45 protein-coding genes, 1 tRNA gene and 2 pseudogenes (2 of these 48 cut by a window edge) are annotated in these 57,671 nt (G+C 55.5%); 28 read left to right on the plus strand and 20 right to left on the minus strand.

Features of this window, described 5'->3' with window-relative positions:
- Positions 1-1,459, minus strand: partial view of a glycine--tRNA ligase subunit beta gene (glyS, locus tag LJN55_RS00260; RefSeq protein WP_227535426.1) — the 5' portion only. Its footprint begins 611 nt before the window's first position; 1,459 of the gene's 2,070 nt are visible here — the first part of the coding sequence; it begins with the start codon at positions 1,457-1,459; its stop codon lies off the left edge, out of view.
- Positions 1,460-1,468: 9 nt separating this feature from the next.
- The gene (gene glyQ, locus LJN55_RS00265; RefSeq protein ID WP_012443081.1) at positions 1,469-2,380 is read right to left on the minus strand and encodes a glycine--tRNA ligase subunit alpha; all 912 of its coding nucleotides are present in this window, start codon (positions 2,378-2,380) and stop codon (positions 1,469-1,471) included.
- Between the two features lie 228 nt (positions 2,381-2,608).
- Between glyQ and LJN55_RS00270 the strand changes: the two genes are divergently transcribed.
- The gene (locus LJN55_RS00270) at positions 2,609-3,604 is read left to right on the plus strand and encodes an acyltransferase (RefSeq protein ID WP_133844713.1); all 996 of its coding nucleotides are present in this window, start codon (positions 2,609-2,611) and stop codon (positions 3,602-3,604) included.
- Here LJN55_RS00270 and LJN55_RS00275 read toward each other — a convergent pair.
- From LJN55_RS00275 to LJN55_RS00285, 3 genes are all read right to left on the minus strand, one after another.
- Positions 3,597-4,034: a SemiSWEET family sugar transporter gene (locus LJN55_RS00275; protein WP_133844711.1), complete on the minus strand. Its 438-nt coding sequence runs from the start codon at positions 4,032-4,034 to the stop codon at positions 3,597-3,599. The genes LJN55_RS00270 and LJN55_RS00275 overlap by 8 nt on opposite strands.
- A gap of 212 nt (positions 4,035-4,246) precedes the next feature.
- Entirely contained in the window at positions 4,247-5,167 is a 921-nt protein-coding gene (locus LJN55_RS00280; protein ID WP_167863219.1) for a GlxA family transcriptional regulator, read from the minus strand.
- Between the two features lies 1 nt (position 5,168).
- Positions 5,169-5,711, minus strand: a complete 543-nt coding sequence (locus LJN55_RS00285) for an isochorismatase family protein (protein WP_227535427.1) — start codon at positions 5,709-5,711, stop codon at positions 5,169-5,171.
- A gap of 171 nt (positions 5,712-5,882) precedes the next feature.
- Between LJN55_RS00285 and LJN55_RS00290 the strand changes: the two genes are divergently transcribed.
- Together LJN55_RS00290 and LJN55_RS00295 are read left to right on the plus strand one after the other, a co-directional pair.
- Positions 5,883-5,977: transfer RNA gene (locus tag LJN55_RS00290), tRNA-Sec, on the plus strand.
- Between the two features lie 301 nt (positions 5,978-6,278).
- Positions 6,279-7,322: a virulence RhuM family protein gene (locus tag LJN55_RS00295; protein ID WP_227535428.1), complete on the plus strand. Its 1,044-nt coding sequence runs from the start codon at positions 6,279-6,281 to the stop codon at positions 7,320-7,322.
- A 63-nt stretch (positions 7,323-7,385) separates the two neighbouring features.
- On the opposite strand, the pseudogene LJN55_RS00300 reads toward LJN55_RS00295, so the two are convergent.
- The 5 genes and pseudogenes from LJN55_RS00300 to LJN55_RS00320 form a co-directional block, all read right to left on the minus strand.
- A pseudogene (locus LJN55_RS00300) lies at positions 7,386-8,522 on the minus strand (VENN motif pre-toxin domain-containing protein); the annotation flags it as partial.
- Between the two features lie 59 nt (positions 8,523-8,581).
- Positions 8,582-9,271: a hypothetical protein gene (locus tag LJN55_RS00305; RefSeq protein ID WP_227535429.1), complete on the minus strand. Its 690-nt coding sequence runs from the start codon at positions 9,269-9,271 to the stop codon at positions 8,582-8,584.
- Between the two features lie 9 nt (positions 9,272-9,280).
- Positions 9,281-10,237: a DUF6862 domain-containing protein gene (locus LJN55_RS00310; RefSeq protein ID WP_227535430.1), complete on the minus strand. Its 957-nt coding sequence runs from the start codon at positions 10,235-10,237 to the stop codon at positions 9,281-9,283.
- Between the two features lie 374 nt (positions 10,238-10,611).
- Positions 10,612-17,625: a hemagglutinin repeat-containing protein gene (locus LJN55_RS00315; protein ID WP_227535432.1), complete on the minus strand. Its 7,014-nt coding sequence runs from the start codon at positions 17,623-17,625 to the stop codon at positions 10,612-10,614.
- A gap of 50 nt (positions 17,626-17,675) precedes the next feature.
- Positions 17,676-19,280: a ShlB/FhaC/HecB family hemolysin secretion/activation protein gene (locus LJN55_RS00320; protein WP_227536434.1), complete on the minus strand. Its 1,605-nt coding sequence runs from the start codon at positions 19,278-19,280 to the stop codon at positions 17,676-17,678.
- Positions 19,281-19,957: 677 nt separating this feature from the next.
- On the opposite strand from LJN55_RS00320, the pseudogene LJN55_RS23960 reads away from it, so the two are divergent.
- Positions 19,958-20,302, plus strand: a pseudogene (locus LJN55_RS23960) (DNA primase); the annotation flags it as partial.
- 79 nt (positions 20,303-20,381) lie between these two features.
- On the opposite strand, the gene LJN55_RS00330 reads toward LJN55_RS23960, so the two are convergent.
- Entirely contained in the window at positions 20,382-20,873 is a 492-nt protein-coding gene (locus LJN55_RS00330) for an Hcp family type VI secretion system effector (RefSeq protein ID WP_227535434.1), read from the minus strand.
- 242 nt (positions 20,874-21,115) lie between these two features.
- Complete coding sequence (locus tag LJN55_RS00335; RefSeq protein ID WP_227535435.1) at positions 21,116-21,637, minus strand: DUF2778 domain-containing protein; 522 nt, start codon at positions 21,635-21,637, stop codon at positions 21,116-21,118.
- A 320-nt stretch (positions 21,638-21,957) separates the two neighbouring features.
- Here LJN55_RS00335 and LJN55_RS00340 point away from each other — a divergent pair, with 320 nt between their 5' ends.
- From LJN55_RS00340 to LJN55_RS00435, 20 genes are all read left to right on the plus strand, one after another.
- The gene (locus LJN55_RS00340) at positions 21,958-22,992 is read left to right on the plus strand and encodes a hypothetical protein (RefSeq protein WP_227535436.1); all 1,035 of its coding nucleotides are present in this window, start codon (positions 21,958-21,960) and stop codon (positions 22,990-22,992) included.
- Between the two features lie 366 nt (positions 22,993-23,358).
- Positions 23,359-24,096, plus strand: a complete 738-nt coding sequence (locus LJN55_RS00345; protein ID WP_133844693.1) for a hypothetical protein — start codon at positions 23,359-23,361, stop codon at positions 24,094-24,096.
- A gap of 91 nt (positions 24,097-24,187) precedes the next feature.
- Positions 24,188-24,670 (plus strand): hypothetical protein, encoded by a 483-nt coding sequence (locus LJN55_RS00350; protein WP_227535437.1) that lies wholly within the window; start codon positions 24,188-24,190, stop codon positions 24,668-24,670.
- An 82-nt stretch (positions 24,671-24,752) separates the two neighbouring features.
- A complete protein-coding gene (locus LJN55_RS00355; RefSeq protein ID WP_171149505.1) occupies positions 24,753-25,901 on the plus strand; it encodes a tellurite resistance domain protein in 1,149 nt (382 codons plus the stop codon).
- Between the two features lie 50 nt (positions 25,902-25,951).
- Positions 25,952-27,463, plus strand: coding sequence for an SrfA family protein (locus LJN55_RS00360; protein WP_227535438.1), 1,512 nt, complete (start codon positions 25,952-25,954; stop codon positions 27,461-27,463).
- A gap of 18 nt (positions 27,464-27,481) precedes the next feature.
- On the plus strand, positions 27,482-30,550 hold the full coding sequence (locus tag LJN55_RS00365; RefSeq protein ID WP_133844685.1) for a virulence factor SrfB: 3,069 nt from the start codon (positions 27,482-27,484) through the stop codon (positions 30,548-30,550).
- Positions 30,550-33,258, plus strand: coding sequence for a virulence factor SrfC family protein (locus LJN55_RS00370; RefSeq protein WP_227535439.1), 2,709 nt, complete (start codon positions 30,550-30,552; stop codon positions 33,256-33,258). The genes LJN55_RS00365 and LJN55_RS00370 overlap by 1 nt, the downstream gene beginning before the upstream one ends.
- Positions 33,252-34,325 (plus strand): hypothetical protein, encoded by a 1,074-nt coding sequence (locus LJN55_RS00375; RefSeq protein WP_227535441.1) that lies wholly within the window; start codon positions 33,252-33,254, stop codon positions 34,323-34,325. Before LJN55_RS00370 ends, LJN55_RS00375 begins: the two co-directional genes overlap by 7 nt.
- Entirely contained in the window at positions 34,322-36,292 is a 1,971-nt protein-coding gene (locus LJN55_RS00380; protein WP_227535442.1) for a vWA domain-containing protein, read from the plus strand. The genes LJN55_RS00375 and LJN55_RS00380 overlap by 4 nt, the downstream gene beginning before the upstream one ends.
- The gene (locus tag LJN55_RS00385) at positions 36,292-37,029 is read left to right on the plus strand and encodes an ABC transporter ATP-binding protein (RefSeq protein ID WP_159338593.1); all 738 of its coding nucleotides are present in this window, start codon (positions 36,292-36,294) and stop codon (positions 37,027-37,029) included. The genes LJN55_RS00380 and LJN55_RS00385 overlap by 1 nt, the downstream gene beginning before the upstream one ends.
- Positions 37,019-38,233 (plus strand): ABC transporter permease, encoded by a 1,215-nt coding sequence (locus tag LJN55_RS00390; RefSeq protein ID WP_159338592.1) that lies wholly within the window; start codon positions 37,019-37,021, stop codon positions 38,231-38,233. The genes LJN55_RS00385 and LJN55_RS00390 overlap by 11 nt, the downstream gene beginning before the upstream one ends.
- A gap of 45 nt (positions 38,234-38,278) precedes the next feature.
- Entirely contained in the window at positions 38,279-39,835 is a 1,557-nt protein-coding gene (locus tag LJN55_RS00395) for an SUMF1/EgtB/PvdO family nonheme iron enzyme (RefSeq protein ID WP_227535443.1), read from the plus strand.
- 229 nt (positions 39,836-40,064) lie between these two features.
- Positions 40,065-40,175 (plus strand): type VI secretion system tube protein Hcp, encoded by a 111-nt coding sequence (locus tag LJN55_RS00400; RefSeq protein WP_407647768.1) that lies wholly within the window; start codon positions 40,065-40,067, stop codon positions 40,173-40,175.
- Between the two features lie 74 nt (positions 40,176-40,249).
- Positions 40,250-41,361 (plus strand): IS3 family transposase gene (locus tag LJN55_RS00405; RefSeq protein WP_150099640.1). Its coding sequence is split into 2 segments (ribosomal slippage): positions 40,250-40,511 and positions 40,511-41,361, totalling 1,113 coding nucleotides; the frame shifts between segments, so codons are not numbered across the junction.
- A gap of 78 nt (positions 41,362-41,439) precedes the next feature.
- On the plus strand, positions 41,440-41,757 hold the full coding sequence (locus LJN55_RS00410) for an Hcp family type VI secretion system effector (protein WP_227536435.1): 318 nt from the start codon (positions 41,440-41,442) through the stop codon (positions 41,755-41,757).
- A 25-nt stretch (positions 41,758-41,782) separates the two neighbouring features.
- Positions 41,783-42,394: a peptidoglycan recognition protein family protein gene (locus LJN55_RS00415; RefSeq protein ID WP_227535445.1), complete on the plus strand. Its 612-nt coding sequence runs from the start codon at positions 41,783-41,785 to the stop codon at positions 42,392-42,394.
- Positions 42,388-42,825: a hypothetical protein gene (locus tag LJN55_RS00420; protein WP_227535446.1), complete on the plus strand. Its 438-nt coding sequence runs from the start codon at positions 42,388-42,390 to the stop codon at positions 42,823-42,825. The genes LJN55_RS00415 and LJN55_RS00420 overlap by 7 nt, the downstream gene beginning before the upstream one ends.
- Before the next feature lie 191 nt (positions 42,826-43,016).
- On the plus strand, positions 43,017-43,163 hold the full coding sequence (locus tag LJN55_RS00425; RefSeq protein WP_171149447.1) for a hypothetical protein: 147 nt from the start codon (positions 43,017-43,019) through the stop codon (positions 43,161-43,163).
- Between the two features lie 178 nt (positions 43,164-43,341).
- A complete protein-coding gene (kduD, locus tag LJN55_RS00430; RefSeq protein WP_159338338.1) occupies positions 43,342-44,103 on the plus strand; it encodes a 2-dehydro-3-deoxy-D-gluconate 5-dehydrogenase KduD in 762 nt (253 codons plus the stop codon).
- Between the two features lie 60 nt (positions 44,104-44,163).
- Positions 44,164-44,802, plus strand: coding sequence for an RpiB/LacA/LacB family sugar-phosphate isomerase (locus LJN55_RS00435; protein ID WP_133844663.1), 639 nt, complete (start codon positions 44,164-44,166; stop codon positions 44,800-44,802).
- A 69-nt stretch (positions 44,803-44,871) separates the two neighbouring features.
- Here LJN55_RS00435 and LJN55_RS00440 read toward each other — a convergent pair whose 3' ends face one another.
- Together LJN55_RS00440 and LJN55_RS00445 are read right to left on the minus strand one after the other, a co-directional pair.
- Positions 44,872-45,192 carry a cupin domain-containing protein gene (locus LJN55_RS00440; RefSeq protein ID WP_227535447.1) on the minus strand — a complete coding sequence of 107 codons (321 nt, stop codon included), beginning with the start codon at positions 45,190-45,192 and terminating at the stop codon, positions 44,872-44,874.
- A gap of 3 nt (positions 45,193-45,195) precedes the next feature.
- Entirely contained in the window at positions 45,196-46,377 is a 1,182-nt protein-coding gene (locus LJN55_RS00445; protein WP_227535448.1) for an oligogalacturonate lyase family protein, read from the minus strand.
- 504 nt (positions 46,378-46,881) lie between these two features.
- Here LJN55_RS00445 and LJN55_RS00450 point away from each other — a divergent pair.
- The 4 genes from LJN55_RS00450 to LJN55_RS00465 all read left to right on the plus strand — a co-directional run bounded on the left by LJN55_RS00450 (position 46,882) and on the right by LJN55_RS00465 (position 52,225).
- A complete protein-coding gene (locus LJN55_RS00450) occupies positions 46,882-48,456 on the plus strand; it encodes an MFS transporter (protein ID WP_133844657.1) in 1,575 nt (524 codons plus the stop codon).
- Between the two features lie 89 nt (positions 48,457-48,545).
- On the plus strand, positions 48,546-50,621 hold the full coding sequence (locus tag LJN55_RS00455) for a right-handed parallel beta-helix repeat-containing protein (protein WP_227535449.1): 2,076 nt from the start codon (positions 48,546-48,548) through the stop codon (positions 50,619-50,621).
- A gap of 24 nt (positions 50,622-50,645) precedes the next feature.
- Positions 50,646-51,326, plus strand: a complete 681-nt coding sequence (locus LJN55_RS00460; RefSeq protein WP_133844653.1) for an oligogalacturonate-specific porin KdgM family protein — start codon at positions 50,646-50,648, stop codon at positions 51,324-51,326.
- A 236-nt stretch (positions 51,327-51,562) separates the two neighbouring features.
- Positions 51,563-52,225, plus strand: a complete 663-nt coding sequence (locus tag LJN55_RS00465; RefSeq protein WP_227535450.1) for a hypothetical protein — start codon at positions 51,563-51,565, stop codon at positions 52,223-52,225.
- Positions 52,226-52,291: 66 nt separating this feature from the next.
- On the opposite strand, the gene LJN55_RS00470 is transcribed toward LJN55_RS00465, so the two are convergent.
- The 6 genes from LJN55_RS00470 to LJN55_RS00495 form a co-directional block, all read right to left on the minus strand.
- Positions 52,292-53,233 carry a metallophosphoesterase gene (locus LJN55_RS00470; protein WP_227535451.1) on the minus strand — a complete coding sequence of 314 codons (942 nt, stop codon included), beginning with the start codon at positions 53,231-53,233 and terminating at the stop codon, positions 52,292-52,294.
- Positions 53,234-53,244: 11 nt separating this feature from the next.
- Complete coding sequence (locus tag LJN55_RS00475; protein WP_374760147.1) at positions 53,245-54,072, minus strand: carbohydrate ABC transporter permease; 828 nt, start codon at positions 54,070-54,072, stop codon at positions 53,245-53,247.
- Between the two features lie 8 nt (positions 54,073-54,080).
- A complete protein-coding gene (locus LJN55_RS00480; RefSeq protein WP_133844645.1) occupies positions 54,081-54,992 on the minus strand; it encodes a carbohydrate ABC transporter permease in 912 nt (303 codons plus the stop codon).
- Positions 54,993-55,001: 9 nt separating this feature from the next.
- The gene (locus tag LJN55_RS00485) at positions 55,002-56,282 is read right to left on the minus strand and encodes an ABC transporter substrate-binding protein (RefSeq protein ID WP_159338343.1); all 1,281 of its coding nucleotides are present in this window, start codon (positions 56,280-56,282) and stop codon (positions 55,002-55,004) included.
- Positions 56,283-56,310: 28 nt separating this feature from the next.
- Positions 56,311-57,414, minus strand: coding sequence for an ABC transporter ATP-binding protein (locus tag LJN55_RS00490; RefSeq protein WP_159338344.1), 1,104 nt, complete (start codon positions 57,412-57,414; stop codon positions 56,311-56,313).
- 162 nt (positions 57,415-57,576) lie between these two features.
- Positions 57,577-57,671 carry the 3' end of a hypothetical protein gene (locus tag LJN55_RS00495; RefSeq protein WP_133844639.1) on the minus strand. It continues 517 nt past the right edge of the window, so 95 of the gene's 612 nt are visible here — the last part of the coding sequence; its start codon lies beyond the right edge, outside the window — the gene reads right to left on this strand; the stop codon is at positions 57,577-57,579.

Genomic DNA, 57,671 nt, shown 5'->3' on the forward strand with positions numbered 1-57,671 from the left:
CGCCCAGCGCAGCACGACGCAGAGCAAACGGGTCTTTATCGCCTTTCGGATGCTGACCAATACCGAAGATACCCGCCAGGGTATCCATCTTGTCAGCGATAGCCAGCGCACAGGCAACCGGGTTGGACGGCAGCTGATCGCCGGCAAAGCGCGGCTGATACTGCTCGTTCAGCGCCACGGCCACGTCTTCGGCTTCGCCATCATGACGCGCGTAGTGCATCCCCATCACACCCTGGGTGTCGGTGAACTCAAACACCATATTGGTCATCAGGTCGCACTTGGACAGCAGGCCTGCACGGGTCGCGTGATTAACATCCGCACCGATCTGCGCAGCAATCCAGCCTGCCAGCGCCTGAATGCGGTCGGTTTTATCACGCAGCGATCCCAGCTCTTTCTGGAACAGCACGGTTTCCAGACGCGGCAGGTTATCTTCCAGGCGACGTTTACGGTCGCTGTTAAAGAAGAACTCGGCGTCAGCGAGACGTGGACGCACCACTTTCTCGTTACCGGAGATAATCTGCTGCGGATCTTTCGATTCGATATTGGTCACGAAGATAAAGTTCGGCAGCAGGTTGCCCGCGTTGTCGTAAACCGGGAAGTACTTCTGATCGCCCTTCATGGTGTAGACCAGCGCTTCGGCCGGTACCGCGAGGAACTTCTCTTCAAACTTCGCCGTCAACACCACCGGCCACTCGACCAGGGAGGTGACTTCTTCCAGCAGACTGTCGCTCAGATCGGCAACACCGCCAATTTTTGCCGCAGCGGCTTCAGCATCGGCTTTGATGGTGGCTTTTCGTACAGCGTAATCCGCCTGCACCTTGCCGCGCTCCAGCAGGATCTGCGGATACTGGTCAGCGTTATCGATGGTGAATTCCGGCTCGCCCATAAAGCGGTGACCGCGAATGATACGTGCAGAGTCGATACCCAGAATTTTTGCCGGGATCAGCTCATCACCCAACAGCAGCGTGACGGTATGCACCGGGCGCACGAACTGCACCTCGGACGCGCCCCAGCGCATCAGTTTCGGGATCGGCAGCTTCGCCAGGGAGGTGGCGATCATCGCGGGCAGCAGGGCCTGGGCACTTTCGCCAGTGACCTGAGCGCGATACAGCAGCCATTCACCTTTATCGGTGCTCAGACGCTCGGCCTGATCAACGGTGATGCCGCAGCCACGTGCCCAGCCTTCAGCGGCTTTGCTCGGGACGCCATTCGCATCAAAAGCGGCCTGAATGGCCGGGCCACGTTTTTCCACTTCGCGATCGGGCTGCGCAGCGGCCAGATTCGCCACTTTCAGTGCCAGACGGCGCGGCGCGGCAAACCAGCTGACTTCGCCGTGGGCCAGGCCAGCGGCATCCAGTTCAGCGGTAAAATTGGCGGCAAAGGATTCTGCCAGGTTGCGCAGTGCTTTTGGTGGCAGCTCTTCGGTGCCGATCTCCACCAGGAAGGTTTTTTCAGTCATGGCTGCCTCTTATTTCTTGTTATTGCACATCGGGAAGCCCAGTGCCTCGCGGGAGGCATAGTAAGCTTCAGCCACGGCTTTCGTCAGGGTGCGGATGCGCAGAATATAGCGCTGACGCTCGGTGACGGAGATCGCTTTACGCGCATCCAGCAGGTTAAAGCTGTGTGCGGCTTTCAGAATACGTTCGTAGGCAGGCAGCGGCAGGGGTTTTTCCAACGCCAGCAGGCTCTGCGCTTCCTTCTCGTACTGCTCGAAGCAGGTAAACAGGAAGTCGACGTCAGCGTATTCGAAGTTATAGGTGGACTGCTCCACTTCGTTCTGGTGGAACACATCGCCGTAGGTGGTTTTCCCCAACGGACCGTCGCTCCAGACCAGGTCGTAAACGCTGTCCACGCCCTGGATGTACATCGCCAGGCGCTCAAGACCGTAGGTGATCTCACCGGTAACCGGTTTACATTCCAGACCGCCAACCTGCTGGAAGTAGGTGAACTGCGTCACTTCCATACCGTTCAGCCACACTTCCCAGCCCAGACCCCAGGCACCCAGCGTTGGGTTTTCCCAGTTATCTTCCACAAAGCGGATGTCGTGGATGGTCGGGTCCATGCCCAGCTCTTTCAGGGAGCCGAGATAAAGCTCCTGAATATTGTCGGGTGAAGGTTTGATGATCACCTGGAACTGGTAATAGTGCTGAAGTCGGTTCGGGTTCTCACCGTAGCGGCCATCGGTCGGGCGACGTGAAGGCTGCACATAGGCAACGGCCGTCGGCTCCGGACCCAGCGCACGCAGGCAGGTCATTGGGTGAGAAGTACCAGCGCCCACTTCCATATCCAGAGGTTGGATGATGGTGCAGCCCTGGCGTGCCCAGTAATCCTGTAAGGTCAGGATCAGCCCCTGAAAGGTCTTGGTATCAAACTTTTGCATTTGGATTCGCACGCGATACGAGTGGTGATAAAAAGTGGGCGTCAGTATACCCTTTGACCGTACCTATTACCAAAATGCCGTGAGGGGGGATTCAGGAATTTTTGTCGCCTCCACCACATAATCCCTTCATCCTGGTCCTATTTTTCCCCTCTCCGGTTGTTGAAGCGCAGCGACCTGGCTACCCTCTTTCTCGCATTAATACAGATTTTGCCGGGAACAGAGGATGAAATGTCGCAAAAGATAGGATGGATAGAGAATTTACGCGCAGTTGCCTGCCTGATGGTGATTATGATCCACACCACCACCTGGTATGTGACCACCGGGATGTCGGTGGGTGAGCACAGCTGGGATCTCTCCAACCTGCTTAATTCGGCTTCACGCGTCTGCGTGCCGATCTTCTTTATGATTTCTGGTTACCTGTTCTTCGGAGAACGCAGCGCCCAGGGGCGGCATTTCCTGCGCATCGTGCTGTGCCTGCTGTTCTACAGCACGGTGGCGCTGATTTACATCACGCTGCTGACACCGATAAATGAAGCGATGTCGGTGAAGCATCTGCTGCAAAAGCCGGTGTTCTATCACCTCTGGTTCTTCTTCGCGATTATCGTCATTTATCTGCTGTCACCGTTGATCCAGGTGAAGCCGGTGCGGGCGGGTTACCTGGCCGTGGTGACGTTGGTAATCGCGCTGCTGGCTAACCCCAACACCGTCGACAGCTCTATTGCCCGCTTCCACTGGCTGCCGATCAATCTGTATATCAACGGTGATACTATTTATTACCTGCTGTACGCCCTGTTTGGCCGGGCGATTGGGATGATGGAAACGCAAAAACGCGGCGTCTCCTGGCTGGCGGGTGGGGTGTTTGTGGCCTGTGTGCTGATGATTGCCTTTGGCACCAAACGGCAGTTCGCGATCAATGGAGCTTTTGCCGATACCTGGTATCTTTACTGCGGCCCGGCGGTATTTTTCGCCGCCGTCAGCCTGTTGGTGCTGTTTAAAAACACCCTTAACGACCACGTTAACCCGTTCTTTGCCCTGATTTCCCGCTGTTCACTGCCGATTTACGGCTTCCATGCGCTGTTTATTCACTTTATGCGCACCCACGACCTGGATAACACCGACCATCCGCTGATCGATATCCCGCTGATATTCGGCATTACCCTGGCAGGCAGCCTGCTGCTGGCACTCGGCTTGCAGAAGCTGGATAAACGCCACCTGGTTAGCTGACTTTTTTCCCCTGCTCCGGGGCGTTTTTCAGCGGACGAAGACGGCGGATGCGTGGATTAAGGATCACTCCGGGCATGCGTACCAGCCTGCGGCGGTTAGGGTTAGGCAGCGGGCGCTCGTGCCACAGTTTGAGCAGAATCACCGTCAGCGCCAGCAGGGAGGTAATGCCGTTGGCAACCATCACCGGCACATCGTTCATCCGGTGGCCGTACCACGTCCAGCAGGAAACGCCAAAGAACAGCGCTGCCCACATCCCCAGTGACAGGCCGCTGGTATCCTTATTTTTCACGATATGCAGCACCTGCAGGCAGAACGAGCCGGTCGTCACCCAGGCCGCCAGCGTCCCCAGCCAGACCGGCCACGGCGACAAAAAGTAAATCGACAGCAGTGCCAGCGCCACGGTAGCGGCAACAATTAACAGGTTCTTCATAATGATGTGCCTCGTATTTTGTTAAGCCGGAATCGCCTCTTATGTTAGCTAAATCGGTTTAGCTTTTAGGACGAAAAAGGGCAAATGTTACGAGTAACACTAGCACAAACGTTGAGCAAATTGAAATCGGGTGGGGTGCTCACTGGTGAGAGTGAGCAGAACGGCCTTTTTTTTGACGACGATTATTGCAGGGTTTTATCACCCTCCTTTTTTCACGCCTGCCAGCGCTGTAGCGCACGGCGCAGCTGGCGCGAGGAAGAGAACCCGGCCGACAGTGCTGCGCGTTCATTGCCTTCGCCCTGTTGCAGACGCTGTTGGGCAATCGTCAGCCGCAGCTGTTCGTGATAGTCACGTACGCTGATGCCCAGATGCTGGCGGAACAGACGCGTCAGATGGCGTGCGCTGACGTGCACTTTGGCGGCAATATCCTCCAACGGCCACTCCTGCTCCGGTTGCAGGGTCAGCAGATCCTGCGCACGGTGGATCGCCGGATGGATATGGTTGCGATAGCGCAGCCAGGGCGACAACTGCGGATCTTCCCCCGAACGCCGGAAATAGACCACCATTTCACGTGCCACATCCATCGCCGTCTGCGCGCCGCACAGGCGGTTAATCAGATGCAGTGACAGATCGATCCCGGCGGTAATCCCTGCGCTGGTCCAGATCCCGCGATCTTCAACGAAAATGCGGTTTTCTTTCACGATCGCTCCCGGTTCAGCCACTTTCAGTCGCTCGATCACCTCATGATGAGTCGTGCACTGCACGCCGTTCATCAGCCCGGCTTTTGCCGCCAGCAGTGACCCGGAACAGACGCAGACTAAGGTCACCTCGCGGGCATGAATGGCGGGCTGAATGCGCATCAGCCAGTTGCGGGCTGCCACCGCCTGCGGCGTGTCGAACCACACTTTTGAGTCACTGACGCCGGGGATTACCAGCAGGCTCCCGGCGGGCAATGCCTCCGGCAGCGGTTCAATGCGGCTGATAACCATCTCTGTGGAGGTGAGAACGCTCTCATCCGGGCCGATATAGCGCAGTGAAAACGCATTCCCCGCCAGCTTCAGCGTTTCCGCCGGACCGGTGAGGTCCAGCGTCATCACACCGGGCAGGGTTAAAAACCACACCGGGGTTGTCATGTTATGCAAGCTCCTTGAGGAGGCCCTCAACGGTACGGATATCGGCAAAACGATTGATCAGCACGCTTTCGGTACGGTGACGTAAATCGGCAATGCTCAGGGTAATCCCATCATGGGTGATTGGGAAGGTCAGCGTCGCTTCCGTCACATAGGTCACGTGGTAGCCGAAGTCCGACGCCACGCGGGCGGTGGTTTCACAGCACTGCTCAGAGCGCAGGCCGGTGATAATCACGTGCTTCACCGCGTTCTGTTCCAGCCACTGTTGCAGGCCCGATTCCGTCAGGGCGTTGTGCACTTTCTTACGGAAGCTGGCGACCGGTTGGTGATCCAGGAACGGCAGACGCACCACCAGACCGGATTCCGGCGCAAAGGCACCTTCACTTTCCACATGGAATACATCTACTACCGGAATGCCCTTCGCCTGACAGCCCGCGACCAGCGTGGTTAACGCTTTTTCGAAAGCCGGGGTTTCCGGCGCTTCATTGTAGCCACGCTCATAGAAGGATTGCTGCGCATCAATCACTAACAGTACGGTATCGGTCATTTCTGGACTCCTGCTGAATGGGATTAACGCTATGATGGACGGGATTAGGCAAGGAAAGAAGACCAAAAACGGACAGCTTACTGTCGGTGGCGGACATCAGTGAAATAATGATAAAAACCGGAGTTTATTTGTGGTCATTGGCGATGCTATACTCAGCGCCTCTGCAGTAAGGGAAGATCGTCGTCTCCGGTGAGGCGGCTGGACTTCAAATCCAGTTGGGGCCGCGAGCGGTCCCGGGCAGGTTCGACTCCTGTGATCTTCCGCCAATTAGCATCTCTCACACTCTCCTGAATTTAATAAATCCTCCGTCATTACTGGTTATTTACCTTGTTGTTATCTCTGCAAGTCAACCAGTAAATATCATGCTACCGCACGTACCAAGACACTATCTCGCCGGGCTGAGTTCATGGCTTATCTCTAATGGATACTACTGACTTGCCAGAACATGGTGAAAGCTGAAAGCAGGATATATCAGTAACAGTCGATTTTTTGAGTAAAGAGATCCCGCCCAGATCTCTGGCATACTAAGCAACTCAAACGTGCTAAATCAGACCAAGCGGAGGCAACATGACAAAGGAACACATTATTCAGTCCCCGGCAGGCGAGTTTGTCATGTTTGCCAGCAGTGATGGTAGCGTGCGCGTCGAATGTCGATTTGAACAAGAGACGCTGTGGCTTTCGCAAGCAGCTATCGCCGATCTGTACCAGGTTACACCTCAAGCCATTACTCAGCATATCAAAGCCATTTACGAAGAAGGCGAACTTGAACAAAACGCAACCTGTAAGTCTTACTTACAAGTTCAAAAAGAAGGCGCTCGTCAGGTAAGCCGCAATACGCTTCACTATAGCCTGCCAGTTATTCTCGCTGTGGGTTATCGCGTCCGCTCCACCCGGGGCACTCAGTTCCGTCAGTGGGCGACCCAAACGCTCGAGGAATATCTGATAAAAGGCTTCGTGATGGACGATGAGCGGCTTAAAAATCCCCCCGTTGGTTCATCCGCTGTGCCTGACTATTTCGACGAGATGCTGGAACGCATCCGCGATATCCGGGCCAGCGAGCGCCGGGTTTATTTGCGAGTTCGGGAGATCTTTGCGTTAGCGGCGGACTATCAGCCTTCGCTCAAAGAGACGACGCAGTTCTTTCAAACGATACAGAACAAACTGCATTTTGCCTGTACCGGCCTTACCGCAGCGGAACTCATCCACCTTCGTGCAGATGCCAGCCAGCCCCATATGGGCTTGACCAGTTATAAAGGCGAAGAAGTTCGCAAAGCCGATGTGACGGTGGCTAAAAATTATCTCATCCAGGATGAAGTGAGCGAACTGAACCGTGTGGTCAGCATGTGGCTGGATTTTGCTGAGGATCAAGCTCGCCGTCGTCAGCAGGTATTCTTGCGTGACTGGCAGGAAAAGTTGGATCAGTTCCTGCAATTCAATGATCGTGAAGTTTTGGAAGGCGCAGCAAAGATCAGTAAGAAAATGGCAGATGAAAAAGCACAGGCTGAATATGTACAGTTTGCTGAGCAGCAGCGCCGCTTAAAAGAAGCAGATGGGGAGAGAGATATTGCCAGTTTACTACAGTGGAAAACAGATACCAGGAAGCAGCCATAAAATCCCCCAGCCCCTTATAAGAAAGATCGCGCGTCCGCGGTATTTTGAGGCCGTGACTCACTCCAATGATCTCTGTGCCGCCGTCGTCTTCCCTGCCTGCGCGGCATAAACCGCACTTCCGGTACTGTCCCCGGCCAGGCCACCGGCCAGCCCGGAGGACAGGGTTGCCAGAGCGCTCAGCGTCTGTTTCTGCGTTTCGGTCAGGTCAGCGATTTTAGCGTCTTTACCGTACAGCTGGTCCTTCAGTATCCCTGCGGTTATCTCACCGAGCGCCGCGCCGGTCGCGCCCGCCGCGGCATTCTGCCCCTGGGCGGCCGCCAGCGCTGCGCCGATGATGGCGTGGGCCACCGCTTTTGCTTCGGGGTTATTGTCGATACCCATTCTGTGACCAATCGCCTCGGCCAGATACGGTGCTGAACCGTTAGCAATGGCCGCAGCGATATCGCCGCCCGCCAGGCCCTGAACCACGGCGGTGGCGGCCTGGATACCCTGCTGGACGGCGCCGCCGGTGCCGAGCCCGGTGGCGTTAAAGGCCTGGTCGTAGAAGTTCTGGTAAACCTGGCCGTTGATGGCGTTCTCATCCGGGGTCTGACCCGGATGGGCTTTCACCCAGTCTTTCTGCGCCCTGTCCCGGTCTTCCTGGCTGATACTGCCCATCTTCTCTTTGGCGTCTTTCGCCGCGCTGATGGCGCCCTGGGTACGCACAATATCCGACACCTGGGTGCTGATTTCGCCAATCAGCTGCGCCTGCTGAATGCGCTTCTGCTCTTTCTCCTTGTCGAATATCTGGCTGATGCTGCCGTTGGCGTTCTCCGCGTCGCGGCTGAGGTTTGCCACGTCCTGGGCCTGTTTATCCTGGTCGCGGATGAGCAGGGTGCCCTCGCTGACGGCGGCCCTGGTGGTGCCGCTGTCGTGGCCGTCTTTGTTAACGCCCGCCAGCAGGGTGTTGGCCATGTTGCCGATGGCCTGGCCGCCGATGCTGCCCCCGGTGCTCAGGCCGATACTCTGGTGCTCAACCTTATAGTCGGCCCGGTTGTGGATATCGCTGAATCCGAGGGTGCCGGTGTCGAGCTTATTGTTGTCCGCGGTGGCGGTGGAGCCGATGACCGCGCCGTTAAGCTGGGTGTGTTCACCGACGGTGACGTCAAAGCCGCCTTTGCCCGCGAAGATGCCGGTCTGCTCAACCACGCTGTCGTAGTTACAACTTCCGTCAGGATTGGATTTAGCATCCCGCAAACCTTGGTGGCGCAATAATTCTTCTAAACTGAGAATGATTTATATGCAATATTGCAATTCTCATTGCTTTCAAAAAACGCACTTGTATATTCGTAATCTATAAAATTAGATTCTATGTTATTGAATGTGTTTCTATTTATTTTTTTTCCTTTCAATTTTCGAATTTCGTATTGCTCTTCATTTATTTTTTTTACCCGTTCTTTTGAGATTAAATCTCTAAAGTCTATCATTTGCATGATAATATCCTCTTCATCAAACTGTAGATATATTTCCCCAGAAAATATTATTTTTATTTCAATTTCTTTCTTATGGAAATCTATGCTTTCACCTGAAAGCCAGATGTATTTATCTCCAATTTCAAAGCTGTTCTCATGGCTATCAAAGAAAAATAATTCATCTCCTGAAATCTTAAGGAAACTGGCTTTTTGGTTTTTAATGACCAGCATTGCCTTTCGCAGAAGAACACTTGCAACATCATTTTCGAAATTAAAGTTAATATCATTTAAATTTTTTGTGATGACATTTTTAGGGTTCTTCTCTTGAATTTGTTTCAACCAGTCATCTTCATCAACATTTATCTCTATGTTTTCGATATTTATTATTGTGCATTCATCCTTGATATGCGGAATAGAAAAGAATGTTTTTATTCCCGAAGTGTTGTCGAGATTAATTAACCTTGGGTAAGTGTTTGTAATCTTAAGTTCATAATCCATAACATCCTCCTATTTGCGTTTGAAAATGTACTCTGTAATTGTATCATTTTTTATGCTGGTTCCATCTGACTGAGTATACCCTTTGCTTGGGAGTACATTCTTCTCCCGTAACTCGAAGCCATTAGCATTAGCATCTCTCTCGATTTTTTTTATGCTTGGATTATTCCATGTTCCTTTTACTACAATAACACCATTTGTGTCTAACACTCTTAACACTTCCGAGTTAAATGGTTTGAACCCATAAGGGTTCTCCATGACAACCATTTTTTGTGACCCAGTTATTATTTTGGAAAGGTCATTCACATCCCCAGGGTAAACACCATTTGCCATTGGGTAGTCTGGGTGGGAAATATTATATGCACCTTCTATTGGTTTATTTCCCGCTCCAATGTTGAGTATCCCGCCTTGGGTTGGTGATGAATAGTAACCGGATTTTTCTGCATCTTTAACTAATTGCTGATTATAAATGGAATTCGGTTCTTTGGTACTTAAGTCCTTCGTATTTTTAGCATTTTGCGCTATACGTTCAAGCGCTGCCTTTTCTGCATCAACCAGAGACGTCGTACTTTTGGATGCAGTGGCTGGCACTCCGGCACCTTTCAATCCATATATTGTGCCACCAATAGCAGCCGTCGTGTGTATACCTGCCATTGTGTCATATAGGATCTCAGCCATCTGCGGGCTGATCGCATGAATAGCTGCCAGTTTCTGAATGTCAGCGACACGCTGTGCCTTTGCATCTGCGTTGGCGTACTTCCATATCTGCCCATCGGCTTTCCCTGCATCATCCTTATAGACCTCACGCATTGTGGCAATATATTCGCCATCCAGATTTTTATCGTAACTTTTTCCCATTTCTGACAGGGTTTGACGCATCCCTCGGCATTGTTCTGAGGATAGATTCTGACAGGCTTTATCTGTAGCTTCATCAAATGCCAGATCCTTGGCAGTTAGGTTTGCAATCAACTTCTCAGCCTGCTGTTTCTTCTCACCTTCCAGATGAGGAAGCAGCCACTTCGTATCTTGCCGTACCTTTGCATCGTCCGCATACAGCGTATTATTATCCGCACTATGGCCGGGATTTTTGTGTTATCTGTTTCGACTTTTCCTGTAGCGTTGGTAATAAATCCACCAACAGCCGATCGCAACCAAGCTTCCGGCAAAAGATGCAGCTTTGGCATACTTCCATGTATCTATCCAAGATAGTTCAAATGGTATTTGATATATCAGCAAGAGGAAACCTCTTATGAGGACATATAAAAATAAGAACATTACTATCATTGCTACGTTACAGGCAGCAATTAAGTAGATAAAAATAAAGATCCAAGGTTTTTTTATCATCACTTTTTCCCTTCATTACTATTTACTGCTGCTTTACCAATTTGGTCATTAAGGATTTCTGTAGCTGCACTACCTAATGTATTTCCAGCCATGCCGGGCAACGGATCTAAGGATAAAGGCTTCGATATACCCTTTCCAACATCAACCCAGATCCAGTCTTTCCATGGCTTCATTGGATTGAATATCTTATCAAGAGGCAACTCAACCAGCTTACCAGCACCGTAACCCAGCCCGGATGCAGCGCCACTAATTGCCCCACCTTTCAGCGGATCATCACCCTTAAGATAGCTGGATGTGGCACCACTGCCTGCATTCACTGCCATTGTGCCCCACAGCCCGGTCCCTGCCGTAAATGCCCCGGTCCAGTAACCCAGTATCACATCATTTGGGTTCACTTCGCCGTTAATCAGATAACCCACTCCGGCATTGGCTCCCGCACCTATCAGGCTGGTCGTCGCTGCCACTCCCGGTAACAGCGGCCAGGCGATAACGCTGCCCACTGCTGCCATCGCTGTCTCACAGGATACCGGTGTCCCGCCGCTACAGGCTTCTTTAATCGCCGCCTGAGTCCCAGACTGATAGTTTTCTACAGTTCCGGGCTTTTGCTTATTCGCTGCCGCCAGAACGTTCGCCAGGGAGTTATTCTCCGCCGTCGTCTTCCCGGCCTGCGCAGCATAAACCGCACTTCCGGTACTGTCCCCGGCCAGGCCACCGGCCAGCCCGGAGGACAGGGTTGCCAGAGCGCTCAGCGTCTGTTTCTGCGTTTCGGTCAGGTCAGCGATTTTAGCGTCTTTACCGTACAGCTGGTCCTTCAGTATCCCTGCGGTTATCTCACCGAGCGCCGCGCCGGTCGCGCCCGCCGCGGCATTCTGCCCCTGGGCCGCCGCCAGCGCTGCGCCGACGATGGCGTGGGCCACCGCTTTTGCTTCGGGGTTATTGTCGATACCCATTCTGTGACCAATCGCCTCGGCCAGATACGGGGCTGAACCGTTAGCAATAGCCGCAGCGATATCGCCGCCCGCCAGGCCCTGAACCACGGCGGTGGCGGCCTGGATACCCTGCTGGACGGCGCCGCCGGTGCCGAGCCCGGTGGCGTTAAAGGCCTGGTCGTAGAAGTTCTGGTAAACCTGACCGTTGATGGCGTTCTCATCCGGGGTCTGACCCGGATGGGCCTTCACCCAGTCTTTCTGCGCCTGGTCCCTGTCGGCATCGGTGATACTGCCCATCTTGTCTCTGGCGTCTTTCGCCGCGCTGATGGCGCCCTGGGTACGCACAATATCCGACACCTGGGTGCTGATTTCGCCAATCAGCTGCGCCTGCTGAATGCGCTTCTGCTCTTTCTCTTTGTCGAATATCTGGCTGATGCTGCCGTTGGCGTTCTCCGCGTCGCGGCTGAGGTTTGCCACGTCCTGGGCCTGTTTATCCTGGTCGCGGATGACCAGGGTGCCCTCGCTGACGGCGGCTTTCGTGGTGCCGCTGTCGTGGCCGTCTTTGTTGACGCCCGCCAGCAGGGTGTTGGCCATGTTGCCGATGGCCTGGCCGCCGATGCTGCCCCCGGTGCTGAGGCCGATACTCTGGTGCTCGACCTTATAGTCGGCCCGGTTGTGGATATCGCTGAAGCCGAGGGTGCCGGTGTCGAGCTTATTGTTGTCCGCGGTGGCGGTGGAGCCGATAACCGCGCCGTTCAGCTGGGTGTGTTCACCGACGGTAACGTCAAAGCCGCCTTTGCCCGCGAAGATGCCGGTCTGCTCAACCACGCTGTCGTAGTTACTGTGCATTTTGTCACGGCTGAGGTTGACGCTGGCGGAGCCGGTCATGGAGCCGAAGGTAAAGCTGCCGCCGACGCTGGCGTTCTGCTGCTTCGAGTCGTAGCGGTCGCTGTCCTGCTCGCTGGTCATCGTCAGGTTGCGGGCGACGTCGGCCCTGACCGTCTCGCCGCTGACCTGCGCGCCCGTCAGGGTGGTGTCGCGGCCGCTGACCAGGTTCACCGCCTGCCCGGCGTTAAGCAGCGTCTCCGTATGGGTGGTGCCGTTGCCACTTTCGTGGCCTTTGCCCTTGTTGAGGCTGGCGGAGACGCTGAGGCCGAACCCGCCGGAGCCAACGCCGAGACCGACCCCGACGCTGCCGCCGCTGCTCCTGTTGCTGCCGGTCAGCAGGGAGGTGTTCTGCGCGGACGTCAGGGTGATATCGCGACTGGCCGTCAGGTCGATGTTTTTTCCGGCCTGAACGGTGGTGCCCTGGAGCAGGATATCGCCGTCGGTGCCGCCGCCGTTAGCGGTGATTTTTACGTTATCCCCGGCGGTCAGGCTGCCGCCCCGCGCGGTGACCTGCTCGCTGTGCTGTGTAGAGGTTGACGACTGAGAACCGTAAGAGAGGCTGATACCGACCGTATTGTCTGATGCGCCCGGCGTCCCGGACTGGGCGCTGGCCAGGCTCGCGGCCTGAGCGGCCTGCACCCCGGAGAGTGCCGCTTTGGTCTGCTGCAGGGCGGCGATGCGGCTGTCCTCGGTTTCCTGCGCCTGGTTAGCGGTCTCGACGGCGGTGTTGAGCGCGCTGCCGACGGCGCCGGAGAGGGCGAGGGTTAAGCCGCTCTGTTTCTGCTCGACCCTGTGAGTCTGTGCGCTGTTGTCGCTGGCGGCGGTAATGGCAACGTTTTTGCCCGCCAGGCTCATGTCCTTCGCGGCAATCAGCTCGGCGCTGCGGGCGGAGAGGTCGTTGCCTGCTTCAAGGCTGAGGCTGCCCGCGCTGCTGCCGACGGTGCTGATGGCGTGGGCGGTGCTGTTGCCGTCGTCGGTGGTTTTGACGCTCTGACGGCCGTAAGAGAAGCCGATACCGCCGGTCCCCATCAGGCCGGATTTGCTCTCTTTGATAAGATGGTTTTCCTGACGTTGCTCTTCGGCGGTGTCGAGGGTCAGGTTATTGCCCGCCGCCAGCCGGACGTCGTTTTCGCCCGCCACGTTGCTGCCGCGTACCGTCAGATTGTTACCTGCCAGCAGGGTCACGCTGTCGCCGGTCACGTTGCTGGCGGTTGCCTGGGTGGCCTCGATCTCATCGTGGGTCTCCTGCGAGCGGCCGGAGAGGAAGCCCTTGCTGGTCTGCCTGCTGTGTTCGGTCAGGTGATACGCGGACTCCCCGGCCACGATATTCATATCGTTCCCGGCCACCGCGCTCAGGGCGTCGGTGGCATTGATCGAGGCCGCAAGGGCGTTCAGATCATTGCCTGCCGACAGCTGCACGCTGCCGTTGCCGGCGATCTGGCTGCCGACGTCGCTGCGCTGGGAGAGGGCGCGATAATTATCGCCGCCCCAGTCGCCGCGTTCGCTGTGGGTGGTGGCGATCGTGCCGAGGTTAATGTTGTGCCCGGCGCTCAGCACGGTGGTGCTCTCTTTGCCGTTATTACCCACCAGAGTGGCGTTAAGGTTGATGTCGTTCACGCCCTGCAGGACCAGTTTGCCGCTGTCATTCTGGACATAAATCCCGGCGGTGCGATCCAGGCTGCGGTTGCTGTCATCACCGCTCAGGGTGCTGGTACTGTTCAGGTTGCGTCCGGCAGTGACCTGCAGGGCATCGTCCGCCAGCAGTGTGCCGCCCACGTTGTTGAAATCGGTGAGGGTGGCGATATCGATCGTGCCGCCGCGGATCAGACCGCTGTTAGTGACGTTGTTCGCCGCGATGGCGGCAATCTCGCGCCCGGCGAGGGTGCCGCTGTTGTTGAGGTCGTCTGCGGTCTGCAATGCCACGCGGTTGCCCGCCATCAGGGAGCCGTTGCCATCCACGTCGCCCTCTTTCACCCGCACATACACCTGCGGGACCAGCACGCGCTGGCTGCTGCCGTCCGGGAGCTGAACGGTCTGCTCTACCATCCACACCATATCCGATGTCAGCAGGGCCATCTGTTCCGCGCTGAGCGCCACGCCCGTGGTGAGGTTGTGCTCACGGGTAAAGGCGACACCGGCATCCATCAGGGCTTTGTACTGGGCATTATCATCGTCGAAGCCGCTGAGATAGCGCTGGCCGGTCAGGCTGGTGACCTGGTTGCGGATCAGCTGCTGTTCATAGAAGCCGTCGCCGAGGCGTTTAAGGATCGTATCCCCGTTCGGTGACAGGGCGTTCTGCATATAGTCGGAGCCCAGCCAGGTGCGCTCTTGGGTAAAGCGCGGATCGGTCTCCACCAGGTAGTGGCTGGTCGTGGAGGCGTGAACCGTATAGAGGCTGCCTGAGGGAACGCGGGTGTCCCCGACGCCGGTGCGCACGACGTCGCCGCTGCTGTTCTTCGCACTTTCCCACGTCTGGCCTGCAGGCAGCGCCACCGGGCGATCGCTGCCGCCCTGGGCCGGGTTATTGTCTTCCCATGCCATCGTACTGAGGGAGATAGTCTGGGTTACCGGAGAGGGGCGGTAGCTGTTGGTATCTTTCCCCTGCGAGGTTTTGGTACCGCCCAGTTTCTTTTTCTTTTTCTTCGCATACCAGCGGGTCTGGCTGCCAATGTCGGTGATGATTTTCACCCCACTGGTGGCATCATTATTGAGCAGGCTAATCACCCCACCCAGCACTTTTGCGGCGATGACCTGGCTGTCCAGGTTATTCATCTGATCGCTGTTAATGGTGAGGTTGCCGCCGGAGAGAATTTTCCCCGGATCGCTCTCAATAACACGCGTTTCCTGGACGGTGCGGGTGTAGTTGTATTCGTAGAATTTATCGCTGCTGCTGCCGTCCGGCATTTTCGCCGAGTGGACGCCGTACTTATTTTTCTGACTGGTGTTAACCTGGCTCCAGTCGTAGCGCTGAGTCTTGCCGCTCAGCACGGCTTCATGGTGGCGGCTGGTCCCCGTCACCACCACGTCCGTCACCAGATGGTTATTCAGGTTATGGATAGTCTCCATATCAAGGCGCATATCGCCGCCCGACTCAATGGTGGCACCGCGATTGGTCAGCACTCCGCCGCGCCCGGTGGCGTTCAGATGCGTGTCCAGGCTGCCGCCTATGCCCATCGCACCCGCGCTGTAGATCAGGCCATGGCCGGTGTTGTTCAGCGCCCCGGCGGCGATATCCAGCCGATCGCGGGCCGCCAGGGTCGCGGCCACGCCGTTTTCTGCCCCGTTATCCAGGGTGTTCGCCTTAATAGCGATATGGTCGCCGTAAATACGCCCGGCGCCGAGGTTGGTGAGGGTGCCGGTGTCAATATGGGTCAGGGTGCCGTCGATCAGGCCCCGGTTGACCAAAGAATCGCTCAGTAAGAGATGGGATTCACCGCCCCCCAGCTCCGCGTCCCGCGCATTGGTGACGCTGACGGCCTGCAGCGTCAGCATCTTACCCGCCAGCAGTTTGCCCTGGTTGTCCACGGTGCCGCCGCTGGTCAGCGTCAGGTCGCCATTTGCCAGCAGCAGGCTCTGGTTGGTCATGCCCTGCTGCAGGCTGAGGTTCAGATCGCCTTCGGAGAGGATTTTTCCGTCGCCGCTGACCGTATCCGCCGTGATGTCCATGCGCTGCCCGGCGACAAGGTTGCCCTCGCGGTTAGTGATGCTGCGGGCGTTGAGGTCCACATTTTTGCCGCTCAGGGTGCCGCCGTCATTCAGCAGGCGGCCTGTGCTGCGGGCCTCAAGCTTGCCGGTGGCGTCCACGCTGGCCAGGCTGAGATCCAGATCGCCATGACCGGCGTCCAGGGCGGTATTGCCTGTTGCCGTCCGGCTGCCGCTGGCATCAATCCCCTGAGCGTTGGCGGTGAGGGTGCCGCCGGCAATATTTTGTCCCTGCAGGGTCAGGCGACCGTGGCTGGAAAGGGTGACGTCGCCATGCTCGCCTGCCTGCCCGTCTTTATCGATACCGGCGGCAAGGGTGCTTTGTGCGGTCGCGGTGATGCGGTTTCCGCGCAGGGTCAGATTATCGGCGGTGGCGAGGGTGCCGCTGTGTTCGATTTCGCCCCGGCTGTTCACCTCCGCACTCCCGCCAGCGTAGATTTTTCCACTATTTCTGACGCTGCCTGCGGTCAGCCTCATATCACCCGCGCTGTTCAGGTTGCCGCTGTTATCAATCTGGCCATCGGCGGTGACCACCACCGTTCCTGCCTGGGCCCCGATATTCCCGGCGTTGCGCACGCCGACACCCGCTTCGCTCCCGGTGAGGCGGATTTTTCCTGCATACATCCCGCCAAGGCTGGCGACATCCACGGCAAGCTGAGGACGCGTCGCCGCATCACCGGTTTTGGCCACGACCTTTTCATGGGCGGCATCAACGGTGCTGGCCCCGGCGGTGACCTTCAGGTCATTGGCCCAGAGTCCGGCGTTCACTTTTACCGAACGGGCGATAATGTCGGTGTAATCCTGGCGGGAGGTATCCATCCCTTTGCCCTGAATAACGATATCGCCCTTGCTGACGTCGTAGCCGGTCAGGTTGCCGTTGTTCAGCTGCGCCTGCCCGGTGGTCAGGGTGGCGCGGTTGGCGTTGATAAAGCCGCAGCCGTCGCAGGTAATGCCCGACGGGTTGGCGATCACCACCTGGGCCTTTTTGCCCGCCACTTCGATGTAGCCGTTAAGCTGACTCGGATTGCGTGAGTTCACTTCGTTAAGGATGATTTTGGCTTCACCGCGCGACAGCCACGGGTTGCTGGCCACCATACCGCCGATCTGGGTGGAGGCATGAGTACGACTGTTGTTGAGGATGACGCCTTTGTTGTTCACGTCGAACTGGCTGTAAACGTTGCGGGAAACCCCGCCCTTGCTCGGTGTCTGGATATTGACCTGGGGTGTACCGTTGGCGCTGCTGATAATAGTCGGCTGCTGCGAACCCGGCGCGCTCTTATCGGCCACGACATTGGCCGTTGCCGGTTGGACTGCGCCCAGTGCCAGCAGCAGGCCGAAGGCGAGGGCATTCAGGCGAGTGATGCACTGACGCTGCACGCTGGCGGTGCCAGACGCCGGGCAGGCTACCGCACGACAGCTTCGGGTGATTTCTGCCACCACGACCAACATACCGCGTGCTTTATTGAACACGATACGATACAGATTTTTATTCATCCTTAAATCCCACTCATCAATGGAAACCCGTTATGTCGTGAGGTGACGACTCAGTAACTCCAGTTCAGGCTAAAACCCAGGGTGTAAGGGCTGGTTTTAAAGCCGTCAGGTCTCGAGAAGGGCACGCCCGCAAAGGCGTCGTACCCGGTATTAAAAACAGTGCCGCGCAGGCCGGCAACGCCGCCTGCCAGATGTTGACCAATCAGCATGCCTGCGCTGCTGGTGCCGCCGACTTCGCCGTAATCCGCGCCCAGATAGAACTCCTGTTGCGGCAACGGCGTTTGCCAGGCGAGGTCATTGCGCACGAACCAGCCACGGCTGGCGCTCAGGTTGCGTTCGCCATCGAAGCCGCGCACCGTCCAGCGTCCGCCGATGGAGAATTCATCCTGCGGCGTCAGGGACATTGAACTCATCTGGCGCAGATACTGCACGTTGTAGCGGAACGACTCGCCGACGATCTCAAAGGGAATATCCAGACCGGCGCTGAGGGTAACGATTTTGCTCTTCGCCGTGGCGTCGCCGTTGTACTCCTCCGGGGCCGGGATGGCCCCAAACCAGCGGGTACCGCGCTGATAGCTGATGCCCGCATCCAGCGTGCTTTGCCCGATATAGTGACGATGGGATAGCCCCAGCCGCCAGGCGGCGGTCTTGCGATGCTGCACCTCGACCTCGGTATCGGCGATGTAGTTGCGCGATTCACTGGTCAGCACGTCCCAGCTGACGGACGTCTTCTGCGTGCCGCTGCGGTGCAGTACCCGGCTGAGCTGGACGTCGAGGTTTTTGCGTTTACCGCTGTAGAGATAGTCCTGATTCAGGCCCGCCACCGTCTGGTGATAGTCATAATCGCTGGCCGTGGCGCTGGCCATCCAGTAGCCAAAAGGCACCGAATAATGGGCGGTGATGTTTTTACTGCCTTTATCGTCGCCGGTTTTGAGGCTGCGGGTGCCGGAAAGATAAAAGAGATCGCTCAGGGAGAAGGGGTTATCCAGCGACAGGGTCGCACCACCCTGATAACGCCCGGTGGCGACGGAACCTGAGTCATCCAGCGAGGCCCCCAGGCGCCACATCTTGCGCTGTTGCCACTGCACCACGATATCGCTCTCGCCCGGCAGCTCGCCGGGTGCCACTTCCATATTGGCCTCCACCGTCGGCAGACGCTGCAGGTTTTCCAGCCCCTGTTCGATATCACGCAGGTCGAGCAGGTTTCCGGCATGAGCAGGGAAAGCGGTCCAGAGGGTCAGCCAGCGATCGCTGTCGGGGCTCCGTTTCACCTCGTGAACGTAGCCGGGCATGATCACCAGCGACAAGGTTCCACGGGTCAGATCCTGATTCGGGGCCAGTACACGGGAAGTTACATAGCCGTGGTCAATCAGGCGATTTTGCAGGGTGCTCATCAGCTGATTAATGCCCTTCCCGCCGAGGCAGTGGCCTTCACCCTGACGGGCGAGGCGCTGCAGTGGCAACCAGTGCGGCAGGGCCTCCTGGCCGCTCAGTGTTACCCGGTCTATCTGAAAGCAGGGAGTTTCTGGCGCAAAGTGAATGCGGCCAAAAGAGGAGGAAGGCGGCGAAAGGCGCACGTCCGGGGTGGGCGGTGTCAGGGTTTCTTCCAGCGCTCTTTGCCGCTGCTGCTGGGACTGAAGCGTCCGGTCGATCATGTTCTTTTCAGCCGCAGGACGCTCAGGTGGAGGGACCGGGGCGGCAGACGGGGAAGAGGGGATCATCAGCGCGATAAGCGTGAAAGCTGAAAAAATGAACGGCGTTGTGCCGCGGGCCGTCCCTGTCGGTGTGTTGCGCATCATCCCTGTGACTTCTCTTGATTTTTTATATAGGTGCTTAATAAACAAACTATGCGGATGATAAAATAATTGTTAAGAGCTGTAAATGTAAGTGTGAGTGTTAACAGGGCAGTTTCCGATAATTCTTAGAATAAAGTTTTCAAAAATGTCTGGGACTGAGAGTGGCGTTTACAGCCCGGTTTTATCCGGTGCTACGGATGGTTTTTTCGTGTTTATTCCGCAGTTTCAGGCGCTTTTAGGGAGGGGTGCTGTCTGGGGAACACGGTGTTGTCCAACACAGCAGGGCCAGTTGTTTCATGAAATATTCAGCAATCTATCGTCCCAATCGCAAGTCTCTCGGGGTTGGCGAGAGACGGATACCCGCAAAAGGGAAAGAGGAACGTTCAATATCGTTAATGGAACGCCTGGTCGACATTTTTATCAGAAATGAACGGCTGGCCCGCGGTGTGATCACTCTTTCCCCGGAGCGGGCTGAATATGGCAGACATCATCCAGGCACTTTATGCGGATTTCCCGGGAGCATCCCGACCAAAGCCACCTCGGCGAGCATCGAAACGCTGGAGTCGCCGCGTGAGCGCGTGAGCGTGGTCGGCTACTCGTTTATCACCCTGCCTGACCAGGAGAAGTGGAGCGGCGACGGCGCGGGCATTAAAGCCATCACTGGTGGCGACGCGGTGGCGATTGACCCGAAGTACCGGGACGCCTACTCGGCCTATAATCCAGCGGTGATACTGGCGGTGAACAATAATCCGATGCGCTTCAGCGACCGCAGCGGGGGCGTTTCGCGTCGCCGGGTAATACTGACCTTCCCGGAGGTGATACCGGCAAAAGAGCGCGACCCGCAGTTGCTGGATAAAATCAGCGCCGAGCTGGCCGTCATTTGATGCAGCGCTTCGCGTCACTGCGTCGATTCCGTATCGATCGTGAGTTAACCATGTTGGCTGCTGCAAAAGGTCGTCTTTATGCCGTTGAGCGCTCGTTCCAGGCGTCAGTAAACTGAATATTCCCGTCCTGAATCTTCCAAGTGATCTTCTCATACTGCAAGCTGACGCTTTCAACGTGATTCATTTTATCATTGGCTGCGAGTTTGCAGTTAGGCACGCCGCAGTTAACACCTGTAATCTTGACGTTTTCCATAAATACAGAGTAGTAGGCAACTTCTTGCCCTGCGTCGTTGATGTGGTAGAACTTGATTTCAGCGCTTTTAAGCGTCTGACCCGTTGCAGCGGCTTTGTAAAGGTAAGGTGTGGAACTATCAACTTCCTTTTCAATCATCATCGATGAATGTTGACGAGTACCCGTTATCTTGCCGTTGGCATTGTCCACGGGTAAGTTAATACCGTGGCTCAACCCGATGATCTCTATGCTTCCCTCTCTGCCTTGAACATCAACAGATCCTTTGATATCTGCGCCGCCATCGTCTTTAAGCCACATATACGGAGGAATTGGCATTTTATTTACCCCTTGTTATTTTGATTAACTTCACGGTAAGAATATAGAATGCAACAGAAAATAATAATACTGTACCAAATGCAATATAAAAGAATGTGTCATACATGGAGTCAGCATTAATGCTACCGTAAAAGAAATGACATATCTTCCTTGCGATCTCATAATCGAGATAAGCTTCGGGCCTTGGTATCGTGCGACCCAGCGTTAAAAATATAAAGATAAAATAAATTATTTTACCTGTCTTACGGGCAAGAGTCGTTATAGCCACTGGCTACTACCTCCACGCAACCACGAGCCATAAGGGAGCGCATGCAGGGAACCTGAATCAGTGGCGTATTCATAAGAGCATTGCGAATAGTCGCAAAATCCGAATTATGAGCAATGGTTATGCAACCCTCTGAAACCACACCGGGATGTAGTCGGAAATTACCTCGTTTAACACCCTCTACCCACATGTAATCATCAATTGCCCAATCATCTCTCCATAATGCAAACCAGTCACTTTTACCAAATTCACGGTAACCTACGAATTTGTTTACCCTATCCTTGATTTCACGACCCTTTTGAGAAAACCAGTTACCTTCATTACGGTCAACAATCCAGTATTTACCAGGAGGCAATGGGCCATCCTTTAGAATAGCGCCACATGCTCCTTTATTGCGATATACACCTCTTCCTGAATGTGCCATAAAAACCCCGACGCCGTAGAGATTGAACGGGGAGTAATCAGCACCATTAAGAATTAACTTTCCTTGTAGAGCCATAAATCACCTAATACCCTTTTATGATTTGTGGTTAATGGTACCCGTTGTTACGTTGGCGATCCAGAGCAAATATATTACTTTGAGACTAGATGACCTTATTGCCCTCTTTTTATTAGGGTAAGGTGTTAACTGGACTTGCTCCTGATACTAATTGACGTTATTTATTCAGATAACTATTTCAACTATGTATTTTTTAATAAAAGTAATCTCTATATCAGTAATTACTAATCCATTTTACAGGTTCCTTCAACCGCACAACCCCCTTGCATCTTCCCCTCACTCCCTTAAAATTTCCCCCTCTCTGGCGTAAGGAACATCGGATGTCACAGTACTGGTGGAAGGACCTGCACGACCGCAATCATGCCTGGCTGGGGCTGGAATTACAGAGCCCGAAACCCACCATGCAGCCCATTCTGGAGATGCACAGCGGGCATCATGGCCGCATGGCGCTGTCACTGCGCGGTGTGCCGCTGTTCTGGGGTTCGATGCTAAAAGATCATTCCGGCCTGTGGCGGGTGTTTAACGCTGAGCATCCTGATCCATATGCGTTATTACCGCCCATTACTTCGCTGGCGCTGGAGTCGATTCGTCGCTCCGGGCCAGAGGCGTGGATGGGCGAGTGGTGCCGCTATTTTGCCCGCCATTTGCTGACGCCGGACGTTCCACTGTTATCCGCTGGCCGCTGGCTGCTGCGCCCGATGTTACCCACCGCACCCGTTGCACCTTATTCCCTTCAGCAAACGTCTCCGGTGGAAAGCTGGCGTTTTCACGCCCCTGCCCGTAGCGGGAATATCGGTTTTAGCTGGTCACTCTTCGCGGAAGATATCCCGAACCTGATGGCTCCGACGCGCGTCTCGCAGGTTGACTGGTGGTGGAACGGCACCCCGCTGCTGGCCCGTTACGCCCTTCAACCGCACGCAGGACGCCTGAAATGGTGGCGCAAGAAGAGCCGGGAAGGGACGCTGCCGCCGGTACTGGTGCGCTTCATTGCCGGGCTGGGTTCATTCGTTATTCTTGATGGTCACTACCGTTTACAGGCCGCCATCGAAGAGGGCATGCCGCCGCCGTTTCTGGTGCTCAGTGAACTGGGGGAAAGAACCTTCCCGACGGACCCGGCGCATCAGGAAAAGATCGTGCGTGCGCTGGCTGCCCAGCAGCAAAAGAACCCCGCTGTGAATCTTGATGGCGTGAATCAAACGCTGATTAATCTGTATGACAGCCACGAACTCTATGCCCCTGCGTACAGTCGTGCCGTGCTCGGTGATGGCGAAGGCTGGGCGCGGGAGGTCATGGAGTATTTGTGCAGAGATGATGAGCAAGCGGTATTAGAGAAAATCCTGAAGCGTATCGTCTGACCGAGTGCTTGCGCCCCTCAGGCGGTCCCGCCCCCCTAAAAGCCCCTCTCCTCCATTCGTAGAAGAAAGCCTGAACGGTCAGGTTCAAATTTGATTACATTTATTCATGAAACAATGTATAAAAACATAAAAAAATTTACGAATAATCTTATGTACAAAAAATAACCAGAATCAGGATGTCGAGCACTTGCGCCCCCCGATGAGATTATTTAATCCTCTCTGCTGGCCGCCAGATGTTATCCCGCGATAACACCTCTTCCGTTGCGCGATAATCCTGAAAGAATATCTCTTCTTAAGACAAATTTTCACAAAAATGAAATTAACGGGTCACACACAGCCCGTCCATTATTTAAGGATGAAACACTGATGAAGATTTTTAGCCGTAGCGCAACCTGTTTACTTGTTTCTGCCACTCTGCTTCTGAGCGGCTGTGCCAATACAGGCAGTTCTCTGTTGTCCGGTACAAAAGCCGACCCGCGACTGACCAGCGGTGAGCAGGCTAAGTTCTTTAGTGCATCGGGCGCACAGGGTTGTGGAGTGGGTGCCTTAACGGGTGCTCTGGCGGGCGCGGGTATTGGCGCGCTGGCCGGTAACGGTAAAAAAGCGCTGGTCGGTGCTGCCATTGGGGGCGCCGCGGGTTGTGCGGTGGGGATGACGGCTAACTACTACCTGGATAGCCTGAAAAAAGATTACGCCACCACTGCTGCTCGCCTGCAGGCAATGGGCACTGATATCCGCAAAGATACAACGGCGGTAGAGAAAACCTCTACGGCGATGAAACAGGTCATCAGTGACAACCAGGCAACTCTGACCCAAATCAGCATCCAGAAAGATAAAGCCGGTTTTGATAAAGCCAGCGCCAATAAGCAGCTGGATCAGATTGATGCCAATATCAAAGAAATGAAAAGCCAGATTAAAGTCATGAAAGACAAAGATGCTGCTTATAAAGTCGCCCTGCAGGGACAATCAACGACGAATAAAACAGATAAAACCAATCTGACCGCATTAAATAAAGAATATACCCAGTTGAATAGCAAAATCGCCGCTCTGGAATCAGAAGCGAACGGTCTTTACAGTCAGCGCCAGGCTATTTCACTGGGTTAATGCAGAGGGGCTGACAGGACTGCCAGCCCCTTTTTACACCCGTCACTGGCCTTAAAACCTTATTTGTTTTCCTCATTTCATGGAACATTTCATGAGAAAATATGTATTACTCGCTTCAATATTGCTTACCGGTTGTGCCACCTCTCCTCAGGACTGCGACCTGCAGGCGCAAGACCCCAGCTTCCTGACTAAATTGAGCTGCACCACCTCCGGTGGTTATCGGCAGAAAGTCAGTGAAGAAGAGCAGAAGGTCCAGCTCAGTCAGTGGGAAAATCAGCGCGCCAAACAGGATCTGGCCAATACCCAGAACCGGCAGCAGGTCACGGATCAACAGCTGAGCAATGAACAGGTGCGACTGCAGGCGGCGCGTGCCGATCTGGCGCAGACAATGAAACGCCTTAAATCCGACAACGTCAAAAGCAAAGCCAGCCAGAAAGAGATTAAACAGTTGCAGGCACTGCAACAGCAAGCGCAGCAGGCCACCAGCGCCAGCGACGTTGCCGCTATTGAGAAAAAAGTGGCCGATGCCAGGAAAAGGGTGGAAGCACTGGAGCAGGCGAACACGCTGCAGTAACGCGCCCTTTGATGTGACGATATGCTGATCCGCCGCGAACCGGCGGCGGATGCCAACGATAACCACAAGACGACCCTGTGTAATGCAACGATTAACACGTGCAGCGCCGATTAATGATTCTACTCTGGCCACCTATGAGGAGACGGTTGCGATTATCCAGCGCTATCTCCCTCCGTCTCTTGCGCTGGTGTTTGCCACCGCCCGGCGCGATCCTGCCGGGCATCTGGAGTGGTGGACCGACCGCCAGGGCGTTGCCCGGCCATTGTCGGCACTGAATGAAGCGGAACAGCAGGCGCTCCACAGCAAGCTCCAGAATTACCGTGGAATACTGGCCGGGCTGATTGAGCAGCTGACCGCCCGTGGCGAGGAGCAACCCGCTCAGGCGTTGCAGCAGTTACTCGTCCATTCACAGCAGCTGGACTGCTATGCGGTCGGCGATGAACCGGTTCTGGTGAACTGGGTCATTGTGGCACCGGAGGCCCCGCCCCCGGTGGTGGTGGTGCCGTGGTGGCGACGCGCGCTGCCCTGGCTATTGCTGTTGTTGCTTTTACTGTTACTGCTCGCCCTCGCCTGGTGGTGGTATCACCATCGTTCTCACCCCGAGCCCGTGGTGCCGGCACCGCGTGAAACCCCCGCTGCCGTTGCCCCCACGCCACCCGCCAGTACTGAACTGACGCAGGATAACCCCAGCATTAACCTTGCGAAACGCAAGGATTTCGGGCGCATCAAAATCAACCTGACCTGGAAACAGGGCCAGCAGCAGCAGCCTATCGACCTGGATATCGCCGCGTTTGTCCGCTTTAAAAATGGCGACATCAGCGGGGTGGAAGCCCTCAGCCACGCCGCGGGCGACTATGAAAAACCGCCTTACATCCAGCTGAAAGAAGATTTGCGTAACGGTAACAACCAGGACGGTGAGTGGCTCTTCATCAACGGCAGCCGCTGGGCGGAGATTGATGAGGTACTGATTTACAGCTTCATTTTTGGCGGAGCCAGTAACTGGCAGGGCACCGATGCGACGATCACGGTGCATGTACCGGGCCAGGCGCCGATCAGCACCACCCTGAAGGAGGGCAGTCAGCGCAATAATGTTGCGGCGATCGCCCGATTAAAAAACGTCGATGGCGAGATAAAAGTGGAACGCCTTAACCGCTTCTTCCGCGATCGGGAGCCGATGGATAAGTATTACGGCTGGGGATTTAAATGGAAGCCGGGTGCGAGCAAAAACTAACCACATTCATTATAACGTTCGTTCATTCACAGCGTGACAAGGTTTAGACAATGCGAAATGCGATTCAGGGACCACTGCTACGTACCGGACATAACTCCTCATTTAAGGCGCTGGGTGAAACGGGCTACCCCGTGTTCAAGATGGCATTTCAGCTACGCGAAGCGATCTACCGTCTTGATGCCGGACGTGACCTGGCCCGTCACCTTGCCGTCCCGCATAACGATCAGGGGGGCGATCGCACCGACTGGTACAGCAGCTTTCCTGGCGACATTATTCCGTGGAGCAGCGCCAGTGAAACGGAGCGCGCCTCCGCGCGTCAGCAGTTCAGCGAATTCCAGATCGCGGTACAGGCACTCAGTGAACAGCTGCTTAACGCTGAGAACAGCGGTGCCGGTGGCGATCGCCGGGTCTTTGCTCAGCTGCTGAAATCAGTCAGCCATTTCCCCGATTATGATTTTGTCTATCTGGTCAACGGCGTGCTGGTGATCACCTTCTGGGGCTTTGTTCATCCCGGTGGTGAAACGCGCAGCCCCCTGCACTGGCTGGAACCTGCATCGGTGCCTGCGCCGTCAGCGGCGATGATCCCTGGCACCACGCTGCCGCGTGCGGCCGCTACCGTGGCCAGCCCGCCAGTGGTGGAGACGGTCACACGTGGCCGCCGCTGGAACTGGCGCTGGTTACTCTGGGCGCTGCTGGGGCTGCTGTTACTGGCCCTGCTGTTTGGCCTGCTGCGTGGTTGCGTTCCTACGCTGTCATTGCCGGGCCTGCCGGGTTTCCCGGGGAATAAACCCCCCGCGCTGTCGGTCAACAATGAGGGCCATCCTCAGGTGCCCGACGTGAAGCTGCCGGAAATGCCGGCCATGCCGGACCTGAAACTGCCGAATGTGGCAGGGCAAAACGGTGCCGCCGCAGGCGAGCCTGGCGCCAGCCTGCCGGGCAGCGCTCAGGACGTGGGGGGCGTTCCGTCAGCGACGGAAGCACCACAACCCCTCGCCAGCGACACGCCACCCGCGGCAGACGATGCGCAGGCTACGGAGCCCGCAGCCACGACGGATCCGGTTCAGCCCGCACTGACGCCGGAAGCTGCAGCGAATCCAGAGGCCGCGCCCACCACGCCGCCAGAGCCGGGTGCTGAAGCGCCCGCAGTGGCACCCAATACCGTCCCGCCGGTGATCCCGCCTGCGGGCAAACCGCTGGCAATCCCGCCGACCCTGCCTAATGGTCCGGCACAGTTTCTCAACGGCCAGTGGCGGGTAAACGGCGGTATCCAGGACAAACTCACGGGCCGCCCGCTGCAGTTGCAATACAACTTTAAGCAAGGTGAGGGCACCGTCAGCGTGCGCCAGTCGAGCGGTGTCACCTGCCAGGGCCCCGCCAGGGGCGACGTGCAGCAGGGGGCGCTCAGCATTACTAACCCAGAGCAGATGAAATGTAGCGACGGTTCAGACTTTATTGCGCCCGTCATCGCCTGCAAATCGCCTGCCGCCGATCACGCCGAGTGTGTCGGCAGCAACGACGGGGAAAAAACCTTCCCTATTCGTATGCTTCAACCCAATACCTGAACAGGGACGGATTAAATTATGTTGCCTGAGATTGTTTCTTTTGATCGTCAAATCACCCTGGTCGGCGACTCCGGTATCCAGTTTATGGATTTCGGCCTGACGCCAAAACGTCTGCCTGCGGGGGAGTTTGTTAAATTAGCCAATGGCGTGCTCACGCGTCTGATTTACAACGAGCAGCGCGATTACTATTTCTATCAACCGACGCCTGACGCGATTGAGAAGGCCAAAAGCCAGTACGATATTCCGGTGGATGCCAGCCTGGCGCTACTGGACAGCGTCTGGTTACCGCTGCCCCTGTTCCGTTTCAGCCCGCCGAATGTCTATCAGGAAGGGCCGCTGAACTGGGCGCGTTTTCGTCTGGTCAAACTGCCGGAACCGGACATGGATGGCCACACTCACCGCATGACGCTGGCGATGGATACCCGCATCATGGCCCGGCAGCAGTCGGCAGCCGACCTCAGTCCTAATCAGGAAGACGTCAACGCCGGTGCGACCTTTGCCGTGGCAACCGCCACCTATGCGCTCAACTGGTATCTGACGCAGGACTGGGTCAAAGACTGGCTGAAAGAGGTGTTCAAAGAGAGCAGCAAAGGCCGTGACCTGGATGAACAGGAGCAGGAGCTGGCGCAGCACTATCCTCTGGCGCACTACCTTAACCTGCTGTCACTGATGGCCATTCCGGTGGAAGGGCTGCAAACCCAGACCGCGCCTGCCATCGAACTGCCGCAGTTCCGCATGATCGCCAATCGCGAAACCAATGCCATTAAACCGATCCCGGTGGATCTGATCCTCGACGTCGGTAACTCACGCACCTGCGGGATCCTGATTGAAGATCATGGCCAGTCAGGTTCCGGTCTGATGCACAACTATGTGCTGAAACTGCGCGATCTCAGCAATCCTGAGCACATCTACACCGATCCCTTTGAAAGCCGGGTGGAGTTCTCTCAGGCCTTTTTCGGCAAAGACCATTGCTCTGTGCGCAGCGGCCGACATGACGCGTTCCAGTGGCCGACCATCGCCCGCATCGGCGGGGAAGCCACACGTTTAGCGGCACGCCGCCGCGGCAGTGAAGGCTCCACCGGTCTGTCCAGCCCTAAGCGCTACCTGTGGGATGAGAAGTTTTATGGCCAGGGCTGGCGTTTCAACGGCAGCTACGTGCAGGACACCAACCCGCTGGCGACCGCGGCCCCCTTTGCCAACCTCATCGACGAAAAAGGCGAGGCGCTGCACACCATTGAAGACGAGATGGATCGCATTCCGGTCTTCACACCGCGCTATTCACGCAGCTCGCTGATGACCTTTATGCTGTCGGAAGTGCTGACCCAGGCCATCAGTCAGATTAATAGCGTGGAACAGCGTACCCGTCAGGGCCACGCCGGTATTCCTCGCCAGCTCCGTCATATCATTCTGACGGTGCCGCCAGGCCTGCCGATGGCTGAACGCTGTATCCTGGATGACCGCATGCGTCAGGCGGTGGGGTTAGTGTGGAAATCGCTGCGCTGGCACAACGGCGAGAATGACCCGTATCTGGATGAACAGGAGTTATCCACCCAGGGGAATATCCGTATCCCCTTACCAAAAATTCGCGTGGAATGGGACGAGGCCTCCTGTGCGCAGCTGGTGTATCTGTACACCGAGATCAATCAGAACTTTGCCGGCCACCCGGAGGTGTTCTTCAATACCCTTGGCCGCCCGGACCGCAAAGATCGTGAAACCATCACGCTGGCATCCCTCGATATCGGAGGTGGAACCACGGACCTGGTGATCACCGACTACCGTCTGGATCGCAATGGCCTGGAAGGCAGCGGCGCTAACGCACATATCATTCCCCATCAGCGTTTTCGTGACAGCTTCAAAACCGCCGGTGACGACATTCTGCTGGATGTGATCCAGGCCTATGTGTTGCCCGCCTTCGAGCTGGCGCTGCGTGATGCCGGAGTAGTCACGGTTGAAACGCTGATGTCGCAGCTGTGCGGATCACAAAATATCAGTGCTGCTGAAGCCGTACTGCGTCAGCAACTCAGCCTGCAGCTGTTTGTGCCGCTGGCGCTGCATATTCTGAGCAGCTACGAGCACTTTGATCCGCTGGATGAGCAAACCCACCTGCTGATCAACCGCAAGGTGAGTGAGTTACTGCCTGCTGGCAGTATTCGTGACGAAGTCGATGGCTTTGTGCGTCGCGAAGTGCAAAAAGCGGGTGGCCCGAATGATTTCAGGCTGGTGGATATCACCCTCAACCTGTCGCTGGTGAAGGTGCATAACGATCTGTGCTCGGGTAAGTTCAACATTGATAAGGTGCTCACTGCCCTGTGCGAAGTGTTGTCCTGCTATCACTGCGACATGCTGCTGCTGACGGGGCGGCCTTCGCAGTTACCGGGCATCCAGGCGATCATTCGTCGCAATCTGCCGTTACCGCCGGGACGCATTCTGCCACTGCATGGCTACCAGACCGGCACCTGGTATCCGTTCCACAAAAATGGCTATATCGACGATCCGAAGAGCACCGCCTCGGTCGGCGCCATGCTGGCACAGCTGTGCGCCAATCACAGTATTCCTAACTTCCATTTCCGTGTCTCGGCGCTGAAGCCTTACTCGACCATTCGCCATATTGGCATTATCGATATGGATAACCTGCTGCGTGATGCCGATGTGGTCTACCGCCATATCCAGTCAGAGAACGGCCAGATCACCCTGCCGGGCGAACGCAGCGAAGAGGGCGAGGGCGCAATGCAAAGCATCGTGATGCGTGGCGATCTGCGGCTGGGATATCGCCAGCTGGATGCCGAACGCTGGTCTGCCGCTCCGCTCTACACCCTGCGTTTCAACGAAAAGGGCCGTCAAAAATTCTCCACGGCGCAGTCGAGTGACAGCGGCTCCCCTTATCTCAGGGTGCGGCTGACCGTGGATAAAGGCAAACGCGCGCGCCAGTTAGGGCTGATCAGCGATCGCCTGACCATCGCAGATGTCAGCAGCAACACCGATAAATCCTTTAGCAAAGGGGATTTAGAACTGGAACTGAATACCATGCCCGATACCGGGCTCATTGACAGCCGGCACTGGCTCGATAGCGGGAGTGTGAAAAAATAATGAACAGCGAACCAGAATCTCTTACCCAAGGTTGGGCAGCGATCGCCCGGAGCTGTCAGGATGCACGCGGCTGGGTAGAAACCGTGCGTGTCGGCTCGCGCCGCCTGGATAACGAGGCGGACAAACTCAACCTCAGTTTGCTGCGTACCCGCAATCTGGCCAACAATCTGCAACATGTTGCCTCGACGCCGATGACGGTGGGTTTTTTCGGCATTTCTCAGGCGGGCAAGTCCTACCTGATCTCAGCGCTGGCGGCGGGCAGCCACGGCAGCCTGAAAGCGGCCTATGGCGACCGACGAGTCGACTTTATTAAAGAGGTCAACCCGGTTGGGGGGGGTAAGGAGGCCACGGGCCTGGTCACGCGCTTTACCAGACAGGCACCAGAAGCACCTGCGGGTTACCCTGTCCCGCTGCGTCTGTTTAGCGAAATCGATATTGCCAAAATCCTGACGAACACCTGGTTTAACGACTTTAATCAGGAGCAACTGGGCGATGAACTTGATGAAAGCCACATTGAAGAACACCTGCGTCCCTTCCTGCTTCGTGCCGAACAGCGTGAAATCTGCGCCGGCGTCAGCAGCGAAGATGTGGTGTCTTTATGGGACTACCTTGATACATCGTTCAAAAGATCCGTGGGAAAACTCAGATCGGTTTACTGGCCGCAGGTACTGAAAATAGCCCCTGGGCTGCGTCCGGAGGAACGTGCAGAATTGTTCTCTCTGCTGTGGGGTAAACAGAGCGCACTGACGGAAACCTATCGTTCACTGGCCAGGGTGCTGGTGAAAATAAACCATGCCAGAATGGTGTTTGCGCCGCTGGAGACGCTGACCGATCACAGTAGCGGCAGCATCATGAACGTCGACAGCCTGAATCGCCTCGGTTCCCATCAGGATCGCAATGTCGATATTCGTTACTGGAACGACGATCAACAATCCGTCAGCGCCTCTTTGTCACAAGCCGAACTGACCGCACTCACCGCGGAGCTGATTTTCCCGCTGGCGGAAGTCCCGCAGGACAGCATTGTGGAGCAGGTCGATTTGCTTGATTTCCCGGGTTACCGCGGACGCCTCAAAATTGACAAGCTGGAAGATGCCGGCCAGGGCGGGCTCAATCCCATCTCGCAGTTACTGCTGCGCGGTAAAGTGGCCTATCTTTTCGAGCGCTACACCGATAACCAGGAGATGAATGCGCTGGTGGTGTGCGCCAGTGCCGCCAAGCAGAGCGACGTGGCCGATGTCGGCCCGGTGTTAAACCGGTGGGTTGAAAAAACTCAGGGTAAGGCGGGTGAACGCAGCGGCGCCCCGGGTCTGTTCTGGGCCATCACGATGTGTGACAAACGCATCAGCGACAGCCTGGAACATACTGACACTCAGCTAAAAATGGGCTGGGAAGATATGTTGCATATCACCCTGCGCGAGCGTTTTGCTCATTACGAATGGCTCCAGGAGTGGATGCCAGGGAAACCGTTCCAGAATGTCTTCCTGGTGCGTAAACCGGGGATTGATAATCCCTTCCTGGACCTGGTGCGTGAACCCGGTCAGGAGGTACTTAAAGAAGTGTCCCTGGCTGAACGCTATCACGAGGTGCTCGACAGAATGGGCAATACCTTTATCGATGGCGAGCTGGTGCGGAAATATCTGGCCGAACCGCAGGATGCATGGAAGGCGATGCTGACGCTGAACGATGGCGGGATGCGTCGCCTCACCGAAGCCCTGCGCCGCGTTGCTCATCTGGATTTCAAACTGAAGCGCCTGCATCAGCAGTTAGTGCAGTGCCGCCATGAAACCGGCGATCAACAGCTTGGCCGCTGGTACGAACAGGGTGGCGAAGATCAGCGGGCGAAGAAACAGGCGATTGCCAAAGATCTGTGGCAGGGGTTATCCGCCAGTGCGCACAGCATCGGTGAAATGATCAGTCGCCTGGAACTTCCCACGCCTGAACTCAACAACATCTATCTGAGTATTCGCCATGAGGATGAGGCATCCGCGGCGGCCGGTGACCCGCGCCCCGTTCAGGTGCTGGCGAGCAATCCGTTTGGCGATAATCCGTTTGGCAGCAATCCGTTTGCCAGCGATCCCTTCTCCGGTTCAGTGACGGCGGAGGTGGCAGCCGTTGCCGACACCGCGCCTGCGTCTGTAAGGGTGAGCCAGGAGGACGAGTTCGCCCATCAGGCCTTCAAAGCCTGGGTGGCTCATCTGAGGGAGTTACCGCAGCAAACGGCCCACTGGTCCGCCCTCGGCCTGAACAGCGAACTGATGAATCTGCTCACTGAAGAGTTGATTGCGGCCGCCACTCGCCTCGATCTGGAGGGCACCCTGAAACAGGCGCTGGCGGGTCAGGAGCAGGCAGATACCCATCATGACCAGCTGAGGGCGCGTCAGGTGCTGCGTACCCAGCTGGCGATGCGTGATTTTATTGCCTGGTTCGGCTATCTCTCTCTGCCGGAAGAACAGGTGCCCAACAGCTATGTGGGTGAGAAAAAGAAAGTGTTTGCGCGTCAGACACCGCTGACCGGCGATGCGTTACCTCAGCTGGCAGCCGTGGCACCGCAGCCCGGTGTGGCCTGGATGGGTGACTGGTTATCGGCCTTGATGACCGTCATTCTGGACAACGCCGGCCACAGCGCCACGCGCGATATCTCCTTCGAACATAACCAGCAGCTGGGTCAGATTATCCGCCAGTTGAAACAAGAGAACACCCCATGCTAGCTAAAATCTTTGCCTGCCAACCGGCAGCGCCGGGTACGGCACAACTGATGGTGCGCCTGCGCGGCGAGCAGGCCATCCTGTCTGATCTGACCTTTATTCTTTGCAACAACGAGCAGGATTACCTGCAACCTGATGGCAGATGGGGGGCGGCACAACACTGGTTTACCGTCGCTGGCGGCTATGCGCTGGCAGGCGGCAGTGGTTTTCGTCTTGGCCCAACGATCCTTGACCCACTGCTGGCCAATGCCAGCCAGGTGCAAATCCAGGTCAAACTGGCCTCAGGTGAAGTGCGTAACACCACGCTCCAGCTGGCGCGCGATGAGCTGTTCTCGTCGGAGGCGCGTGGCCAGACCGGCAACTACAGCAGCAGCAGCGTGCTGCCCACGCCGGAACCGGTGTCCCCGCCGGTAGCCGCCCCGGTTGCCCCGCCCGTTGTCCAGCCTGCGCCCACGGTTGCCGTGTCTGCCGCGGATAAACCCAAAGGGAAAAGCACGCCATCCCGTGTACCGCTGATCGCCATTATCGCCGGTGCCGTGCTGGCCCTGCTGCTGATCGCCGCCGGGCTCTGGTGGTTCCTGGGGCGCGATACTGCCACCCCTGCTGCTGCTGATGCGCAACAGGAAGCCACGTCCGCCGCCGCGGTGCCGCCAGCGTCCGCCACGACGGAACCCTCTTCGGCACCTGCGGCAGGCGCAGAAAAAACGGCAGAGACCACCGCTGCCAGCACCTGTACCGTTGCTAACCTGAATAACCAGAAAGAGCTCGATTTCGTGCAGGGCTGTGTTGAGCAGAAGCTCGACAGCGAGGCGTTACTGACCATTATTCAGGCCGCCAAAGAGGCGAAGAAATGCGGCGTGGCACAGCGTTTGTATGCCAACCGCGCACAGGGGGGTGACAGTAAGATCGCCATCGCTTACGCCCGTGAATACGATCCTGAATCCCATCAGCCGGGCGAGTGCTTCAAAACGGCGGATAAAGACACGGCAGCCTACTGGTACGAGACCGCACTGCAGGCTGAACCGGACAATAAACAGGTCAAACAACGCCTTGAGGAGCTGGAAAAATGATCCCTTCCCCGATGTTGCGTCTGGCGCTGCCGCTGTGCGCCCTGCTGCTGTCCAGCCATGCGCTGGCCGCTGATGGCGATAAACCGCTGCTGCAGGAAGGGAAAAAAACCTTATTTCAGCGAGTACTCACCACGCCGGGTTGCACTCTGAGCAACGCTGCTGGCGAAGCGAAAGGCACGATACAGCCCGCCTTCAGCAGTCTGTACGTTTACCAAAAAACAGAGGTGAAGGGCGCAAGCTGGATCGAAGTCGGGCCAGACAGCTACGGCAAAAAAATCGGCTGGTTACCCCAGGCCTGCACCGTTGACTGGAAAATGCAGCTGACCCTGGCCTTCACCAATCCGGCCAACCGCGACCGCCTGCTGTTTTTCAAAGAGCGAAAAAATCTGGACGATATTCTCTCCGCAGCAGACCCGGTTTCTCTGGTTGCACCGCTGCGTGCCAAACTGAAGCGTGACGGCCATGCAGACGGGGTACAGGCCCAGGAACCGGCGTTATTTGTCGATCTGCAAAAGCAGTTTTACCTGCTGCCGATCCTCAGCGGTGAAGAGGTGATGACAGAAGAGGGCTTCTATACCCGCCTGCTGAACGTTGCTTCGGTGAGTAAAGCCGACGCCACCGCCGCCGCCGCCAAAGAAGAAGAGAGCGTTAACAAAATCAAAGGGTTCAACGCCTCGGTGGTGTTTGTTATCGACTCCACCATTTCAATGGGACCGTATATCGATCGCACCAGGGAAGCGGTGAATAAGATCTACGATAAAATCAAACAGGAGAATCTGGGGGAGCAGGTGAAATTTGGTCTGGTGTCCTATCGCTCAAACACCAAAGCGGTGCCGGGCCTGGAATTCAGCACCAAAATCTTCGCCGATCCCAATCAGGTGAAAGATGGCCCGGACTTCCTGAAAAAGGTCGCCGACCTGAAAGAAGCCAAAGTCTCCAGTTCGCTGTATGACGAAGATGCCTATGCCGGTGTGATGTCGGCTATCGACGACATCGACTGGAGCCCGTTTGGCGCCCGCTACGTGGTATTAATCACCGATGCCGGTGCCATTGAGGGCAGCAATAAACTGTCAGGTACCGGTCTGGATGCCAGCCAGCTGCGCCTGGAGGCGGGCAATCGTGGCATCGCCATCTATACCCTGCACCTGAAAACCGCCAGCGGCAAAGATGACCACGCTAAAGCAGAAAGCCAGTATCGCGATCTCTCTAACTTTGACAGCACGCAGTCCAACCTGTACCAGACGGTGGATGCCGGCGATCTGTCCGTCTTTGGTCAGCAGATTGATGCCCTGGCCTCTGCCATTACCGCGCAGGTGAAGTCCGCCTATATGGGGGATGCAGCCATCGGCAGTGCGATCTATGCCAAAGATGATGGTAAGAAGCTGACGCCCGAGCAGAAATTACTGCAGGATACGGCGCTGATTGGTCATGCAATGCAGCTGGCCTATCTCGGCAAAAAGAACGGCACCCAGGCACCGTTGGTGTTTAAAGCCTGGATCAGCGACCGTGACCTGATTAAGCAGAATATCCCCACCACGGATGTGCGGGTGCTGCTGACTAAGGGACAGCTAAGTGATTTAAGCGATGTGGTCAGTCAGATCCTGCAAGCCGCGAACGAGGGCATGATCTCTCCGGCAAAAATGTTTGAGCGTTTACGTACTGTCGCCGCCACTATGGGCGCCGATCCTAACCAGCTTAAGCAGCAGGATAATACCAAAATCAACGATCTCGGGGTGCTGGGCGAATATCTCGCTGACTTACCTTATCGCAGCGACGTGTTGAATCTGGACGAAGAGACATGGAAAAGCTGGGATGGGCTGTCGCAGGAGAAATTTATTCGCACGCTGTCGGCCAAGCTGCGCCACTACCAGAAATATAACGCCGATGTTGATCGCTGGGTTGAGCTTGCCGCTGGCAGCGATCCGCGCGATCGCGTCTACCCGGTGCCGCTGGAAATGATGCCCTGATGCTGCACATTGAGGACCTGTGTATTGTCCGGGGGCAGGGAAGCCAGGCCCACCGTGTCTCGTTGCCGCAGCTGGCACTGCGGCCGGGCGAGGTAATGGCTGTCACCGGCGAAAGCGGCTGTGGTAAAAGTACGCTGCTGGAAGCCATCGGCTTATTGCTGCGCCCCAGCCACATCGGGCGTTTTATGTTGAGCCAGGCGAGCGGGCAACGGGATGTTGCCGCCTTGCTCAATGGCGATCGTCAGGCGGAGCTGGCCGATATGCGTGCACGCCAGTTAGGGTTCGTCCTGCAAAATGGCGGCCTGCTTCCCTATCTGAACGTGCGCGACAATATCCGCCTGCCCTGCCAGCTGCTGGGCAAAACGCCCGACAAAACCCTGCTGAACCGGATTATCGACACCCTGAAACTGGGCCCTTTACTGGCCCGCTATCCGGCGCAGTTATCCTTTGGTGAAAGACAGCGAACCGCCTTTGCCCGGGCCATTGTCCATCGTCCCGCGCTGGTGCTGGCGGATGAACCCACCGCCGCGCTGGATCCTCACAATGCGCAGCAGCTGTTTAATCTGTTTATTGAGCTGGTGCGTCAGGAAGGGATGATGGCGCTGGTGGTGTGTCACGACTGGCCACTGGTCGAACGTTTCGGCTTACCTTGCCTGATCGCCCGCACCGATGCCCCAGCCGTGAATCCGGCCGATTCATCAGAGCCTGTCCAGGGGGAAACCCGCTTTGTCCTTTAACCGAACTCCGCTGCTTGCCCGGCTCGCTTTGCAGGACCTGTGGCACGACCGCACCATCTCCTTTTGCATCATTTCTTCGCTGGTGGCGGTGATAGCCCCTCTGCTGCTGCTGTTCGGCCTGCGTTTTGGCATTGTCAGCCAGTTACAGGACGACCTGGCGAAAGACCCGCGTAATCTTGAGATCCGCATGTTGAGCAGCAACAGCTATGACCAGGCCTGGATCGAACAGTTGCAACAGCGGCCCGACGTGGGCTTTGCTATCGGGCAGACGCGTTCGCTGAACACGCTGGCCGATCTGCAAACCGACAGCACCCATTTTATCGAAAGCGCCGAAGTGATCCCCACTGCGTCAGGCGACCCGTTACTGGGCAGTCTTATCCTGCGTCATGACAATGAGGTGGTGTTAACCCAGGAAGCCGCACGCAAGCTGGCCGTCAGCGTCGGGGAGACGATCGATCTCCGGGTGAACCGCCTGTTTGAAGAGCGCCGCGAGTGGGGGCGTCAGCGTCTGACCGTGGTGGGTATTTTACCGGCTACCTACTTCAATCGCCCGGCCATCTTTACTCGCCCGACCCTGTTACTGATGCTGGAACATTTCCGCGATGGCTTCGCTACCCCGGCCCTCGGCGTCAGCAGCGGCAACCCCCTCAGCGACATGTCACCGCGCTATGCCCGCGCCCGACTGTACGCCAAAGATATAGACCAGGTGGCCGGTCTTGAGCGCGATCTCCGGGCGCAGCGCATCGAAACCGCCAGCCGCCTGGCAGATATTGAAAATGTGAAAAGCATTAACCGGGTGCTGGGGGTGATTTTTAATACCATCGCCGCGACGGCCCTGATCGGCTGCATCGCCTCGCTGGTGGGCTCTTTTATCGCCAACGTCGATCGCAAACGTAAGCATATCGCTGTCCTGCGCCTGCTCGGCTTCACCGGCCCGGCCGTCGGCCTCTACGTGATGATACAGGGCTGTCTGCTCAGTTTGCTGGCGTATGTCGGTGGCTACAGCATCTATCTGATTGCCAGCCAGGTCTTTAACCGGGCGCTGGCGGGTAGCCAGGCCACGGGGCAGATGCTGTGCAAAATCACGCCGATGCATAGCCTGCTGGCCATGGCCCTGACGGCGGTGGTAGCGCTGCTGGTCGCCAGTATTGGCGCTTACCGTGCCATCCATATTGAACCCGCGCAGAGTCTGCGCGAGGTGTGATGCTGCCACCCTTATTTTCTTATTACTGATTAGCGGAGACTGTTCGTGACCTTTACGCCTTCCTCATTGTCATCCTGGCTGTTTCTGGCTTTGCTCGCCAGTGCCGCACCTGCCCTGGCCGAGCCCTGGACAGGCGATAGCTACAATCCTAAACCTGATGATGACGATATCATTCTGCCGATACCCTGCGAGGGATCGATGGCTTTTCGCCGGGTCGAGATTCCTCTGGCTGGCCCCCTTGATGACCTGCCGATCACGCTGGGGCAGGATGGCGGAGAATGGGGCTTTGTTGAACACAGCTATCCGGCTTTTATCGCCGGGAGCTTCTCCGATGCCGGTAAGAGCAAAGGCCGTTATTACCTGATGGCAAAATATGAGCTTACCGCATTGCAATATCAGGCACTGACGCAGGGAACCTGCCCCACGCCGTCGCGTAAACTCAGCGTGCCGGAGACCGGTATCAGCTGGTTTGATGCGGTCAGCGTGGCGAATAAATACAATGAATGGCTACGCAGTAATGCGGCCGATAAACTGCCGAAAGAAGACGGTATCGCTGGCTTTTTACGCCTGCCTACGGAGGTGGAGTGGGAGTTTGCTGCCCGTGGCGGACTGAAGGTCAACAGCGCGGAGTTTCGTGATGTCCATTATCCAATGGATGACATGAAAAACTTTGAGTGGTATTCCGGTGCGCAATCGTCCAATGGCAAGGTGCAGCTGATCGGGCGTCTCAGCCCGAATCCTCTTGGCCTGCATGATATGTTGGGCAATGTCTCGGAGATGATGTTTACCCCGTTTTATCTCAATAAACTCAATCGCCTGCACGGTCAGGCTGGGGGCTTTGTGGTGCGCGGGGGCAACTTCCAGACCAGTGCAGCGGAGATCCGCAGTTCGGCGCGCAAAGAGGTGAACTATTACGACAGTACCAGCCCTGCGACCAGTAAAACCACCGGGCTGCGTCTGGTGCTGGTAGCCCCCGCGATGACCTCAACGGGCCGGGTTAAGCAGCTGGAAAAAAGCTGGGCTGCGCTCGGGGCAGACAGTAGCGGTGCAGATAAGAAAAAAGATGAAGCGAAAGACACCGTCAAAGCACTGGGAACGCTGGCCTCAGGGGTAGATGATGCCGCACTGAAGAAAAAGCTCAATGACCTGGAAAGTCAGCTGCGGGCCAGCAATCAGCAGCAGCAGGAAGAGCGAGCGCAATCGATCCGCGCCAGCCTTAACCTGGGATCGTTCCTCTGCACCAAGCTGCAGGATGATGGTCGCTTCCTCGATTTCCTCACACATAACTATGAGGCGCTGTGTAAGGATAAAGACAGCAGCGATCAGAACTGTGCTATCCGTAAAACCAAACTGGGTGAGCAAACAAAAAGTTTACAGCAGGTGACCAGTTACTACGCCAGTAGCCTGGTAGATTCGGCGACCTTATATGGGCAGGAAGGGCTGAAACATGAGGTTGGCGTCTTTGATCAGATGCTGACCCTGAACAAGCGTCTGTCCGGGCTCAAACCTTTCCTGGCCGCACACTGGCAGAACCAGCAGAAATATCTGGAGAACGGCAAGATTGATACCGCCGGCTGGCTGGAAAGCTGCAAGAAAATTTAACGCCTTTACTTGAGGCCTCGCCAGGGTTGTGTTAATCGCACAGCGGATAGCAGGCCTCATCTCTTCAGCAACAATTAGAAAATCATTTTTTTACTATTTATAACCCTCCTCAATTAGCCGTACCTTCCCTTGTTTATAAATATTCAGCTTATTAATTATTCCACTAATAAGCTCAGGCTAAACCAATAGCCATGAGTTTTATCGTTTTACTCATATACAAGGAGGACGTATGGCTCAGGATATTTTCATTACATTTAAGGGGATTGAGGGTGAATCTCTGGATTTTTCACATAAAGGTGAGATTGAGGTTATACGCTGGAAATGGGCCGTCAGTCTGTAAGTATCCCGGCAAAACGGCCCATTCACTTTTAGAGATCTTCCGACATACTGATTATGTCCCCTGAGGAGATCGCTATGCGTAAGATCCGATTCACTGAACACCAGATTATCGCCGTTCTGAAGTCCGTCGAAGCCGGACGAACCGTCAAAGATGTCTGCCGTGAGGCCGCGATATCTGAAGCCAGCTATTACAACTGGAAGGCCAAGTATGGCGGGATGGAAGCGGCCGATATTAAAAAGATCAAAGATCTGGAAGACGAGAACCGGCGGCTCAAACAGATGTTTGCCGATCTCAGTCTGGAATGCCGGGCGTTGAAAGATGTTATCGAAAAAAAGCTTTAAAACCAGCGATAAAGCGTGAACTCGTCCGCTATCTGACGGCGCATTTTGCCATGAGTTTACGCCAGGCCTGCAGGACGTTATCGCTGAGCAGGACGGTATATTTTTATCAGCCTGATACCCGGCGTGATGAACCGGTGATCCAGGCGCTGACTGAACTGGCAGAACGCTATCCGCGCTACGGTTTTAAGAAGCTTTTTCAGGTGCTTCGCAGGCACGGTAATGCCTGGAACCATAAACGCGTTCACCGGATTTACTGCCTGCTGAAACTGAATTTTCGTCGTAAGGGTAAACAACGTCTGCCGGTGCGCAACCCGACCCCGCTGGCAACACCGCAAGCGTTAAACCAGAGCTGGTCGATTGATTTTATGCACGATGCACTCGTCTGCGGCAGACGCTTTCGAACCTTCAACGTGGTGGATGATTTTAACCGTGAGGTGCTGGCGATAGAAATCGACCTGAATATTCCAGCTCAGCGTGTCGTCCGGGTACTGGACAGGATAGTAGCAAACCGCGGATATCCTCTGAAGATGCGGATGGATAACGGGCCAGAACTGGTCTCACTGGCACTGGCGCAGTGGGCGGAAGAACACGGGGTGATGCTGGACTTTATCAAACCGGGTAAGCCGACCCAGAATGCCTTTATCGAACGGTTTAACCGGACGTACCGGACAGAAATACTGGATTTTTACCTGTTCAGAACCCTGAATGAAGCACGGGAAATTACAGAGCGCTGGCTGGCTGAATATAACAGTGAGCGACCTCATGAATCCCTGAATAACCTGACGCCGGAAGAATACAGATTGATGGCCGAAAACACGGAAATCTCAAAAAGTGCGTGGAACTAAAGCTGGGATACTTACAAGTCAGCCTGCCAACATGCACTCAGGAAGCGGCGGGGGGCCGGAAAGTCGACCGTCGGCGATCTGTACTTCGATCACCGCCTCGATAAAGCCAGCCCCAATCTTCTTCAATACTGTCTGACTGGCAAGCACATACCGGAAGTCGTGCTGACCGTTCGCAAAGCCGGCGGCTCTCCGCTGGAGTATCTGCGTGTGACCTTAGAGGAGGTGATCATTACCCGGGTTGAGTCTTTCGGTTATGACACCATGCGCAGTCCGCGAGAAAAGGTCGGGTTATCATTCTCACGGGTGAAAATGGATTATGTTTTGCAAAATGCAGAGGGCGGAATGGCAGGCACGGTTTCCATGGGGTATGACATTAAAGCCAACGCCATTATTTGATTTTTGTAACCTAAGGAAGGGACTTATGCTTTATATCGACGAGGGTGGTTATATTGATGCAGAACGCATCATCCTGAAAATATTCAATAATATTGAGCGTGGAAAGATGGATGCGGTTAATGGCATCGTTGTGCATCAGACCAATGCGCCGACAGCCAGCAGTACCTTTCACAGTTATCAAACGAAAGGCGCCACCGGCGCTCACTTCCTGATTGACAGAGATGGCAGCATCTATCAGACCGCTTCGTTATTCCAGATCACCTGGCATGTGGGAAAATTACAATCCCGCTGTTTTCTGACCAAAAAATGCGAACCGACGGATTTTCAAAAAGTGGCTGAACTGGAAAAGTCATGGAGAAATTCTGACAAAGTGCATCAGATTGAAAAAGTGAAAAACTACCCTGATCGATTCCCGAGCAATGTGGATAGTATTGGGATCGAGATTGTTGGAGAAGCAAAGAAAGTCGATGGAAATCCACATCCTGTTTATGAGCCAGTCAATGATAAACAAAATAATTCTCTAAAATGGTTAATAAATGAATTAACAATCACTCTAAACGTACCGATGAATGAAATACATCGTCACCCGGATATTGGAAGAAAAAACGAAACAGAGGCCAGTACAGCAAAATGGTAAAATTTAAAAAAGTATGTATAGCCACTTTATCCTTACTATTGATATTTTCAGTCAGTGCCCAGGCAAGAGTAGTCAGTGAGCTTGTGGTTAAAGAAATTGGATTACATACTGAAGGTCGTAAGGATAAAACTGAAGAAGTAGCCTGCAAAGTATTCAGGCCAACCAAAGAACAGTTAATTCGTTATTTTAATCTCGCCAAAGAGTCAAAGGAAAGCGGGAATATTCTTCATGAGTACTACTCTCCTTGTCTGTCTACCGGGTTGATCACATTCGAGGATGGTGATTCTGGGAGTTGGATTCTGCAATCCAGTGGTTTTGGCTATGTGACGTTCAGTAATAATGAAACAACCTATTTTTTCCATAATCAAGACAACCAATGGACCGATCCTTACGCCTGCACCTATGGCTTAGGTGATGATCCAATATGTTAAATAAACCAATGATAAAGGGTCGTTCGGAAAAGATGATCGACCCCTACGAGAAATCGCAATCGCGTTGGGTTTTTAAAACCGACAGCGAGTACGATTTTGCGGGGAGGGGGCCAGCTTGAGGTAAGCCGGGCGTCACGCGCCAGGACGGCGCGTGTCGAGGCCCGCATGGATGCGTCTTTTGCCGATCCGGCGTGCTCAAACTGGCCCCGGACCTGACGCCGGATGAGCAGCCACTCCTGTTTGTGATGCAGACCTGGCCCGTGGTACACACCATCCGCCCGGGCCGATCGGAAAAGATGATCGGCCTCTACATCATTCCTGAACTCTCCAGGATGTGATCCCCGCAGCAAAAATAGATACTCAGGTTTATATAAAATGAAACATCGTTTCATTTTGTTGAGTTTACCCCACTTTGCCGTTAAGCTGCCTGTATCAGTTTTGGTATCGGGCACTGTCCGCACACTTTAGGGTCACGGCAAGCGCCTGAACATGTTTGGTCAAACTCAAGGAAATAACATGATTCTGGATAATTTCTCCCTGTCGGGAAAAGTGGCGGTGGTGACCGGATGCGATACCGGTTTAGGCCAGGGCATGGCGCTCGGCCTGGCGGAAGCGGGCTGCGATATTGTCGGCATCAATATTGTCGAACCCACAGAGACCATTGAACGCATCGCGGCAACCGGGCGTCGTTTCCTCAGCCTGACCGCCGACCTCAGTGACACCAAAGTGATCCCGGGATTGCTGGAGCGCGCAGTCGCCGAGATGGGCCACTTGGATATTCTGGTGAATAACGCCGGGATTATCCGCCGTGAAGACGCCATCGACTTCAGTGAAAAGAACTGGGATGACGTGATGAACCTGAACATCAAATCCGTGTTCTTTATGTCGCAGGCGGTGGCAAAACAGTTTATCGCGCAGGGAACAGGCGGGAAAATTATTAACATTGCGTCGATGCTCTCTTATCAGGGGGGTATCCGTGTGCCTTCTTATACTGCCTCGAAAAGCGCCGTGATGGGCGTCACCCGTCTGCTGGCGAACGAATGGGCGAAGCACCAGATCAACGTCAACGCGATTGCACCCGGCTATATGGCCACCAACAACACTCAGCAGCTGCGCGCCGATGAAGCCCGTAGCGAAGAGATCCTCGGCCGCATCCCGGCCGGGCGCTGGGGCCTGCCAGCCGACCTGATGGGGCCGGTGGTGTTCCTCGCATCTACAGCATCTGACTATATTAATGGCTACACCATCGCCGTCGACGGCGGCTGGCTGGCGCGTTAATTCCCCCCTAATTCACTGATGTGCAGCGGGCGATCCCGCTGCACCCAAGAGGACGTTAAAATGAAAATTGCACTGATGATGGAAAACAGCCAGGCGGCTAAAAACGCGATTATCCTGAAAGAGCTGAACGCGGTCGCCGGGGAGAAAGAGTACCCGGTGTATAACGTTGGCATGTCAGACGAGCAGGATCACCACCTGACCTATATTCACCTGGGGATCATGGCCAGCATTCTGCTGAACTCGAAGGCGGTGGACTTTGTGGTGGCGGGCTGTGGCACCGGCCAGGGCGCGCTGATGTCGCTGAACCTGCATCCGGGCGTGATCTGCGGTTACTGCATTGACCCGGCAGACGCCTTCCTGTTTGCCCAGATCAACAACGGCAATGCGCTGTCGCTGCCGTTTGCCAAAGGATTTGGCTGGGGTGCCGAGCTGAACGTGCGCTTTATCTTCGAAAAAGCCTTTAGCGGTGCGAAAGGTCAGGGCTATCCGGCCGATCGTAAAGAGCCTCAGGTACGCAATGCCGGCATCTTAAATCAGGTGAAAGCCGCCATCGTTAAAGAGAACTACCTGGATACACTGCGCGCTATCGATAAAGAGCTGGTAAAAACGGCGGTCTCCGGCGAGCGCTTCCAGAAATGCTTCTTCGAGAACAGCCAGAACAAAGAGATCGAAAACTTTGTGCGTGAAATTCTCGCATAACGCGCTCTCTTTCTTCAGGCAAAAAAACCGGTGCTGAATCAGCACCGGTTTTTTATTGGGCGCGATAACTTATAAAAAGTCCTGCCGCTGCGGGGTGAAGGTATCTAACAGCACGCCTTTTTCCAGGCAGATGCAGCCGTGAACAATGTCCGGCTTTTTATACAGCGTGTCGCCCGCGCCCACGTCGTGAGTTTCGTCGCCGATGGTAAAGCGGAAGCGACCGGAGAGCACATAGGTGAGCTGTTCATGCACATGGTGATGCATCGGGCCAATGGCGCCGGTCTCAAAGCTGACCTCCACCGCCATCATGCTGCCGCCATGGGCCAGAACGCGACGGCTTACGCCATCGCCCAGGTCCTGTAAGGGTCTGTCTTGCTTGTAGATAAACACGGTTTAATCCTTCCTTAATGAGTGGCGCAGGGCATCCGGGATCTCCGCCAGATAGAGCGCAGGCAGCCCTTCATGGTCGGTCGTGAACAACACATGGCGATCGTCCGGAGAAAAAGAGGGGTGCGGATGGGTCACCTGGCGGTCACCGTCCAGCACCTGCCAGGAACTGTTATGTGCAGCCAGCGGCGCATACTGACGCGTCTGCGCATCGAAAATATACAGCCACGGATCGTTTTCAATGGTGTGGCTGGCGGTATCCTTCACATCTACCGGTGTACCGGAGCCATCGCCAACCAGCAGCGTGCCGTTATCATTGCTCATCAGGTGCGAACAGGCGGGCATGGTCATCAGGCTGATGTCTTCACCCGTTTGCGGGTCGAAGCGGCGAATATGGCGGTCGTGCTGGCCCTTCAGATAGGAAACATAGATCAGCGCGGAACCGTCCGGCACCCAGAACTCATGAGTGCAGCTTTCCCCTGGCGCGTGTTCTTTCACTTTACGCACGTTGCTGCCGTCTTCATTCACCAGCCACATACGCGCATCCACCAGATCGTGCGGGCCTTCATGGCAGAACGCCACGGTGCTGTCGTCAAACGGACGATAGATCGGGTGCCCCAGCCACTCATTTTTCTCGTGGATGACGTGAGACTGGCCGCTGAGCAAGTCGATGCGCAGCAGGCGGCAGTGCGGGTTACTGTGGTAGAACGACTGGAAAATGGTCCAGTCGGAGAGCGGCGTCCAGTCCTTGCGGTCGATCTCAATCCCCACCAGGCTGGTGCACTCGCTGTTGGCGACCCAGGTGCCGTAACCGACCCAGGCATCCGGCACCTGATAGACGGTTTCCTCACTGAAGTCAGCCAGCGTAACGCGTTGCAGCAGGCGCTCATTTTTTACGTAGTAAAGGTGCTGGTCATCCGGCGAGAGGAAACCGCCGAAGGTGTTATCACCTGCGCCCTCCGTCAGCTGTATCGCCTTCTGCGACTTCAGGTCGAGCAGATAATAGTTGCGATGACCGTCGAACTCTCCGGCAAACAGCAGCTTGCTGCCGTCGCGGGTAAAGCACTTCTGATAGAAGTAGTTACGGTGGCACAGCACATCAGGTGGCGTTAAGCGCGTCACCCGGGCGCCGGTCTGCGCATCCTGAACGGTGTGGAAGTTGAATTGGATCTGAGAACCTTTTGCCATGATTCACTCCATCGGTGGCCATGAGTGTCGCCCTGTGTTGAGCGTCTTCATTTAATTGAAATGCTGTTTCATAAATATGAAAACACATTACCACCGTGGAGAAGGCTACGGGGTCAGTCGCTGCCAGAAATGCAAAGCCGATCACAAAACAGCCGCTTTTTGTTCAGAAAAGCGGGATAGATGGCGCAGGTAGTGGGACGTTTTTTTCTTTTCTCACCGGGATGCTTCGGACAAATTGTTATATTTAAGTGTCTGTATTGTAGTAAAAATAACAGCTATTTCATCATTTTTACGCGGCATCACGGTGGGCCAGGTGAGGCTGGCTGAGTCGTTTTATTGATAAGAATGTTACATGTCTCGCAAATCTGTCTGAGAAATCACCGCCCGCTGTTTTAAGTGTGAGTTAATTCACATCTATTCAGTGGGGAGATCTATATAAAACACCGTATCTATAAAAATAAAACAACGGTTCATTTTTATAAAATCTCTCTGGGCGGGGCTCACATGAACGTAGAAAAACCAATTCTCTTCAGACATCAGCTGGCATACGGCGGTGGTAATTTACTCGGTAGCGGGGCGCTGGCGATTGCCGGTATCTGGCTGCTTTACTTCTATACCACTTTTTGCGGGCTGACGCTGTTACAGGCGTCGGCGATCTTCTCTGTTGCCAGCATCATCGATGCGATCAGTAATCCGCTGATGGGCTATCTTTCGGATAACTTCGGCAAAACCCGCCTCGGCAAACGCTTTGGCCGCCGTCGCTTCTTTATCTTACTCGGCATCCCGCTGATGATGGTCTACCCGCTGCTGTGGGTGGAAGGCTTCGGGTTCTGGTACTACCTCTCAACCTACGTGCTGTTTGAGCTGATCTACACATCGGTGATGGTGCCTTATGAAACCCTCGCCACTGAGATGACCACCGATTTCTCGGCGCGCTCGAAGCTGACCGGCTACAAGGCGATTTTCGGTAAGGTGGCCAATTTCCTCGCGGCATTTATCCCTGGCCAGTTCATTCTCATTTACGGTAAAGAATCTGCCGAGCCGTTCTTCTTCACGGCGCTGACCTACGGCGTGATTTTATGCGTGGCGATGATCATGCTGTATATCTCCTCCTGGGAACGCCCGGTAGAAGAGACGACGCCGGTCGATGAGAAGAAAATGACGCTGGCGAAAACCATGCTGACGCTGGTGCGCGATATGAAGTCGACCTTCCATCTGCGCGTGTTTCGCAAGCATCTGGGTATGTACCTGTGCGGGTTCGGCGCCGAGTGGCTGTTCGCCTCGGTCTTCACCTACTTCATCATCTTCGTGTTGCAGTACGACCCGGCGATGGTGGCGGGCCTGAGCAGCCTTAACTCCCTGTTACAGCTGTTCTCCACCGCGATCTTTATCGGCATCTGCGTCAAGCACGGTTTCAGCAAACCCTACATTCTGGCGCTGGGCATCGTGGTGTTCTCCGTGGTGTGTTACAGCCTGCTGCACTTCCTGCATTTGCCGCAGCAGTACGCCACCGCCGCCATGCTGGGCATCACCGTGGTATTCGGCATTGGTACGGGTGGCGTCTACTACATTCCCTGGACGGTTTATACCTTCCTGGCGGATATCGATGAAGCCTTTACCGGCCGTCGCCGTGAAGGGATCTACGCCGGTGCCATGACCTTCTCCGGCAAGCTGATGCGTTCGGTGATTGTCTTCGCGATGGGCGCCATCCTCAGCTTCTACGGCTTCCAGTCTAAATCTCAAACGCAGCCGGAAAGTGCTATTACGGCAATTGCGCTGGTGTTCTGTGTGGGCGTGATTGCGCTGGCGCTGATGGCGATGGTCTTCAGCCATCAGATGAAGCTGAACCGCAAAACGCACCTGGTGGTGCTGGGCGAAGTCGCCAGAATAAAGTCGGGTGGGCTGATTGGGCATGTTCAGCCGGACGTGCGCTTAGTGATGGAAGAGCTGATCGGTTACCCGTATGAAGAGTGCTGGGGCAACAGCAAAGTGTGCCGCAAAATCTTCGATACCCCTGCCGTTGAACTGGTTGAGGAGCCTGCACCGAAACCGCTGGTGAACCGCACACAGCATCCGTAATACCCCGATTTAACACGCGATTTATCCACCTACCGACTGGCCGGAAAACCCGGCCAGCGGCGCCCTGCGCCTAAAGGATGAGAATGATTATGTGGGAACGTCAACTCTGTATTATCACGTTGTCCCTCGGGCTGAGCGCGCCCGTTGCGGCGGCGCTGCCGGAGCCTGGCACGCTGGTCTGGCACAGCATCACCTTCGGTCAGTCGACCGACGTTAATTTTGCCACCAACGTACTGGCAGACAAAATCGGCCGCAATGAAACTCTGCTGGCCGGGGGTAAGGCGGTGCCGGCAGAAGGCAGCCTGCTCACCACGCCCTTCACGCTGGAAAGCCGTGGCGGCAAGGTGGGCAACAGCCACGATGGTCTGACGTATTTCTATACGCGCTTACCGGCGGACGCCAATTTCCTGCTGGAAGCCGATATCACGCTGAATCAGTTCGGCCCGGAAAACGGGGCAAAACCGGCCGGGCAGGAAGGCGCGGGATTGCTGGTCCGCGATATTTTAGGCCCTGCCCGCGCGCCCGTTGTTCAGCCGGGCATCGAAGAGTTACCGGCCGCCTCGAATATGGTGATGAATACAGTGATGGCGATCGGTGACAAGCCGCCTGCGGTGGCGCTGGTGGCCCGTCAGGGCGTGCTGCAGCCCTGGGGCAATACCGGCATCGGCATTGTGCGTGAGCCCTATCAATCTCTGACCACGCCACAGCATTTTTCACTGCGTCTGAGCCGCACCGACAGCGGATTTGAGGTGGCGTATGCCCCCCAGGGCAGCAGCGCATGGAGCAGCAAAGCGGTCGCGGGTGCAGACCGTATCACCCAACTGGATAAAACGCAGTATTACGTCGGCTTCTTTGCGTCACGTAATGCCAGCATCACGGTGAATCACGCCACGCTGACGCTCAGTGAGGCACATACGCAGCCCGGTGCGCCGTATGTCGCGCCTGTGCTGCCATCGCGTATTGAAGTGATGTCATCCCCTCGCCTCACCCGGCGTGACGGCGTGTTCCAGCTGCGCACCAACGGCAACGGTCTGATCACTATAGAACGTGGTGACACCGTGCTGCTGCGCCAGAAAAGAGTGCGTGGCGGCGACGTGGTGGCGCTACCGGTGAAGGCCACATCGATGCCGCGCGATCTCAAGGTCACCTTTACACCGGATAACGGCCAGCGTCTGACGCAAACGTACCCGCTAAGCCTGGCGCAGGTCAGTCATCCGGATACGTTATACGCTTCCGCGGAGGGGGCTGCGGATAACGATGGCTCACGTGAACATCCGCTGGATGTGGCCAGTGCCGTCAATCTGCTGGCGCCGGGCGGCACGCTGTGGCTGGCAGAGAGCGAGTATCCGGCCACGGTGATCCCTGCCACGGCCAGCGGCACCGGGCAGCACCGTAAAATGCTGCGGCCGCTGGGCGACAACGTGGTGTTTAACGGTCTGACGCTCAATGCCAGCTACTGGCATATTCAGGGCATTACCGTCACGAAGAAAAGTTTCCATATTGCCGGCAGTCACAACCATATCGACCGCGTTCGTGCTCATCATGCCGATGATACCGGCATCTGGGTCGCCTCACCGGATGGCATCGGCCGCGCGCTGTGGGCCAGCCATAATCTGATCAGCAACGCTGAGTCCTGGGGTAATCAGGACCCGGGGCGGAAAAACGCTGACGGTTTTGCGGTGAAAATGCGTGTCGGTGAGGGCAACCACCTGGTGAACTGCTATTCCCACGACAATATTGATGACGGTTTTGACCTGTTCAACAAAATTGAAGACGGCCCGAACGGCAGCGTCACCATCGAAAACAGTCTGTCGGTAAATAACGGCAGCAACGGCTTCAAACTGGGAGGCGAAGGGCTGCCCGTGGCACATGTGGCGCGCAACAACATGGCACTGAACAACGGCATGGATGGCTTCAGCGATAACTTCAATCCTGGCGCGCTGATGATTGCAGGCAACCGGGCGCTGGATAACCAGCGGTTTAACTTCCTGTTCCGTCCGTCGCCTTACACCACGCCAGAGAAACAGGGCACGTTTAGCGGCAATATTTCTCTGCGTACCGTGCCGGGGAAATATGACGATGTGGTCAGCGGTAATACCGATGACACGAATGTTTTTTATCACGTGAAAACGAGTGAATTAATCAAAAGTACGATCCAAAAATAACATCAAACTCTCTGGGATACCAAAATGAAAAATAACAGACTGCTGCTCTGCGGTCTGCTGCTGGCCAGCGCCAGTAGTCAGGCCGTCACTCTCGACGTTCGCCATGAGTGGCTGGACGACAGTAAACAACACAAAGATCGGTTCATGGTGTCACACCGGTTTGATAATGGCTTTGGTTTTTCACTGGAAGCCAAATGGAAATCGGGGGGCGATAATAAGAATAAAGCCTTTACCGATCTGGTGGATAGCGGTACAGAAAGTACCGTCAGTTATCAGTACAAAGTCACGCCCGCCTGGTTCCTGCAGCCGGGGTTCACCCTGGAATCCAGTTCGGATAACAGTATTTATAAGCCATTTTTAACCACCGGATACCAGTTTGAAAACGGTATTTATTTTAACGTGCGCTACCGTTATGAATATACGCGCTCGACGAAAGAAAATACGGATGATAAGAAAACGAACCGGGGTGAACTCTGGCTGGGTTATCGTCTGGCGGACTGGCGCTTTGAATATAACTATATTTATAAGCACAGTGATCAGGTGTTATACGACAACGACAAATGGGATTATGAGCAGGATCTGAAGGTGGCGTATAACATCAATAAGCAGTGGACGCCGTATGTGCAGGTGGGTGATGTTTCTGTCAGGAAAACCGCCGATGACAGGCAGACCCGCTTGCGCATCGGGGTTCAGTATAACTTTTAAAGCTCACGGCTGATGCGTTGCGCCCGCCGGGGCCCCGGTGGGCGCAACGTCTGATTTTCAGGTCTTTCACCGTCCCTGAAAAAATAACATGCAAATTCGCTTTTTTTCGCCTCAAAATAGTATTTTTACTCATTGTCGCTATGACCTTGAACTGATAAGTTGCCACCGCGTTTGGGAACGCGAAAAACTCAGAAATCAAATGAATAACATGTTGAAAAATATAAAGGATTATATTTATGAAGGTTCTTTTTGTCGGAAGCGGTCTATCGGCCCAGCAGGCGCGTAGTGATAAATATCACGACCATATCAAAGTGTGCCTCAATAATGCCTGGCGTATCTATGAGGGAGGCGAGTTTGATTACTGGATACATCCTAATGATTTTCCGAAGGAGAATTTCCCTTCTTGCGTGAATTATCAACATGAGATTATGCATGAAGAATACTCTGCGGTTATTCATAAAGGTGCCCGTCGTTTGGGTATTCAGGCGGATACAGGCTTTGATATTGAAATAAATATTGGCTACACCTCTTTTTTCCAGGGTCTGTACTGGATAATGCTGGGTTTATCGCCAGAAAGAATTGGTTTGCTTGGGTTTGACCACGACTATAACAAAAATAAAACGGATAAATGGGTCGCGGACGACAAACCTAATATTCAGAATTTTTTTAATAATAAAAAAGAAAAAACCATAAAAGAGTGGGCGGATAATTATTTTCAGGGGTTTGAAAAAGACTTTTTCTATGGCCATGGTACGCCTGATCCAATGCGATATGGCCCGGAATATATCGAGAGAAAAATGGTCCTGGCGCAGGAGAATGCAAAAACCCTTGGGATCTCGATCGTCAACTATTCTGAGCGCGAATCGCCCTATAAAATATTTGAGCGTCATATTATTTAATATTCTTCTTTTCGTCATGCCGATTCTTGCTGCCGTCCGCCCGTTGCCGCAAGAATCGGATAAGTACTAATCTTTTGTCAGTATCCGGCTGATTTCATTTCCATATCCCCTTACAGTCACGACGCCATCCAGCAGTTCCACCACCGCGTAAGGGACGTCTTCCGCGCCGTCGAGCATCCCTTTCATAATAATAAAATCGGTATTGTCGCGCCGCACATAGCCACCGCGATGGTCATGCCCGGTAAAGCAGGCACGTACCTGATAGCGGCACAGCAAATCAGCCAGTTCACCGCCATTCCACAGGATATGACCCGTATGCGGGGCCAGCGGATAGTGACCAAACACCACCACGGTTTCTCCCAACTGCTGGGCCTGTTGCAGCTGCGTTTCAATCCATGCCAGTTGAGCACTGCTCACCGCGCCGTTCCACAGCTCGGCCTGCGGTTGCTGACGGGCCACCAGGTCGGCCAGTATCGCTTTCGCCTGCTGACGGTCATCACCGTTGCCCTGATTGCAATACAGGCTGATGTCATTACCGTCGAACACGATAAAGCGGTAGCCCGCAAGGCGGAACTGATAATAGCTTTTCGGTAAGCCCGCTGGCGGCGTATGCGCCGATGTCAGGCGGTCAGAAATCACCTGCGCATCATGGTTGCCAATCACAATCGCATGCGGATGATGCAGTGTTTCATACAGCGGCAGTAGCGCCTGATAGCTTGACCAGTGGCGATCCACCAGGTCACCCAGCGTGACGACAAAATCGAGCGGCTTGCGGTTAAAGGTGGCAATCGCCTTAGGCAGCTTGTGCAGTGCATGGCGATAATAGAGATTTTTCGACACATCTGCCTCCACATCAGCGTACTGCGGGTCGGCAATCAGGCCAAAGCGCAGCGTGCCGTCGGCGGGATGAGTGGAGCGCATCACCGGTGGCTGATACAGCATGGCCGCAGCGCCCAGCGCCTGACGTTGCAGAGAAGAAAGCGGGTGCGGTGTGGTTTCAAAAGACATATATCGCTCCGTTAGCGGATGCCGGCACGCATAAACGACTGAACAAACTGACGCTGGAAAATCAGGAACAGCACCAGCAACGGCAATGACGTCATCAGCGTTGCGGCCCCGACCAGCGCCCACTGTACCCCTTGTTCCGGGGCGGAAAACAGCTGCAAACCGACGGTAATGGGCCGCACGTTGACCGAGTCGGTGATCACCAGCGGCCAGAGGAAATCGTTCCAGTGGAAGCTGATCGACACCAGCGCAAACGCGATATACACCGGTTTGGCCAGCGGCACATAAATACGGCGCAGAATGGTCCAGCGGCTGGCACCTTCAACGATCGCCGCTTCTTCCAGCACCAGAGGAATACTTTTAAACGTCTGACGCAGCAGGAAAATAGCAAAGGCCGAAGCAAGATAGGGCAGTGCAATGCCCCACAGTGTGTCGCGCAGCCCCAGCGCGCCCACGGTTTTGTAATTGTTGAGGATCAGCACGTCGGGGCTGATCATCAGCTGTAGCAGGATCAGGGCAAACAGCAGACCGGAGAACTTGAGGCGAAAACGGACCAGCGCATAGGCAGCCATTGTCGCCAGCACCAGCTGGCAGATCACAATCATCAGCACCAGCAGCGTAGTGTTGAGGAAATAGCGGGCGAACGGTGCGGCGTGCCAGGCATCGATAAAGTTCTGCAATGTCAGCGGGGAGAACAGCACAAAGGTGCCCTGATCCGATGCAGGATGAATGGCAACCCAAACGGCCACCAGAATCGGTAGAAACCACAGCAGGGCGGCCAGCCAGATCGCCAGATTCAGGCACAGACGGCCCAGCGAAAACGACCGTGCGGGAAGCGTCATGGTCAGGCTCATTGGTAATGCGCTCGCTTATCCAGCAGGTGGAATTTGATTAAAGCAATCGCGCCGAGGATCACCAGCAACACCACGGTCATGGCGGAAGCGGCCGGTAAATCCCAGAAGCTGAAAGCGGTACGGTAGATGTAATAGAGCAGCAGACTGCTGCTGTTATTCGGTCCACCGTTGGTCATGGCGATCACCTGGTCGACGATGCGGAACGCGTTCATCGAGGCATTGATCAAAATAAACAGCGTGGTGGGCATCAGTAATGGCCACTGCACGCGGCGGAAGAAATAGCGGCGTGAGGCGCCTTCAATGTCTGCCGCCTCACTCAGCCGCGGGTCTATCTGCTGCAATGCCGCCAGATAGAAAATCATAAAGAACCCGGCCTCACGCCAGACGGAAACGGCCATCAGGCTCCAGAGCGCACTGTCGGGGTCCCCCAGCCAGTTGACGGGCGGCAGCGAAAACAGCGCCAGTAGCTGGTTGAGCAGGCCGAGCTGGGGCGTGTAGAAAAACAGCCACAGGTTGGCGATGGCAATCATCGGCAGCAGTGAAGGAATAAAAAAAGCGGCGCGAGTCAGCGCGCTGCCGCGCAGGCGGCGATTCACCGCCAGCGCCATCAGCAGGGCCAGCCCCACCGCCAGCGGGATCGTGACCGCGGCATACAACAGGTTATTACGCAGCGACAGCATAAAAATGTCGTCATCCAGCAGTGCGGCGTAATTATCCAGCCCGACGAACCGGGCCGGATGCCCGTTGCGCGCCGCAGAGAACAGGCTCTCCCACATCGTGGCCACCGCCGGATAATGGGTAAACGTCAGCAGAAACCCCAGTGCCGGTAACAGCAGCAGGTAGCCATAAATCTGCATTGACAGACCCCGATTGCGGGCAGCCGGTGCCAGAGTGTGAAGAGAGCGCATAGGTGTCCGTTACTGGTAAGGTTTCAGCAAGCGGTCAGCCTGCTTCTGAGCCGACTCCAGCGCCTGCTCAGGGGTTTTCTCCTGAGTGACGGCGGCTTCAACCGCATGGTTCAGGGCATCCTGAATCTGCACGCTGTTGTAGGTCGAGAGTTCCGGTTGTGAATATTTCAGCTGCTCACGCGCGACCAGCGCCTGTGGCACCTGTTTGACGTAATCCTGCATCACCGTGGTGTCCCATGCGGCAGGTGAGGTTGCCACGTAGCCGGTGGCGATACTCCAGCGAGCGGCCTGCTCAGGTGCTGATACCCAGCGAATAAATGTCATCGCGGCTTTTTGCTGCTCAGGAGTGGCATTTTTGAACACGTAGAGGTTACCGCCGCCGGTCGGGCTGCCGCGCTGGGTTTTCTCCGGCAGCATGGCGACGCCGAACGGGAATTTGGCGTTGTCACGCACGGTGGTCAGGTTACCGGTGGTGGTCACCATCATGGCGGTTTTGCCGCTGATAAAGTCCTGAGGTGTGGTGCTCCAGGCAATTGCGCCTTTCGGCGACACGCCCTCTTTCTGCCCAAGGTTGGTCAGCCACTGCAAGGTTTCGACGTTGGCCGGGGTATTAAAGGCCACGGCTGTGCCTTTGCCGTTATCCAGGCGGCTGCCGTTGGTGGCCGCCAGACCCTGGAAGTTCCAGTAGCCGTTCGGCGTGGACGGGATCTCAATGCCCCACTGGCTGACGCCTTTGTCGTCTTTCACCACCAGTTTTTTACCGAAGTCGACCACCTGCTGCCAGTTAGCGGGTGGGGTTTCGCCGTCCAGACCGGCTTTCTCAAACGCCTGTTTGTTCCAGTACATCACTACGGTGGAACGCTGGAACGGGATGCCCCACACCTTGCCTTCGATATGGCGCAGGAATGCCGGGTAGAATCCTTCAATCCACTTTTTGCCATCGGCATCATTCGCCAGGTCGCTGGCCGCGGTAATCGCACCGGCGTCGATCAACGAATAGGCTTCGATATCCCCAATCACGGCCAGCTGTGGCGCATTGCCGCCGCGAAACGCTGTCAGGGCTTTGGTCACTGTCGTGGCATAGTCACCGGTATAAACAGGCTGAATGCTGACATCCGGGTGCAGTTTTTCAAAGTCAGCGACCAGCGTATCGACGGTGTGGCTGATTTTGCCCCCCACGGCAATCGGGTAATACATCTGAAGTTTTACAGGGTCGGCCGCGAAAGCAGACGAGGCAGCACAAAGTAACAGGACAGACGTCAGGCGTGAGAAACGGAGAACTGGAGACATGGTTTTCCCTTGAGCGATAAAAGAGTGGTTAAACAGCATATTTTTGTTCTGACGGTAAAACGTTCTGTTCCGCGCCGTAACAGCGTTTGCCGCTGGCGCTGACAAAGAAATAGTGTTTGCTCGCAGACCATTGCAGCCCGACCTGGCTGTGCTCGCTAAAGCGCCTCATGCCGGCCACTTTGACGGTAATTGGCTCCTGACAGGCGGCGATTTGGCAGACCAGCAACGTGTCTGCGCCCATGTATTCGTAGCTGAGCACACGGGCAGTCAGAGCGGCGTGTTCGGCTGAGGTCAGTTGAATATCCTCGGCGCGCAATCCGAGGCTCAATCCGGCTTCAACGCCGTACTGCACCACCGGGATCGGCATCTCGCCCAGGTAGTGATGGTTGCCTTCACGGCGCAGCGGGATGATGTTCATCGGCGGGGCTCCGATAAATTGCGCAGCAAATACCGTGGCCGGGTTGTTGTAGAGGTTATCCGGGGTGTCGTGCTGTTCGATGTTGCCGTCATTCAGCAGAATAATTTTATCGGCCATGCTCATTGCTTCGGTCTGATCGTGGGTCACGTAAAGCATCGTCAGGCCGAGCTTTTTCTGAATGGCGCGGATCTCGCGGCGCATGCTCTGGCGCAGTTTGGCATCGAGGTTGGAAAGCGGCTCATCCATCAGGCACAGTTTATTGTTGGCGATCACGGCACGGCCCAGCGCCACGCGCTGCTGCTGCCCGCCGGAAAGCTGGGACGGCAGACGGTCGAGCAGCGGTTCCAGCTCCATCAGGCGGCTGACATCGGCCAGACGTGAGGGAAAATGACGCTTATCTTCACCCCGGGCGCGCAGCCCGAACAGCAGATTTTCCCGCACATTCAGATGCGGGAACAGCGCGTAAGACTGGAACACCATCGACAGTTTGCGCTGTGAAGGCGGCAATGCTGTCACATCGGACTGCTGGAAATAGATCGCGCCACTGTCGGCCGATTCCAGCCCGGCAATGGTGCGTAGCATGGTCGATTTGCCACAGCCGGAAGGCCCGAGCAGCGCGATAAAATCACCCTCTGCCACCTCAAAACTGATGTCGTTCAGCGCGGTTTTGGTGCCCCAGGCTTTGTGAATATGGTGAAGAGAGAGATAACTCATGCCAGCTGTGCGTCTTTGCAATAAGAAGTGGGCCTAAGCTAGCGGGACTGAATGAACTTTTTATTAACGCAGGATGACGCTTAGAAGACGGGGATCGCTGACGCCGGGCAGGGGGACGCCGCAGTAGCGTCCCGTCAGCAGGACACTGACGGGACGACAGGTTCAGACGCGGCGTTTTTCCTGACATAAGTAGCCGAAAGTCGCAAACAGGCAAAGTGAATACCCCAACAGTTCGCTGCCTTCTTCCGCCATGTTTT

Source organism: Erwinia rhapontici, from assembly GCF_020683125.1.
Lineage (GTDB): Bacteria > Pseudomonadota > Gammaproteobacteria > Enterobacterales > Enterobacteriaceae > Erwinia > Erwinia rhapontici.

Bases quoted from the DNA above. Each gene is read 5' to 3' on its own strand.
- glyQ (WP_012443081.1), bottom strand. From the start codon at position 2,380: ATGCAAAAGTTTGATACCAAGACCTTTCAGGGGCTGATCCTGACCTTA.
- LJN55_RS00270 (WP_133844713.1), top strand. From the start codon at position 2,609: ATGTCGCAAAAGATAGGATGGATAGAGAATTTACGCGCAGTTGCCTGC.
- LJN55_RS00275 (WP_133844711.1), bottom strand. From the start codon at position 4,034: ATGAAGAACCTGTTAATTGTTGCCGCTACCGTGGCGCTGGCACTGCTG.
- LJN55_RS00280 (WP_167863219.1), bottom strand. From the start codon at position 5,167: ATGACAACCCCGGTGTGGTTTTTAACCCTGCCCGGTGTGATGACGCTG.
- LJN55_RS00285 (WP_227535427.1), bottom strand. From the start codon at position 5,711: ATGACCGATACCGTACTGTTAGTGATTGATGCGCAGCAATCCTTCTAT.
- LJN55_RS00295 (WP_227535428.1), top strand. From the start codon at position 6,279: ATGACAAAGGAACACATTATTCAGTCCCCGGCAGGCGAGTTTGTCATG.
- LJN55_RS00305 (WP_227535429.1), bottom strand. From the start codon at position 9,271: ATGGATTATGAACTTAAGATTACAAACACTTACCCAAGGTTAATTAAT.
- LJN55_RS00315 (WP_227535432.1), bottom strand. From the start codon at position 17,625: ATGAATAAAAATCTGTATCGTATCGTGTTCAATAAAGCACGCGGTATG.
- LJN55_RS00320 (WP_227536434.1), bottom strand. From the start codon at position 19,280: ATGATCGACCGGACGCTTCAGTCCCAGCAGCAGCGGCAAAGAGCGCTG.
- LJN55_RS00330 (WP_227535434.1), bottom strand. From the start codon at position 20,873: ATGCCAATTCCTCCGTATATGTGGCTTAAAGACGATGGCGGCGCAGAT.
- LJN55_RS00335 (WP_227535435.1), bottom strand. From the start codon at position 21,637: ATGGCTCTACAAGGAAAGTTAATTCTTAATGGTGCTGATTACTCCCCG.
- LJN55_RS00340 (WP_227535436.1), top strand. From the start codon at position 21,958: ATGTCACAGTACTGGTGGAAGGACCTGCACGACCGCAATCATGCCTGG.
- LJN55_RS00345 (WP_133844693.1), top strand. From the start codon at position 23,359: ATGAAGATTTTTAGCCGTAGCGCAACCTGTTTACTTGTTTCTGCCACT.
- LJN55_RS00350 (WP_227535437.1), top strand. From the start codon at position 24,188: ATGAGAAAATATGTATTACTCGCTTCAATATTGCTTACCGGTTGTGCC.
- LJN55_RS00355 (WP_171149505.1), top strand. From the start codon at position 24,753: ATGCAACGATTAACACGTGCAGCGCCGATTAATGATTCTACTCTGGCC.
- LJN55_RS00360 (WP_227535438.1), top strand. From the start codon at position 25,952: ATGCGAAATGCGATTCAGGGACCACTGCTACGTACCGGACATAACTCC.
- LJN55_RS00365 (WP_133844685.1), top strand. From the start codon at position 27,482: ATGTTGCCTGAGATTGTTTCTTTTGATCGTCAAATCACCCTGGTCGGC.
- LJN55_RS00370 (WP_227535439.1), top strand. From the start codon at position 30,550: ATGAACAGCGAACCAGAATCTCTTACCCAAGGTTGGGCAGCGATCGCC.
- LJN55_RS00375 (WP_227535441.1), top strand. From the start codon at position 33,252: ATGCTAGCTAAAATCTTTGCCTGCCAACCGGCAGCGCCGGGTACGGCA.
- LJN55_RS00380 (WP_227535442.1), top strand. From the start codon at position 34,322: ATGATCCCTTCCCCGATGTTGCGTCTGGCGCTGCCGCTGTGCGCCCTG.
- LJN55_RS00385 (WP_159338593.1), top strand. From the start codon at position 36,292: ATGCTGCACATTGAGGACCTGTGTATTGTCCGGGGGCAGGGAAGCCAG.
- LJN55_RS00400 (WP_407647768.1), top strand. From the start codon at position 40,065: ATGGCTCAGGATATTTTCATTACATTTAAGGGGATTGAGGGTGAATCT.
- LJN55_RS00415 (WP_227535445.1), top strand. From the start codon at position 41,783: ATGCTTTATATCGACGAGGGTGGTTATATTGATGCAGAACGCATCATC.
- LJN55_RS00420 (WP_227535446.1), top strand. From the start codon at position 42,388: ATGGTAAAATTTAAAAAAGTATGTATAGCCACTTTATCCTTACTATTG.
- kduD (WP_159338338.1), top strand. From the start codon at position 43,342: ATGATTCTGGATAATTTCTCCCTGTCGGGAAAAGTGGCGGTGGTGACC.
- LJN55_RS00435 (WP_133844663.1), top strand. From the start codon at position 44,164: ATGAAAATTGCACTGATGATGGAAAACAGCCAGGCGGCTAAAAACGCG.
- LJN55_RS00445 (WP_227535448.1), bottom strand. From the start codon at position 46,377: ATGGCAAAAGGTTCTCAGATCCAATTCAACTTCCACACCGTTCAGGAT.
- LJN55_RS00450 (WP_133844657.1), top strand. From the start codon at position 46,882: ATGAACGTAGAAAAACCAATTCTCTTCAGACATCAGCTGGCATACGGC.
- LJN55_RS00455 (WP_227535449.1), top strand. From the start codon at position 48,546: ATGTGGGAACGTCAACTCTGTATTATCACGTTGTCCCTCGGGCTGAGC.
- LJN55_RS00460 (WP_133844653.1), top strand. From the start codon at position 50,646: ATGAAAAATAACAGACTGCTGCTCTGCGGTCTGCTGCTGGCCAGCGCC.
- LJN55_RS00465 (WP_227535450.1), top strand. From the start codon at position 51,563: ATGAAGGTTCTTTTTGTCGGAAGCGGTCTATCGGCCCAGCAGGCGCGT.
- LJN55_RS00470 (WP_227535451.1), bottom strand. From the start codon at position 53,233: ATGTCTTTTGAAACCACACCGCACCCGCTTTCTTCTCTGCAACGTCAG.
- LJN55_RS00475 (WP_374760147.1), bottom strand. From the start codon at position 54,072: ATGACGCTTCCCGCACGGTCGTTTTCGCTGGGCCGTCTGTGCCTGAAT.
- LJN55_RS00480 (WP_133844645.1), bottom strand. From the start codon at position 54,992: ATGCGCTCTCTTCACACTCTGGCACCGGCTGCCCGCAATCGGGGTCTG.
- LJN55_RS00485 (WP_159338343.1), bottom strand. From the start codon at position 56,282: ATGTCTCCAGTTCTCCGTTTCTCACGCCTGACGTCTGTCCTGTTACTT.
- LJN55_RS00490 (WP_159338344.1), bottom strand. From the start codon at position 57,414: ATGAGTTATCTCTCTCTTCACCATATTCACAAAGCCTGGGGCACCAAA.